Annotated in this window: 56 protein-coding genes and 4 pseudogenes (2 of these 60 running past the window's edge); 18 read left to right on the top strand and 42 right to left on the bottom strand. The window is 44.5% G+C overall.

Translation table 11 applies throughout. The features are described from left to right. On the top strand, positions 1-42 hold the 3' end of the coding sequence (gene cydC / locus ACJB0T_RS00995) for a heme ABC transporter ATP-binding protein/permease CydC (protein ID WP_479289883.1). Its footprint begins 1,680 nt before the window's first position; only the last 42 of its 1,722 coding nucleotides appear in the window; its start codon lies off the left edge, out of view; it ends in the stop codon at positions 40-42. 84 nt (positions 43-126) lie between these two features. Here the strand turns inward: cydC and ACJB0T_RS01000 are convergent, their stop codons facing one another. The 3 genes from ACJB0T_RS01000 to ACJB0T_RS01010 form a co-directional block, all read right to left on the bottom strand. Next, complete coding sequence (locus ACJB0T_RS01000) at positions 127-1,422, bottom strand: hemolysin family protein (RefSeq protein ID WP_479289882.1); 1,296 nt, start codon at positions 1,420-1,422, stop codon at positions 127-129. A gap of 170 nt (positions 1,423-1,592) precedes the next feature. Continuing rightward, positions 1,593-2,687: a 3-phosphoserine/phosphohydroxythreonine transaminase gene (gene serC / locus ACJB0T_RS01005; RefSeq protein ID WP_479289880.1), complete on the bottom strand. Its 1,095-nt coding sequence runs from the start codon at positions 2,685-2,687 to the stop codon at positions 1,593-1,595. Between the two features lie 129 nt (positions 2,688-2,816). Further along, positions 2,817-4,097: a DUF945 family protein gene (locus tag ACJB0T_RS01010; protein WP_479289877.1), complete on the bottom strand. Its 1,281-nt coding sequence runs from the start codon at positions 4,095-4,097 to the stop codon at positions 2,817-2,819. Between the two features lie 122 nt (positions 4,098-4,219). On the opposite strand from ACJB0T_RS01010, the gene ACJB0T_RS01015 reads away from it, so the two are divergent. The 3 genes from ACJB0T_RS01015 to ACJB0T_RS01025 all read left to right on the top strand — a co-directional run bounded on the left by ACJB0T_RS01015 (position 4,220) and on the right by ACJB0T_RS01025 (position 7,539). After that, a complete protein-coding gene (locus ACJB0T_RS01015) occupies positions 4,220-6,214 on the top strand; it encodes an ATP-binding protein (RefSeq protein WP_479289875.1) in 1,995 nt (664 codons plus the stop codon). Then, positions 6,207-6,704 (top strand): response regulator, encoded by a 498-nt coding sequence (locus tag ACJB0T_RS01020; RefSeq protein WP_479289873.1) that lies wholly within the window; start codon positions 6,207-6,209, stop codon positions 6,702-6,704. Before ACJB0T_RS01015 ends, ACJB0T_RS01020 begins: the two co-directional genes overlap by 8 nt. A 289-nt stretch (positions 6,705-6,993) precedes the next feature. Continuing rightward, the gene (locus ACJB0T_RS01025) at positions 6,994-7,539 is read left to right on the top strand and encodes a hypothetical protein (RefSeq protein ID WP_479289872.1); all 546 of its coding nucleotides are present in this window, start codon (positions 6,994-6,996) and stop codon (positions 7,537-7,539) included. 71 nt (positions 7,540-7,610) lie between these two features. Here ACJB0T_RS01025 and ACJB0T_RS01030 read toward each other — a convergent pair whose 3' ends face one another. After that, positions 7,611-9,254, bottom strand: a complete 1,644-nt coding sequence (locus tag ACJB0T_RS01030) for a methyl-accepting chemotaxis protein (protein WP_479289870.1) — start codon at positions 9,252-9,254, stop codon at positions 7,611-7,613. Positions 9,255-9,497: 243 nt separating this feature from the next. Between ACJB0T_RS01030 and ACJB0T_RS01035 the strand changes: the two genes are divergently transcribed. Further along, positions 9,498-11,975 carry a hybrid sensor histidine kinase/response regulator gene (locus tag ACJB0T_RS01035; protein WP_479289868.1) on the top strand — a complete coding sequence of 826 codons (2,478 nt, stop codon included), beginning with the start codon at positions 9,498-9,500 and terminating at the stop codon, positions 11,973-11,975. A gap of 133 nt (positions 11,976-12,108) precedes the next feature. On the opposite strand, the gene ACJB0T_RS01040 is transcribed toward ACJB0T_RS01035, so the two are convergent. After that, the gene (locus ACJB0T_RS01040) at positions 12,109-13,929 is read right to left on the bottom strand and encodes a PhoX family protein (RefSeq protein ID WP_479292230.1); all 1,821 of its coding nucleotides are present in this window, start codon (positions 13,927-13,929) and stop codon (positions 12,109-12,111) included. Between the two features lie 252 nt (positions 13,930-14,181). On the opposite strand from ACJB0T_RS01040, the gene ggt reads away from it, so the two are divergent. Continuing rightward, complete coding sequence (ggt, locus tag ACJB0T_RS01045) at positions 14,182-15,939, top strand: gamma-glutamyltransferase (protein ID WP_479289866.1); 1,758 nt, start codon at positions 14,182-14,184, stop codon at positions 15,937-15,939. A gap of 16 nt (positions 15,940-15,955) precedes the next feature. Here ggt and ACJB0T_RS01050 read toward each other — a convergent pair whose 3' ends face one another. Together ACJB0T_RS01050 and ACJB0T_RS01055 are read right to left on the bottom strand one after the other, a co-directional pair. Beyond that, positions 15,956-16,489, bottom strand: a complete 534-nt coding sequence (locus ACJB0T_RS01050; protein ID WP_479289863.1) for a GNAT family N-acetyltransferase — start codon at positions 16,487-16,489, stop codon at positions 15,956-15,958. 52 nt (positions 16,490-16,541) lie between these two features. Then, positions 16,542-16,880, bottom strand: a complete 339-nt coding sequence (locus ACJB0T_RS01055) for a zinc ribbon domain-containing protein YjdM (RefSeq protein WP_479289860.1) — start codon at positions 16,878-16,880, stop codon at positions 16,542-16,544. A gap of 246 nt (positions 16,881-17,126) precedes the next feature. Between ACJB0T_RS01055 and ACJB0T_RS01060 the strand changes: the two genes are divergently transcribed. Then, complete coding sequence (locus ACJB0T_RS01060; RefSeq protein WP_479289858.1) at positions 17,127-17,600, top strand: peroxiredoxin; 474 nt, start codon at positions 17,127-17,129, stop codon at positions 17,598-17,600. Between the two features lie 27 nt (positions 17,601-17,627). Here ACJB0T_RS01060 and ACJB0T_RS01065 read toward each other — a convergent pair whose 3' ends face one another. From ACJB0T_RS01065 to ACJB0T_RS01195, 27 genes and pseudogenes are all read right to left on the bottom strand, one after another. Then, positions 17,628-17,777, bottom strand: a complete 150-nt coding sequence (locus ACJB0T_RS01065; RefSeq protein WP_479289856.1) for a hypothetical protein — start codon at positions 17,775-17,777, stop codon at positions 17,628-17,630. A gap of 68 nt (positions 17,778-17,845) precedes the next feature. Next, entirely contained in the window at positions 17,846-18,400 is a 555-nt protein-coding gene (locus tag ACJB0T_RS01070) for a nucleotidyltransferase family protein (protein ID WP_479289855.1), read from the bottom strand. Between the two features lie 70 nt (positions 18,401-18,470). After that, the gene (locus ACJB0T_RS01075) at positions 18,471-19,013 is read right to left on the bottom strand and encodes a DinB family protein (RefSeq protein WP_479289853.1); all 543 of its coding nucleotides are present in this window, start codon (positions 19,011-19,013) and stop codon (positions 18,471-18,473) included. Between the two features lie 24 nt (positions 19,014-19,037). Beyond that, positions 19,038-19,637 (bottom strand): HAD family hydrolase, encoded by a 600-nt coding sequence (locus ACJB0T_RS01080; RefSeq protein ID WP_479289851.1) that lies wholly within the window; start codon positions 19,635-19,637, stop codon positions 19,038-19,040. After that, on the bottom strand, positions 19,637-20,110 hold the full coding sequence (locus ACJB0T_RS01085; RefSeq protein WP_479289849.1) for a RidA family protein: 474 nt from the start codon (positions 20,108-20,110) through the stop codon (positions 19,637-19,639). Before ACJB0T_RS01085 ends, ACJB0T_RS01080 begins: the two co-directional genes overlap by 1 nt. A 23-nt stretch (positions 20,111-20,133) precedes the next feature. Then, positions 20,134-20,696 (bottom strand): annotated as a pseudogene (locus tag ACJB0T_RS01090) (pyridoxamine 5'-phosphate oxidase family protein). Between the two features lie 273 nt (positions 20,697-20,969). Further along, positions 20,970-21,524 carry a hypothetical protein gene (locus ACJB0T_RS01095; RefSeq protein WP_479289848.1) on the bottom strand — a complete coding sequence of 185 codons (555 nt, stop codon included), beginning with the start codon at positions 21,522-21,524 and terminating at the stop codon, positions 20,970-20,972. Positions 21,525-21,806: 282 nt separating this feature from the next. Further along, positions 21,807-22,046, bottom strand: coding sequence for a hypothetical protein (locus tag ACJB0T_RS01100; protein WP_479289846.1), 240 nt, complete (start codon positions 22,044-22,046; stop codon positions 21,807-21,809). A gap of 167 nt (positions 22,047-22,213) precedes the next feature. Continuing rightward, positions 22,214-22,456, bottom strand: coding sequence for a PAS domain-containing protein (locus ACJB0T_RS01105; RefSeq protein WP_479289844.1), 243 nt, complete (start codon positions 22,454-22,456; stop codon positions 22,214-22,216). Positions 22,457-22,542: 86 nt separating this feature from the next. Further along, positions 22,543-23,325 carry an aminoglycoside phosphotransferase family protein gene (locus tag ACJB0T_RS01110; protein ID WP_479292228.1) on the bottom strand — a complete coding sequence of 261 codons (783 nt, stop codon included), beginning with the start codon at positions 23,323-23,325 and terminating at the stop codon, positions 22,543-22,545. A gap of 53 nt (positions 23,326-23,378) precedes the next feature. Continuing rightward, positions 23,379-23,606, bottom strand: coding sequence for a hypothetical protein (locus ACJB0T_RS01115; protein WP_479289841.1), 228 nt, complete (start codon positions 23,604-23,606; stop codon positions 23,379-23,381). 210 nt (positions 23,607-23,816) lie between these two features. Further along, complete coding sequence (locus ACJB0T_RS01120) at positions 23,817-24,203, bottom strand: GNAT family N-acetyltransferase (protein WP_479289839.1); 387 nt, start codon at positions 24,201-24,203, stop codon at positions 23,817-23,819. A gap of 118 nt (positions 24,204-24,321) precedes the next feature. Further along, complete coding sequence (locus ACJB0T_RS01125; protein WP_479289837.1) at positions 24,322-24,642, bottom strand: signal peptidase II; 321 nt, start codon at positions 24,640-24,642, stop codon at positions 24,322-24,324. 139 nt (positions 24,643-24,781) lie between these two features. Then, positions 24,782-25,149: pseudogene (locus tag ACJB0T_RS01130) on the bottom strand (GNAT family N-acetyltransferase). Between the two features lie 37 nt (positions 25,150-25,186). Further along, positions 25,187-25,498: a cupin domain-containing protein gene (locus ACJB0T_RS01135; protein WP_479289835.1), complete on the bottom strand. Its 312-nt coding sequence runs from the start codon at positions 25,496-25,498 to the stop codon at positions 25,187-25,189. Positions 25,499-25,533: 35 nt separating this feature from the next. Next, positions 25,534-26,020 (bottom strand): annotated as a pseudogene (locus tag ACJB0T_RS01140) (GNAT family N-acetyltransferase). Between the two features lie 56 nt (positions 26,021-26,076). Beyond that, positions 26,077-26,463 (bottom strand): VOC family protein, encoded by a 387-nt coding sequence (locus ACJB0T_RS01145; RefSeq protein WP_479289834.1) that lies wholly within the window; start codon positions 26,461-26,463, stop codon positions 26,077-26,079. 107 nt (positions 26,464-26,570) lie between these two features. Further along, positions 26,571-26,732, bottom strand: a pseudogene (locus ACJB0T_RS01150) (transposase); the annotation flags it as partial. A gap of 120 nt (positions 26,733-26,852) precedes the next feature. Beyond that, positions 26,853-28,115 (bottom strand): metal-dependent hydrolase family protein, encoded by a 1,263-nt coding sequence (locus tag ACJB0T_RS01155; protein WP_479289832.1) that lies wholly within the window; start codon positions 28,113-28,115, stop codon positions 26,853-26,855. A 215-nt stretch (positions 28,116-28,330) separates the two neighbouring features. Continuing rightward, on the bottom strand, positions 28,331-29,401 hold the full coding sequence (locus ACJB0T_RS01160) for an MBL fold metallo-hydrolase (RefSeq protein WP_479289830.1): 1,071 nt from the start codon (positions 29,399-29,401) through the stop codon (positions 28,331-28,333). A gap of 67 nt (positions 29,402-29,468) precedes the next feature. Further along, positions 29,469-30,425, bottom strand: a complete 957-nt coding sequence (locus tag ACJB0T_RS01165; protein ID WP_479289829.1) for an alpha/beta fold hydrolase — start codon at positions 30,423-30,425, stop codon at positions 29,469-29,471. A 369-nt stretch (positions 30,426-30,794) separates the two neighbouring features. Then, positions 30,795-32,618 (bottom strand): bifunctional sugar phosphate isomerase/epimerase/4-hydroxyphenylpyruvate dioxygenase family protein, encoded by a 1,824-nt coding sequence (locus ACJB0T_RS01170; RefSeq protein ID WP_479289828.1) that lies wholly within the window; start codon positions 32,616-32,618, stop codon positions 30,795-30,797. A 9-nt stretch (positions 32,619-32,627) separates the two neighbouring features. Beyond that, positions 32,628-33,701 carry a Gfo/Idh/MocA family protein gene (locus ACJB0T_RS01175; RefSeq protein ID WP_479289826.1) on the bottom strand — a complete coding sequence of 358 codons (1,074 nt, stop codon included), beginning with the start codon at positions 33,699-33,701 and terminating at the stop codon, positions 32,628-32,630. A gap of 46 nt (positions 33,702-33,747) precedes the next feature. Continuing rightward, positions 33,748-34,674, bottom strand: a complete 927-nt coding sequence (locus ACJB0T_RS01180) for an AEC family transporter (RefSeq protein WP_479289825.1) — start codon at positions 34,672-34,674, stop codon at positions 33,748-33,750. 9 nt (positions 34,675-34,683) lie between these two features. Next, the gene (locus ACJB0T_RS01185) at positions 34,684-35,949 is read right to left on the bottom strand and encodes a TRAP transporter large permease (protein ID WP_353498566.1); all 1,266 of its coding nucleotides are present in this window, start codon (positions 35,947-35,949) and stop codon (positions 34,684-34,686) included. A 9-nt stretch (positions 35,950-35,958) separates the two neighbouring features. After that, positions 35,959-36,456 carry a TRAP transporter small permease gene (locus ACJB0T_RS01190; protein WP_353498565.1) on the bottom strand — a complete coding sequence of 166 codons (498 nt, stop codon included), beginning with the start codon at positions 36,454-36,456 and terminating at the stop codon, positions 35,959-35,961. A gap of 62 nt (positions 36,457-36,518) precedes the next feature. Next, on the bottom strand, positions 36,519-37,523 hold the full coding sequence (locus ACJB0T_RS01195) for a TRAP transporter substrate-binding protein (RefSeq protein ID WP_479289822.1): 1,005 nt from the start codon (positions 37,521-37,523) through the stop codon (positions 36,519-36,521). A 416-nt stretch (positions 37,524-37,939) separates the two neighbouring features. Between ACJB0T_RS01195 and ACJB0T_RS01200 the strand changes: the two genes are divergently transcribed. The 7 genes from ACJB0T_RS01200 (at position 37,940) to ACJB0T_RS01230 (ending at position 46,121) form a co-directional block, all read left to right on the top strand. Continuing rightward, positions 37,940-39,157 (top strand): LysR family transcriptional regulator, encoded by a 1,218-nt coding sequence (locus tag ACJB0T_RS01200; protein WP_479289820.1) that lies wholly within the window; start codon positions 37,940-37,942, stop codon positions 39,155-39,157. Positions 39,158-39,277: 120 nt separating this feature from the next. Then, a complete protein-coding gene (locus tag ACJB0T_RS01205) occupies positions 39,278-40,162 on the top strand; it encodes a DUF1932 domain-containing protein (protein WP_495292907.1) in 885 nt (294 codons plus the stop codon). 64 nt (positions 40,163-40,226) lie between these two features. Further along, entirely contained in the window at positions 40,227-41,180 is a 954-nt protein-coding gene (locus tag ACJB0T_RS01210) for a Gfo/Idh/MocA family oxidoreductase (RefSeq protein WP_479289817.1), read from the top strand. Next, the gene (locus ACJB0T_RS01215; RefSeq protein ID WP_479289815.1) at positions 41,149-42,195 is read left to right on the top strand and encodes an aldo/keto reductase; all 1,047 of its coding nucleotides are present in this window, start codon (positions 41,149-41,151) and stop codon (positions 42,193-42,195) included. Before ACJB0T_RS01210 ends, ACJB0T_RS01215 begins: the two co-directional genes overlap by 32 nt. 63 nt (positions 42,196-42,258) lie before the next feature. Then, on the top strand, positions 42,259-42,990 hold the full coding sequence (locus ACJB0T_RS01220; RefSeq protein WP_479289813.1) for a PIG-L deacetylase family protein: 732 nt from the start codon (positions 42,259-42,261) through the stop codon (positions 42,988-42,990). Between the two features lie 246 nt (positions 42,991-43,236). Continuing rightward, complete coding sequence (locus ACJB0T_RS01225; protein WP_479289811.1) at positions 43,237-44,175, top strand: TAXI family TRAP transporter solute-binding subunit; 939 nt, start codon at positions 43,237-43,239, stop codon at positions 44,173-44,175. A gap of 11 nt (positions 44,176-44,186) precedes the next feature. After that, entirely contained in the window at positions 44,187-46,121 is a 1,935-nt protein-coding gene (locus tag ACJB0T_RS01230; RefSeq protein WP_479289810.1) for a TRAP transporter permease, read from the top strand. Positions 46,122-46,532: 411 nt separating this feature from the next. Here the strand turns inward: ACJB0T_RS01230 and ACJB0T_RS01235 are convergent, their stop codons facing one another. The 5 genes from ACJB0T_RS01235 to ACJB0T_RS01255 are packed head-to-tail and all read right to left on the bottom strand — an operon-like array spanning position 46,533 to position 50,367. Further along, the gene (locus ACJB0T_RS01235; protein WP_479289808.1) at positions 46,533-47,372 is read right to left on the bottom strand and encodes a class III extradiol dioxygenase family protein; all 840 of its coding nucleotides are present in this window, start codon (positions 47,370-47,372) and stop codon (positions 46,533-46,535) included. Positions 47,373-47,374: 2 nt separating this feature from the next. Beyond that, on the bottom strand, positions 47,375-47,725 hold the full coding sequence (locus ACJB0T_RS01240; protein WP_038226145.1) for a protocatechuate 4,5-dioxygenase subunit alpha: 351 nt from the start codon (positions 47,723-47,725) through the stop codon (positions 47,375-47,377). Between the two features lies 1 nt (position 47,726). Continuing rightward, positions 47,727-48,605 carry an amidohydrolase family protein gene (locus tag ACJB0T_RS01245; RefSeq protein ID WP_479289805.1) on the bottom strand — a complete coding sequence of 293 codons (879 nt, stop codon included), beginning with the start codon at positions 48,603-48,605 and terminating at the stop codon, positions 47,727-47,729. A gap of 18 nt (positions 48,606-48,623) precedes the next feature. Beyond that, positions 48,624-49,697 carry a 4-oxalomesaconate tautomerase gene (locus ACJB0T_RS01250; protein WP_479289803.1) on the bottom strand — a complete coding sequence of 358 codons (1,074 nt, stop codon included), beginning with the start codon at positions 49,695-49,697 and terminating at the stop codon, positions 48,624-48,626. Beyond that, positions 49,690-50,367, bottom strand: a complete 678-nt coding sequence (locus tag ACJB0T_RS01255; protein ID WP_479289800.1) for a 4-carboxy-4-hydroxy-2-oxoadipate aldolase/oxaloacetate decarboxylase — start codon at positions 50,365-50,367, stop codon at positions 49,690-49,692. Before ACJB0T_RS01255 ends, ACJB0T_RS01250 begins: the two co-directional genes overlap by 8 nt. 347 nt (positions 50,368-50,714) lie before the next feature. Between ACJB0T_RS01255 and ACJB0T_RS01260 the strand changes: the two genes are divergently transcribed. The 4 genes from ACJB0T_RS01260 (at position 50,715) to ACJB0T_RS01275 (ending at position 54,869) form a co-directional block, all read left to right on the top strand. Beyond that, positions 50,715-51,554, top strand: a complete 840-nt coding sequence (locus ACJB0T_RS01260) for a shikimate dehydrogenase family protein (RefSeq protein WP_479289799.1) — start codon at positions 50,715-50,717, stop codon at positions 51,552-51,554. Positions 51,555-51,568: 14 nt separating this feature from the next. Then, positions 51,569-52,012: a type II 3-dehydroquinate dehydratase gene (gene aroQ, locus ACJB0T_RS01265; protein ID WP_479289797.1), complete on the top strand. Its 444-nt coding sequence runs from the start codon at positions 51,569-51,571 to the stop codon at positions 52,010-52,012. A 293-nt stretch (positions 52,013-52,305) separates the two neighbouring features. Then, the gene (locus ACJB0T_RS01270; protein WP_479289795.1) at positions 52,306-53,496 is read left to right on the top strand and encodes an acetyl-CoA C-acyltransferase family protein; all 1,191 of its coding nucleotides are present in this window, start codon (positions 52,306-52,308) and stop codon (positions 53,494-53,496) included. Positions 53,497-54,104: 608 nt separating this feature from the next. Beyond that, entirely contained in the window at positions 54,105-54,869 is a 765-nt protein-coding gene (locus ACJB0T_RS01275) for an SDR family NAD(P)-dependent oxidoreductase (RefSeq protein WP_479289793.1), read from the top strand. Between the two features lie 78 nt (positions 54,870-54,947). Here ACJB0T_RS01275 and ACJB0T_RS01280 read toward each other — a convergent pair whose 3' ends face one another. The 3 genes from ACJB0T_RS01280 to ACJB0T_RS01290 form a co-directional block, all read right to left on the bottom strand. Then, positions 54,948-55,670, bottom strand: coding sequence for a hypothetical protein (locus ACJB0T_RS01280; protein ID WP_479289791.1), 723 nt, complete (start codon positions 55,668-55,670; stop codon positions 54,948-54,950). Positions 55,671-55,798: 128 nt separating this feature from the next. Further along, positions 55,799-56,134, bottom strand: a complete 336-nt coding sequence (locus tag ACJB0T_RS01285; protein WP_479289789.1) for a phasin family protein — start codon at positions 56,132-56,134, stop codon at positions 55,799-55,801. A 663-nt stretch (positions 56,135-56,797) separates the two neighbouring features. Then, on the bottom strand, positions 56,798-57,671 hold the end of the coding sequence (locus tag ACJB0T_RS01290) for an acyl-CoA dehydrogenase (RefSeq protein WP_479289787.1). The gene runs 1,409 nt beyond the window's last position; the window shows 874 of its 2,283 coding nt (coding positions 1,410-2,283); its start codon lies off the right edge, out of view; its stop codon occupies positions 56,798-56,800.

Here is a 57,671-nt window from a genome sequence, read left to right on the forward strand (position 1 = left end):
AGTCGTAAAGGTCGATATTTCGAGCTAAATCAGACGTTATAACCTTTTAAGCCCGCTATCTAGCACAATTAAAAAAGCCCTGCACAACTCACTGTCCAGGGCTTTGTTTTATCTATCCGTTAGAGCCTAATGCTCCTCTTCTTGTTCAAGCACAACTTCATGCACCTTAACTTGAGTGATTCGGTTGTTTTTAACCGACATCACTTCAAACACGAATCGCTGATAGTAAATTGCTTCACCTTCCTCTGGAAGACGGCCTGAAAGCCAAGTGAGGAAACCATTAAGCGTCTGGAAGCCTTCGCTGCCCTCACCTTCGAGTTCGCTAATGTTCAGCTTACTTTTGAACACAGCAATTGGGATAAGGCCATCGAGTTGCCAACTGCCATCTTTGCATTTTCGCGCCCAAATATGCTGGGTCGTCGTGGCTAATTCACCGGCAATCGAGGTGAGCAAATCGTGGTGCGTAACAAGCCCTTGAATGTCTCCATATTCGTCCACTAGAAACGTCATCTCGCTGCTCATCTGCTGCATATAACTTAGCAGAGACAGCCCTTTCATCGATTCCGGTACAAACCTTGGCTTTCGAAGCAATTTGACCAAGCGTCCAACCGACAGCTCACTATATTCATCGAGCAAGACTTTGGAAGAGATGGTACCAATCAGGTTGTCTAACCCACCGCGACAGACAGGCCACACGGAGTGCTTCGTTTGGCGAAGATCTTTGAGGATGTCAGCAAGAGGCTGCTCAATATCGAGGTAATGGATATCGCATCGTGGTGTCATCAGTGAGGTTGCAAATCGGTCATTCAATTGCAGCAAATTGGCTATCATCTCTTGCTCTTGATATTCAATCACTCCACTCTCAGAGCCTTCTTTGACCAAAGCCACAATGTCCTCTTCCGTGACGGCGTCACCATTATTATCTTTCTGACCCAAGACTTTTAACATCAAATTGGTCGACAGCGTTAACAACAACACAAATGGTTTGGTTGCGATAGACAACCAAAGGATTGGATACGCAACAACGAGTGCAATGCGCTCTGCATTATTTTGTGCTATTCGTTTTGGCACCAACTCACCAACGACAATCGCAAAATAGGTGATAACTAAGACTACACCCGTTGTCGCTAGCAAACTCGCTAGTTCCTGCTCCATACCGGCACCGACCAGCCAGTGCATGATGGGAGCAGAAAGCACTGCCTCCCCCCAAATACCACTAAGAATACCAATCGCTGTAATACCAATTTGAATCGTGGAGAGAAAAATGGTCGGATCATCTTTCAGCTTGAGCGCCACCTGCGCAGCACCATTGTGTTCGGCGAGCATTCGTAACCGGCTGCCTTTTGCCGCCACCAGCGCGATTTCCGACATCGCAAACAAGCCGTTAAGCGCGATTAAGCCAAAAAGAATCAATATATCCATAAAGTGTTATCACTGTGAATGTGTACTAAGAGTATGAATAGTCGCATGTCCCGCTACCAAGCGGTTATCGGATATTTTATGGTATTGATAGAAAATGATTGTTGAATAAGATCGAAAAAGCCGCGTTTGAACGCGGCTTTTGATGCAAAAATGAAGGTAATGTGTAGTACTTAAGCGTATTGCTGTTCGAACTCTTTCATAAAGTCTACGAGTGCTTGCACACCCTCTAGCGGCATCGCATTGTAAATAGATGCACGCATACCACCGACGGCACGGTGCCCTTTCAAGGCACGCAGACCACGTTCATCAGCCAATTCTAGGAACTTTTCATCTAGCTCAGGTTTCGCCAATTGGAATGGCACGTTCATCAGTGAACGGTTGGCGCTGTGTACTTGGTTGTTATAAAACGGCGACGCATCAATGTAATCGTAAAGAATGGCCGCTTTTTCACGGTTAATGCGCTCGATAGCTTGAACACCACCCAACTCTTTTAACCACTTGAAAACCAAACCTGACAAGTACCATGCAAACGTTGGCGGCGTGTTGTACATCGACTCTTTTTCAGCCAAAACTTTGTAGTTTAGGAAAGTCGGTAGGACGTCGCTTGCAAGATCAAGCAAGTCATCGCGCACGATAGCGATACAAATACCAGCAGGACCAATGTTCTTTTGCGCACCCGCATAGATGACGCCGTATTTGCTGACATCAATTTCACGCGACAAGATGGTCGAAGACATATCTGCAACAATAGGTAAATCAGTTTGCGGCAGTTCATTAATTTCGATGCCATCGATGGTTTCGTTTGGGCAGAAATGAACGTACGCCGAGTCTGGGTCAATCACCCACTCGCTCACTGGTTGTACTGCAATTTTACCGTCGATTTCTGTTTTCGCCCGATGAACGATAGGTGTACAGTATTTTTGCGCTTCTTCTACCGCACTTTGTGCCCAATAGCCAGCATCGATGTACGTCGCTTTTTGCTTACCGCCAAGCAGGTTAAGTGGCACAGCGGAGAACTGAGCGCGAGCCCCTCCCTGACAGAACAGCACTTTGTAATTTGAAGGGATATTAAGCAGATCTCGTAAATCTTGTTCCGCCTCTTCTGCAACCTGAATAAACGGCTTACTTCGATGGCTGATCTCCATAACCGACGTACCTAAATCGTTCCAATCAAGCAGCTCCGATTGCGCTTTTTTTAATACATCTCGCGGCAACCCAGCTGGTCCTGCACTGAAATTAAATACGTTCTCTGACATCGGCTCCATGACCCCATTACTCCTACAAAATACTTAATCGAGCCACAAGTAATATCACGTTTTCAAAGAGATAAAAAGCAAGAAAAGAGGCACATGGCCTCTTTTCTTTTGACGGGTGAAAAATTACGCTAGTCGCGTTTATTGCCCCATCGGCTGTCCCATGAGCAGTGGCAGGAACAATGCAATCAGCGGAATACGTTGACCATTTGCAAACACTAACTGACCCTCTTCAATATTGGCCTCTAGCTCATAGCCTGCTTCTTTTTGCTGAACCATATCCATGACCACCAGCTCATCAACACCCTGTGCCAACATTGGATGAGCATTAATCATACCTTGTGACATATAGGCATTCATGTTGCCTTTAATAGCGGGCATCACCACACTTGGATCACGAGACACGTTTTCCGTACCTTCTGGCACTTCGAGCAACCATTTGGATTTGAATTCTTCTTGTGCAATATTAAAGTGCATATCGTTCATCGACACTTGAAAGCCGCGAGCGAACAGTGTCTCGATCAACGGTGCGAGAACGTTAATATCCGCTTGCGCCATTGACGGGTTTGATTGATACACATCCACCAAACCTTCAAACGATGCTCTGTCTAGTGAGTTAAGCGCGAAATCAATATTCAGATCGCTCAGCTCACCACCTTCAGGATAGGTCAGCTGTGCCAAGTCAAAAATATGCTGGGTATCAATACGATCGGTTTCGGTGTTGAGAGACGATTTGAAGGTGTAACCCATCGCATCAATATCGAACAAGCTCTCATGATTCTGATCTAGGATGGTAAAGTGCTTCATTGATGCACTCTGTTCACCAAGCCAAAAACCATTTTCTTTAATACCCACGCCGTTACCTACAACATCGGTAATACGCAGCTGTTCGCCATTTTCAAAATCAAGCTGGATCGAAGGTATATTGGCTTCGAAGGTCATATTGCCAAGTACGGTCGCAGTGCCTGTAATCACAGAAGGCGAAATAGACATACTTACTGTTTGCTGATCATTACCTTGGTAGCTCCAACTGTCCAATGCCATCTCAAATTCTGTATTACCATTTAACTGAGTAACGGTATTCATTTGTAGAGGAAAGTCTGGAAAGTTAGCCAGCACCGACTTTGCAGAAAGACTCAACAAACCATGGCTAATGTCACTTTTGACTACAAGTTCCGTCGGTAACCCATCCACTTCCAACTGCTCTCTTAGCATTGGGTCTTGTACCTGATAGCGTGTTTCAACAACCGATGACAAATAACTGCGATCGTAGGAGACGATTTCTGCGCTCACCCCTTCATTGTTTAGCTGGGCGATGCCATCTTCAACAACTTTTTGTCCTATGTGTCCAACCGCTAGAGGCCAGCACAATACCACCGCTACCGCACCACCTATAGCGCCATACTTCTTTAATTGATTCATAGAGATATCTTAAACAGTTTGTGAAGTGTATTTCATTCAGTCTAACTCAACTCGCTTGGATCTCCAATCTCATACCTACTTCTCATAACCCTCTGCTTTTTATTGATATATTTGAATCAATCATGACAGATGAGATAAGCCGAGCAATGACGCAAAATAACCGATATGCGGTGCTGTGTTTAGATAGCGATTTCGCCAACCTCGACAAATTGGATACTGAGTTGTCTCTGTATCAATCGCATTTTAACATTCACCTAGCGACCTCACTTTCTGAAGGACACGAACTCGTGCAGCAAATAGGCCGACAAGGACAACACCTTGCCATGGTCATAGCCCGCCATAGTCGTCTTTTTGATGGTGGGGAGTTCCTGATTCAACTTGAGCAGTCCGCTCACGCCCAGTCGGCGAGAAAAGTATTGATCAGCAAGACCGATGCTCATGATATCCAAGCGATATTAAACGCGGTGAACGAAGGCCGTCTCGACCATTGCTTGACCTACCCTATTGAACAATCTAGTTTGCACAAAACCGTCGTCAAAGAACTCACCCAATATGTGGTTCATCATGAGCAAGATCATCTGCTTGATTTTGGGAAAGTCCTAGATCAACAAAAAATCCTGCGAGCCCATATCGAAAACAAGATGCACTCTTATCGTGCCAGCTTTATTCATGACTTCCATGAACTGTCTGATAATGAGCTTGCGGTGCAGGTCATCGAAGCACTGCTCGCCTTTTTTGCAGAAAAAGACGAAACACGAGCGGTCAGACAGTACTCAGCAGAACACCTTCTAACAGCGGAAGGACAGTCCAACCAATTCTTGTGGTTCATTGTCGAAGGTCACGTAGCACTGTATAAAAAAGACGATATCGGCCAGCAGCGAGAAGTTGTAAGGCATAGCAGGGGCGGTATTGTTGGCGGTATGTCTTTTGTCACCGGCGAACACTCTTTCTCCACAGCTATGACGCTAACCCCAACCAAAGTTATAAAACTCGAACGAACGGTATTCACTCAGGTAATGCACTCCAATACCGATCTACTGCCATTATTTACCAACTTGCTATTGCGCCACTTTAACCGCCGCTTGCAAAGAAGCATCAACACCAAACTGGAGCTTCAAAAAACCCTAGAATCGCTTGAGTCAGCCCATCAACAGCTCATTGAGCAAGAGAAAATGGCCATGTTGGGCCAACTCGTCGCAGGCGTTGCACACGAACTCAACAACCCGGTGTCTGCGATTTTGCGCGGGGCAGAAACTTTATCGACCAAAGTCGATGAGATACTTAACACCAAACATGAAGGCAACACATTTGATATTGGTCTTGAGGTTCTTAACCAATCTAGGCAATCTTCGCCGCTGTCGACCTCTGAGCTTAGACAACGCTCAAAACAACTCAATGAACGAGTTGGAGATAGACGCATAGCCAAACGCCTTGTTGGACTCTACCTCCACGAGAACGATTCGCTCCTCAAACAAGCCGTTAGCGATCCAGACAAACTGACCGAAACGCTCAGCAAACTAGAACGTTTTCAAGCAACAGGCACCACACTTCGTTCTGTGCAGGTGTGCGCCCAGCGTATTGCCGATATGGTCAAAAGTTTGAAGGGTTATTCAAGACAAGACACTGAATCTTACGAGCGTGTCGATTTGCATGAAGGCATTGAAGATACCTTAGTTATCTTTGAAAATCGCCTCAAACGCCACAGCGTAATAAAAGAGTACGGTTCGCTGCCTGCCATATATTGTAAACCTATTACTCTTCAGCAAGTTTGGACAAACCTTATTTCCAATGCACTCGATGCCCTACCCGAAAAAGGTCAACTCACGATCCGTAGCAGCCAAGTCTCCCACAACGATTACCTCTACAACTGTTTTGAGTTCATCGACAACGGCTGTGGAATTCCTCAAGAGCAACTCGAGAGTATTTTTGAACTTAACTACACCACTAAACGCGAGGGCAATTTCGGTCTCGGAATTGGTCTCTCTATCTGTCAACAAATATTAGCTCAACATAAAGGGTGGATAGAAGCCACTTCAGAAGTTGGTAAATACACCAATATGGCCGTGTACATACCCGTCACGCAACAGAAACTAACCAAGGAGCACCACTATGACTGAATATCTAATTTTATGTGTCGATGATGAGCGCGAAGTCCTCGATAGTGTGTTGCAAGATTTGGATAATTTTGAAGAGCACTTTATCGTTGAAGGCGCTGAATCAGTCGACGAAGCGAGGACGGTGATCGCCGAAAATACTGGAGATGGTGCTAAGTTGGCGTTAATTCTCTGCGACCATATCATGCCAGAGCAAACTGGCGTCAGTTTCCTGATCGAGCTGAGCGAAGATGAACACGCTAAGTCATGCAAAAAAGTGCTACTTACCGGACAAGCAGGACATGAAGATACGATTGAAGCGGTCAATCACGCCTGTCTGGACTTTTATATCAGTAAACCCTGGAAAGGCGATGAACTACGAGCAGTGGTAAAGCAGCAGCTCACTGACTATATGATTGCGAACACCCAAAACTTAATGCCGTGGGCACGAGTGCTAGACACAGAACGAATATTCAATGCGATCTCAGACAATCGCATCAACTTCGGCGAGTAAAGGATGTTATCGTCATATTAGTCAAATAAATCACCGCAACTTAGGGAGTTATGTACTGAATAGCTCCCATCATTATTACCAATTCCTTACAGAAAGACCCATTATTGGTTGAAATATGTATGGCATTGTCAATTTTTGAGGTTTTGCACCCGTTAAACGCACTTTTTGTTGGAGCCGAAAGGGGAAATTGATTTATCATAGCAGGATACTTTAAGTTGCCATAAGCATCTTGCGACGTGCACTCTTATGGTCATGGAATTAAGTTCAAACAAAAAGGTTTAGAGACACTATGCGCAAAACTCTTTTAGCTGCTCTGATGGTTATCGCTTCGCAGCAAGCATTAGCAAACCAAGAAGAGCAACGAGCTACGATGAGTAACTTCAGCTACGATTACGCAGAAGCTCGAATTGGTGCAAGCCCAATGACGTTTGGTGCGGCTATTAGTAAGTCGATTCACCCTAATGCTCATATCGTTGGTAGCATCGACTCAAAATTTGAAGGCGACTATGACTTCTCTGGTGGTGTTGGTTTCCATGCTCCAGTTAACAACTGGGCAGACTTCACTGGTGAAATGCTAGCGCACATCCACGACAGTGGCGATCATCACAAAACTGACACCGGTATGGAAGTTAACTTGGGTGTACGCCAATGGCTTGGTCCACAACTGGAAATCGGCGGTAAAGCGGGTTACTTAAACGTTGGTGACAAAGATCGCTGGATGGGTTCTGTATACGGCCGTTTCCACTCTACCGAGCTATTCTCTCTAGGTCTTGAAGGTCGCATCAACCACATTTACGGTGACCAACTAATGTTTACAGCGCGCTTCGCGTTCTAATATTCGTTACTAGCTTACCGTTCAAAAAAGAGGCCGTGTTTAACATCACGGCCTCTTTTCGTATCATTTCATTAAACCCTAAACTGCCCCACTACATCATCCAAACTCTGGCAACGTTGCTCTAGACCAACACAAGCCCCTTCTGCACGCTTGATGATCTCTGCCATTTTATGGCTATCTTCAGCAATTTTCTGAATGCTTGCGTTAAGTTCACCACTTACAGACGTTTGTTGCGATGCTGCCGTTGCGATATGCGTGTTCATCTCATTAATGATACCTACAGAGCTTGATATCTCGCCAAGAGCAGTCGACGCACTTTGTACCAATGAAATTGTCTTCTCACTTGTTGAACGGCTGGATTCCATGGCATGAACCACAACGCTGGTGCCTTCTTGCAGGCGTTCAATCATGGTTTGAATATCACCGGTGCTTTCTTGAGTTTTACTCGCCAAAGAACGCACCTCATCGGCTACTACCGCAAATCCACGTCCCTGCTCACCTGCGCGTGCTGCTTCAATAGCTGCGTTTAGAGCGAGTAAGTTTGTTTGTTCGGCAATACCACGAATAACATCAAGTACAGAGACAATATTGGTTACATCTTGATTTAAGCGTTGAACACTTTCTTCAGCAGCGGAGATTTCAGTCGCTAGTCCTTGAATGGAAGTAACAGTATCACCGATACCTTGATTGGCGACTGCGGCTTCTTCTGCACTTCTGTCAGTAGCTTGTGCAGCCTCTTGAGCATTCTGACTGACATTCTCACTCGTTACCCGCATTTCATTAATGGCTGTCGCCACCATGTCACTTTCTTGCTGCTGCGATTGAGAAGATTCGGTGATTTCAGACGCGAGTGTAATCAACTCTTGAGTTTGCTGTCTCACTTGCGTGGTTGACTCAATCACTTCTGTAACTGTCGTTTGTATTTTACCTACAAACAGGTTAAACGACTGACCTAGTCGACCAATTTCATCACCAGAAGTGACTTCAACTCGACGTGTCAGGTCGCCCTCACCGGAGGCTATATCAGCCATTGATTGCTCTAGACGCTGGATTGGGCTCACAATCAAACGCGTTACCCAAGCTGCCAATGCCAGTGCAATCACAATCGCAGCTAATGTACCAACTTCGATGGCAAATTCGGCTTCTTTGACCGCCTTGTCACTATCGATACGAGCTTGATCTTGAAGTCTCTCCATCTCATCTAGGATGACTTTTAAGTCACTTCGCATAGTAGTAAACAAGTCTACTAATCGACCTTTGTCTTGAGAAAACACGACCATGGACTGTTCTGGGTCAGCAAACATTGCCTCATAACCCGCAACAAACTGCTTAGTGTTACTGAGCAAAGTGTCTAGGTATGGCTGGAAGCGCGAATCAAGAATACCTTGATCGATCAGCTGCTGAACAACTTCCACCCTTGGCACAGCATTGTAAGCATTATCTTCAAACTCGAACTTTTGCTTCTCAAACTCCACTAGTTCACCATTCGCGACCAACATTGCATAGCTTGCACCCACAACTTGATAGTAGTCACGATAGGCATCTTCTAGAGAGTTCATGACCGGGGTGATCTGGTCGTTAAGCTGATCATTTATCGCGGCTTGTTTGTTAAACAGCAACACGTTGTAAATTGCGAGACCACTGAATATCACCGCCATTAATAGCACGGGCAACAACATTTTTAGTCTTAGGCTAGCATTATCAAACCATTGCATACATTACTCCAATTATTAGACTTAACTTTATTTTTCTTTCTCTGTTATCGCCTAAAAACAGCTTCCCTTTAGAACATAGCGCCCTCTATGTTAGATTAGTCGCACTTATTTATGAAAACATAAGGATAATCCGACAAGTAACCCTCTGATTTATAATATCTCTCAGCGAATGTTTCATTTTCGTTACAGCCCGCAATGCGCTAAACTGATACCTGTTTGCGGTTAATATAAGGATGTTGGGTTATGCCAGACAGGCGTTCAGACACCTCTCAATCTCTACGAAAGATACTCATATCTGGTGGATGTGCCATCATGGTACTGCTCGCGATTTTCTTTTACATTGAACGTTCGTTTGACCAAACCAAGCAGCAGCTTATCCAGCTGCAAAAGGATGTACTTCAAGCAGCAAACTCAATGCTTATGATGCGTCGACATGAGAAAGACTTTATCGCTCGAGTCGAAAATCAATACCTCGATAAGATGGAGTCAGAGTATCAGGGACTTCTATCTCAAATAGGGCAAATCAATACGGGTATCATTCAATCTGACATCGATATTGCCTATAACGGTCAACAAGCGCTTGCCAATGTTGATGCGTACACTCAAAAATTTTTCAATCTAAGTAAACTTGTTTTCGTCATTCACGGAACAGACCAAAGAGAAGGCCTGATTGACCACTTCAAAGACAAGGCACTTGCTTTCGAGCAGACGTTGATTCGCGCTAACTCAAACAACATCGATCAACTCACACTGGTGACGCAGGATTTGATGTATCAATTTTTTAGCCGTTTAGACCCTAGTGTTTTACCGCGCATTGAACGTAACCTTGAGCAACTTCAGCAGGTCATCACTCGAGAACAATTGAGCTTTGAAGTATTTAATCGATTTCAGGAGTTTAAACTCGCCTTTTATGCCTTACAAAGCACCTATGAAGAGTTCGGTTATTCACATCAGCAAGGTGAACTTCGTGAACTAAGAGTAACCATTCATCGCTTAGAGGCGTCGTTAAATAGTCTATTCAATGACCTACCTCCACTGATTAACGCTAAATTGGCGGACTATGAAAACTACCGAGTCCTATCGGCTATCGCGCTAATTGCGGCCATTATTTTGGTATTGCTGACTGTCACTCAACGAGTGACAGTACTCGAAAACAAGCTAATCCAAGCACGGAAAGACGAAGCGCAAGCCAGCAAAGCAAAAAGTGCCTTTCTTGCCAATATGTCCCATGAAATTCGCACTCCACTAAACGGCATTTTAGGTATGTCTGAAATACTGGCTGATACCAAGCTGTCGGCCAACCAAAAAGATTATCTAGAGACTATCAATGCCTCATCACAAACGCTTCTGATGCTGATAAATGACATTCTCGATCTCTCCAAAATTGAATCGGGACATCTTGAGATTTGCCCTCATACTACCGCTATTAAAGAAACGGTTTACGACACAGCGGCACTTATCGCGCCAAAAGCACAACAAAAGGCAGTCGATATTCATATCAACATTGACCCTAAAGTGCCAGACTATGTTCAGGCAGATGAACAAAAAGTGCGCCAAACGCTGATGAATCTCGCGTCTAACGCGATCAAATTTACCGAGTCAGGAAGCATTTCCTTCAGTCTGAAAGCCGTTCAATCCAATGAATCTGAAGTGGCCATCAGATTCAATGTTACCGACACCGGCATCGGCATCGACCCGGAAAATCAGCAACGTGTATTTGAAGAGTTTAAACAGGAAAATGCCGATACCTCTAAGCAGTATGGGGGAACGGGTTTGGGGCTTGCAATCTGCGCAAAAATGGTCGAGATGATGGGGGGTAAAATTGCCCTTCAATCAAAAAAAGGAGCTGGAAGCACATTCAGCTTCACATTGTCATTTGAACGCGACTCTCATCACGTACACAACGAGAGTTGCATGCACATCGCTTATGTTTCTGAAGAGCCAAGCACGCTTCTTCTCAATGAACTCAAACGCTTTGGCTACAATCTACACCAGTTTTCAGTCGTTGATGACGTTTTGCTCAAACTAGATCACGACACTATTGTTATTTTGGATGATTCGAAGCACGTCAGCAAACTAAAGTCTGCGGATGCTCGCTTCCCTATTGTCTTGTTGAGAGACAATAAACACGTTCACGAGAGTACTGGAGCGAATATCGATAGTTACCTTACTAGTCCTCTGTTTGGTAATCGAATGATTAAGACACTAGAGCAAGTGAAGCACAGTAAGAACAACGCCACTGAATACAATCCAACGGTAGGATCTGCAGTACCTTCCCCTTCAGCCGACAACACAGATGATGCATTCGTGGAGCACGACCAAACCCCACATCAACGTCATTTTAAAATTTTGATCGTCGAAGATAACAAAGTGAACCAACAGATTGTCAGCCTCAATTTGAAAAAGTTCTCTATCGACTTTGTCATTGCCAATAATGGGCAGGAAGCCGTCGATTTATACCAAGAGCAACACGACTCTATCGGTCTTATTCTGATGGACTGCATGATGCCTGTACTTGATGGTTTTGAAGCAACAAAGGCAATCCGAGATTATGAAAAGAGTGAGGGCATCAAACAAACACACATCATAGCACTGACTGCATCGGTACTCGATGATGATATTAAACGATGCTATGAAAGTGGAATGGACGACTATCTACCAAAGCCATTCAAGCGTGATATTCTGATGGAAAAACTCGACGCTCGGATCCAAGCATCTTAATCATGGCTCGATACCTTAACATCACGGAAGATCACAAAGGCCACTTAAATAGAAAGAGCGGATAGAACAAGGGAGGCATTGCTCACCTCCCTTGTTTCTTTGTTTAGTATGTTACTTGATGCCGCTGTATATACTAAGCGCCGATAACACCACCATCTTTACGTGTAATCATCACCACCGATGAACGTGGCACAGCGTTTCCCCCCTCAGGGAAGTGCGACGGCGCAAGCCCCTCTCCAGGGTGCTGAACACCGACAAACATGGTTTTGTAATCTGGCGAGAAGGTTAAACCCGTGATCTCGCATGCGATTGGACCGGTTAGGAAGCGACGAATCTCACCCGTTGCTGGGTCACTACACAACATCTGATTGTTGCCCATGCCTGCAAAGTCACCTTTATTTGAGTACTTACCATCTGTTTGAATCCACAAACGCCCTGACTTATCAAAGCCAATACCGTCTGGGCTGTTGAACATATTGTCCTTGTTGATATTATCCGTGCCAGCCATCAAGCCAGACTTGTGGACTTCTGGATTACCCGCAATCACGTAAATGTCCCACTCAAAGGTATCTGACGTATGATTCCCTGCTGTGGGGTTCCAGCGGACAATATGCCCATAAGGATTTTTTTCACGCGGGTTAACCGCATTGATCGGCTGCGACTCTTTAACACCACGATATTTGTTGTTGGTCAGTGTACAGAACACTGACTGATTGTCAGGGTGGACGGTTACCCACTCTGGGCGATCCATTGTCGTCGCACCAACTTGCGTTGCAGCCATACGAGCGAAAATCATCACCGACGCCGCATCTGGAAAGCCATTCTCTGGTGTTAAGCCATTCTTGCCCCAAGTCAGCTCAAGCCACTGACCTTTGCCTTTGAGTTCACCTTGCGTGCCTTCAAACTTAGCAACGTACAAAGTGCCTTCTTCCAATAGGTCACGATTCGATTCTGCACCTTCAACATACTTATTCTTAGAGACAAACTTGTATAGGTGCTCGCCACGCTCATCATCACCCAGATAAACCACAACATGGCCATCACCGTTGACCGTTAGCGCCGCATTTTCATGCTTAAATCGACCTAGCGCACTGCGTTTTTTCGGTGTCGAATTAGGGTTCATAGGATCAATTTCAACAACCCAACCGTGACGGTGAGGTTCATTTGGCTCTTTACCCATGTCAAAACGAGCATCGTGCTTGTACCAATCGTAGCCACGATCTTTCTTGTTTAGCCCATAACGTTCATAGCTTTCACCAAGCTCTGTACCTTTAGTATCGGCAAAGTAACCATTGAAGTTTTCTTCACATGTAAGGTATGTGCCCCAAGGCGTTTGGCCATTCGCACAGTTGTTAAATGTACCTAGAATCTTCTTGCCTGATTTGTCTGCGCTTGTCTTTAGTAAGTCATGACCTGCGGCAACGCCTGTCATTTCCATCTCAGTATACGCGGTCACACGTCGGTTAAGACGCCCGTCTAGGTTTACTTGCCACTGACCAAAGTTCTTTTTAAGTTCAATGACAGATACGCCGTGTGCTGCTTGCGCTTTGCGAGCATCATCGGCAGTAATACTTTTACCTTGGTGAGGATACAAATATTCGTTATTGGTGTACTCGTTATTGACCACCAACACTGCGCGATCATTGTCAATTAAGAAAAATGTCATGCCATCATTGTTGTCACCAAACTGCATTTCTTGTGCTTTGGAGTCATTGTTCTGACTGAATGCAGGCGCGCCATTTTTAATCGCATCTCCCCATGAAATAAGCACGTTCGCTTGGTAACCTTCTGGAACCATGACAGCGTCTGAAGTCGAAATCGGAATAGCATCAAAACCCATCAAAGCAGACGACGCTGGTTTTACACTTGCTACCGCTTGACTTAAAGGCGTAGCAGCAAAAAAACCAACGGTGGCAGCCGCTCCAGTCCCTTTTAGAAAACCTCGGCGCGACATCGCTGCATCGACAAACTTATTAAATTCTGGTTCTTGATCGAGTGGACGCTGATCATCGTCGTAATTAAATTGGCTCACGTTGACTTCCTTTTATACTAAACTTCGTAACGGGCAAGTTACTGTAATAATTTACGCACAATAATGATCCCGAGTGATGACAAACGCGTTACATTTCGTTGGCAAATAGATGTCAGTAACGTATTTTTATACCTTAAGCATTCAGTCAAATTTCCACATTTATTAGGATAGTTTATGGCGCATCAGCTAAAGCGGCTTGTCCCCCTTGTGACTTTATTTACTTCCCTCTCGGCTTTCGCAAATTCTCAAGCCACGGATGCATTTGCTCCAGAAATCGCCACAGGTTTAGACACGAAATCACTCGTCGTTAGTCAAGATTGGATGGTCACCGCCGCGAACCCCACAGCAACCAATGCGGGAGCTAAGGTGCTTGAACAAGGTGGCAACGCCATTGATGCGATGGTCGCCATTCAACTTATGCTCGGGCTTGTTGAGCCTCAATCGAGCGGCATTGGCGGCGGGTCTTTTTTGGTGTATTGGGATAGCAAACAATCCAAGCTAACCACTTATGATGGCCGAGAAACGGCGCCAGCTGCCGTCGGTGGCGATCTATTCATTGGCGAAGATGGCAAGCCGATGGGCTTTTTTGACGCCGTCGTTGGTGGGCGTTCAGTAGGCACGCCTGGCACCGTAAAACTACTCTGGGACGTACATCAGAAATACGGTAAGTTGGATTGGAAACAAATTATCGAACCTATTGCTGAGCAAGCAGAACAAGGCTTCGTGATTAGTGCCCGACTCGCCAAACTGATAGCAAATGATGTTACCTTTCTTGCTAAGCATCCTGATACTGCTCGCTATTTCTTGCAAAGCGACGGCTCACCGAAAACGGAAGGCACGCTACTCAAGAATCCACAATATGCAAAAACTCTGCGACTCATGGCAGCTAAAGGCAGCGATGGCTTCTACAAAGGGCCAGTCGCGGAATCTATGGTCAATGCCGTTAAAAGTCAGTCGGAAACCAACCCTGGGCTATTAACGCTCGACGATCTAACTCGTTATCAAGTTGCTGAACGCAGCGCAGTCTGTGCACCTTATAAACAGTTCGATATTTGTGGAATGGGACCACCGAGTAGCGGCGCACTAACACTCGGGCAAATTATGATGCTCACCGAACCACATAAGCTCGATAAACTCGGCAGCGACAACCCAGTGAGTTGGCAAATTTTAGCGGACGCTTCACGGCTCGCCTTTGCGGACCGTGGCTTATACATCGCGGACAGTGATTTTGTCGATGTGCCAGTAACCGGCTTGCTTGATTCCAACTATATACGTTCACGCAGTGAACTCATAAAACCAAACCGCGCTTTAGCATCTGTAACAGCCGGCACACCACCTTTAGTTAACACAAGCAGCCTTTCGACCGATCAAAGTCTTGAACTACCTTCGACCACGCACTTTAATGTGGTCGATAGCGAAGGCAATGTCGTTTCAATGACCTCTTCAATCGAGAATGTGTTTGGTTCACGAGTCATGGCCAGCGGCTTTCTGCTCAACAATGAGCTTACCGATTTTTCATTCGTGGCCGAAAGCAACGGCAAACCCGTTGCCAATCGCGTAGAGCCTAACAAACGACCTCGCTCATCAATGGCACCTACTATTGTCATGGAGCAAGGAAAGCCCTACATGGCCATTGGCTCACCGGGTGGGAGTCGCATCATAGGTTATGTCGCTCAAACTCTGATAGCGCATTTAGATTGGGAGATGACGATTCAAGAAGCGATAGACCAACCGAGAATGATCAATCGATTTGGTGAAATGGATATTGAAGTCAATACACCGCTTACGGCGTACACACAACAGTTTGAAAAGATGGGCTTTAAAGTGAAAGCTCGAGAGCTCAACTCAGGCTTGCACGCGATTAGAATGACTTCTGAGGGACTTGAAGGAGCGGCCGATCCGCGAAGAGAAGGTATCGCTGTCGGGAAATGATGTATTGAACATCACGTCAAGGCGTTAGCAGGCATTCGAACTGAGCTAGATGCAATGTTCTACCATTGACTCGCACTGGTTCAGTTCGTTCCGAGACTCTGTTGAAACCTGACTTTTCTAATACTCGTACCGACGCAGGATTGTCAGTCGCAGCTTTCGCATAGACAAGCTTCACACCGTAATCTTTATGAAGAAGTTGCAGCACTCTAGCAACGGCAAAAGATGCAACGCCTTGCTGTTGGTAATCTTCCCCTACTCGGTAGCCCAGCTCACACTCTCTAGAAGCGCACTCTCCATGAGTGGATTCCCCTTCAGTCAGTTGGGTCGCATTTATCCGCGCAATAATTTTATCTGATTCAACAACGACAAAAAATAGACTGGTTTCCTGCTCATGTTCGTCAAGTAGTACTTGCTGAGCATGACAGAACGAAACGAAATTAGAGTAGCTAGAAGGCCTTGCTGGAACAAACTGTTCAAACCACGCTTTGTTTTGTTGTTCAAAGTCGAACAACGCATCAAAATGCTGTGTATTGAGTCGCTCGACATCCATTTTTGCTACCCCATATCCCAATAAGCACTAATAGCACTTTAGCTTCGATTTTTTAGTTGGCTTTTTTAACGAACTTAGCGGTGATCATCATCTCACCCGCTCCATCAACTTTACAATCCAACTGATGGTCTTTGCCCTCAACGATACGCCTTACCACCGCTTTGGTACCGATTTTTAACACCAGCGAGCTACCTTTGACTTTCAAATCTTTGGCCAACGTGACGCGGTCACCTTCTTCAAGCTTTGTGCCATTCGCATCTTTGATGTTCAGTTCACTGTCCTCTGCAAGCTCTACAGGATTCCACTCATGAGCACATTCAGGACAAATCAATTGGTTTTGGTCTTGATAGACATATTCAGACTGACAATTTGGACAAGGAGGCAACGACATAACTTCATCAATTCTTTAGCAAATAATGCGGGGTATTCTGCCTTATTCCCACTTACCTGTCGACCTTAGCCCTCCTATCAAATAACTTATCAACTAACGCTTAAACCGCTACTTCCTATTAGAACCGGATCCGTTTCACAGTTATCACGTACCAAGCCAAAGAAAACGAACTACACTGGATTCAGCTTCGTAAATTAATCACCCAGTTAAGATCCATCGTTAGAACAAACAACAAGGAACCACGTTATGATTCAACAAGGTCAATCATTACCCGCCTCGACGCTCAGTGAACTCACTTCTGATGGCATGGTTAACCATGAAGTAGAAACCCTATTTAAAGACAAGAAAGTCGTTCTATTTGCCGTTCCAGGTGCGTTTACACCAACCTGTTCGGAAGCGCATTTACCAGGATTCATTGTTCTAGCTGATAAATTAAAAGAGAAAGGCGTGGATTTGATTTGCTGCGTTTCAGTTAATGACGCATTTGTGATGAAGGCATGGGGCGATTCCCAAAATGCCAGTGAACTGATGATGCTCGCTGATGGCAATGGCGCATTCACCAAAGCCATTGGCCTTGATATGGATACCGCTTCGTTTGGTGGAGTTCGCTCTCAGCGCTACGCAATGATTGTAGATAACGGCGTAGTAACCCAACTCAATATCGAAGCGCCTCAGCAATTCGAAGTCAGCACCGCAGAGGCAATACTAAAAGCGCTTTAATCCTTACATGCACATGATGGTGAGCCTCTACCAAGGGATGCTCACCATCATGGCAATTAAAACACCCGCCGAAAAGCTCGGCCAATGAAATCGACTATCTTGGGCCTTGTAATACTCTCGGCGAATCTCTTCTTGAAACGTTTTTATCGCGAGTGCTTTATCGTAGTTGTTTTGCATAGCCGGTCCTCTTTATTTCCCTAGATACAAGCTAAGCGTAAAACCTCAAGTTACATTGAGGTCAACAACTAATTTTCATTCGTTTTGCTTGTGATCACCTTAAGCTGCGGCCAATGCGTCAACCATCGCTTTTCTTCGATTCGTTGCAGAAAAGTGCTTCTGTCTCTTTTGGGGTTATGAGTGATATGGCCAGCAAGCAGGGTTTCAAAACCAAACGCAGCGATACATTCAAACTCACTTTCAGCTCGCTTTCTTATCCCTACCGCCGTCTCTTTCTCCGGCCAGAAACTCATCGCATCTAATGTGCTTGTGTATGGCTCGTCACCGTTTCTTTGGTGCATTAAAGCTTGGTTGCGAACTTGCCATTCAAGTTGGGGCATCGCTGTAGAAAGCTGATGCTGATAATCAAGGTAAGCGTTGGGGTCGGACTCACGTTCGTCAAAATAGACAATGTCGATATCATTGAGAGGTGTTGCGGTAGGCTTATTATGCAAATGATCCCAAACTAGGTTTCTAACAAATCCTGCTGCGACATAACACTGAGGTAAATCAAGCCTACGAACTTGCTCTAACACAGTGAGTCTTAACGGGTCTTGCTTAATGAGGTCAAGTATTTGCTGCATTGAATTGCCCTAGCATGTGAAGGAGCGAGCTATTGTTTCACCACAAGTAAAACTCCGCAATCCGCGATTGTCATGATACCGTCTCCGGTACAATCATCGGCAAATCAGTACAACCAAAATCTAAGCCTATTTGACTCAATAAACAGGTAAGTTGGCCTCTATGATGAGTTTGATGGTTAAAGATATGCTGACAAAACTGAGCGACTGTTCGCTCCATTAGTATGCCTTCGGTCGTGGTATAGCGAACAATTCGTTGACAACACGACTCATGTGTAAGCTGATGAGTGACATCGATATAAATATCATCGACAGTGCTTCTTAAAGATTTCAAATGATCGATATCTTTCACAAAGATATCGTGGATCGATTTAGATGTAGGGAGATTGGATAGCCTATCCTCCGCGATATCAACACACTGGTTGGCGACTAAACGTTGTAACATGATCAAATCACCAAACAATATGTGGTTCCAATGCGCCATAATCGACGTAAAAAATGCACCGCGATCTTGATGAAGCTCTTCATTACTCAGAGTTTCGCATACTTTTATCAGTTGCTGATTCATTCGCTGGTTGTACAGCGCCAACACTCTAAAGTTAGCTGCAATATCCATAGAGCCTCCTTGCTCTTACATAATTCACTGTAGGGTAATCTCTTGTCCCTGGTAGTACTTTACATCGGCAAGTTTCAGCATGGGTAGATCCTCTGGGGTATCGCCATAGGCGTAAATTTTGCCAAACTGAGTAATATCGAATGACGATTTTAGAAACGCCACCTTACGCTCTTCGCTGCAATCCCCTTGAACATAACGCCCAGTATAGCGAGCACCTCTCACCTCTAATTGACTACAGATGAGATTAACACCGTGTTGTTCGCACCAAATCCGGAGATAAGGGTCTAGCGATGCTGAGATGACAATGACCTCATCGCCTTGCTGCTGATGCCAGCGGATCTTCTCGACTATTTCAGGTCTTACTACCTTGTTTAAGTACTCATGATTAAAGTGGCGAGCACTGGCAATCACATCGCTTTCTTTTCGGTTCCAATAGGCAACTTTCGACAAAATGGGTCTGGTTTTACTCGCGGGCAACCAGCCTAGTTTGTAGAGAGCAATCACCGGCCACAGTATACTGAGCCCAATGACAATCCGTGACTTGGAAGATGCGTAAAATAAAAAAGCAGTAAACGTATCCTCAGTGGTAATGGTGCCGTCAAAATCAAATAGTGCTAGATTCATTACTTATCCAATCTATCCTCAACTTCGAAAATAGAATCAATAATGATTGGCAAATTGCCTCTCAAAGACTGAGCACCCAAAACCGAACGAGCATGAACCCCCTTATCTCCAAACACTTGTGCCATCAAGTCCGAACAGCCATCTAGGACTTTAGGGTGTTGTTCAAACGTCTCTGTTGCATTCACAAAGCCTTGAAGCTTGACCACTCTGGCAACTCTATCAAGACTACCTAGTTCAAGTTTCACCGCTGCCAATATGTCTAGTCCAGTCAACTTCGCAAACTCATACCCTTGCTCAGTCGTATATTCTCGACCCAGTTTGCCTTTAGGGACATCATTTAGACCCGCCACGGGGCCTTTTCCAGACACATACAAAAGATTTCCGGTACGGACACAGTTACAATAACTGCCCTGGGGATCACTCGCTGTGGGGAGGACGAGTTCGAGTTCAGCGATTCTACTTTCAATAGACATTCGTTTTCCTTTTTATGCGTAAGCTATTCTTGTTTTAATCCTGCTCGTTCCACAATCTCGGATTCAAAACCATCAATACTTTGTTGGTTTTTCTTTCGCCAATAATTCTCGATACCCTCAGGTCCGAGCCTATCCGCCCACTTATCCAAGTCATCTCGATCACCCTCATAGTGATAGTACGGGACTGACATACCACACGATGCCTGCACAAGGTCGATATCAAGAATGAAGATTTGCCTATTAGAATGACTATGAGGAAATAGAGGCGCGTAATCGTTCCAACGTTCATCATTAATGTGAAGTGCTTCTGCTTGCCCGTAAGTTCTCAAAATCAGAGGGGCACCTTCGAATGCACAAAACATCAACGTCATACGGCTATTAAGAAGAATATGAGCTGCAGATTCATTGCCACTTCCTGTTAAATTCAGCCAAGCGATCGTTTATTGTTGATGACTCGTAATGAGTCACCTCCCTTTGGCGACAAATTTACTGTGCCACTCTCAGCCGCCGTTGCCACAAAATAGATTTTCTGCGACTCAATAAATTCAACGTGCTTTTGTGTTAACTCACTAAATTTCTTTCCCATAACTCTGAATTCCCTGTGCCAAACGGATTTTTGTTTTCCCAACCAAACTGATATCACTATCATCGAGATTCGCTTGAGTTTCTATATCCAAGTATTCAACCAGTTGAATCAATAAATGTAACCTTTAACAAGACTAAATTTTGAACTGCCTCGGGAAGTTAACAGAAGATTCAACATGTAATCGAAGACATTTAAATAGGAACATAATTGTCTGACTTTTCTAGGGTAGTCGAACCTCTCGACTTACGATTTTACTTTTATGTTATTGCCAATTTAAGAAAACTGTCGCTTTTTAACCCAGCGCACCATCGCAACAACCACAAACGCGAGTAAAAAAATCCAATACAACATCCCAAGCATGCTCTTAGTTACAGTAAACACTGATGCAGTATCGACCATTAGCGGAGTCACATCCTCATAGCTCGATAGCATCAACCAAATACTGATGTTTTCTAGATAGTCGGCAAGTGCAGAGAGTACAGGCAACATTGCCAACCATTGCCATACACCGTTAGTAATTCCGCATTTCGTTAGAATCCAGACAAACAAAAGGTAATAAGTCATCGCAAACATTGCCGGATAGATCATATCCAATGCCAGCTGAGTTAAATAGAATGCACGCCCTTCACCACCAAGTGAGTTCAACAAGGTCATTGCTTGATCGTAACTGTAACCCATCGGTGACATATCAAATATTGGCAACCCAGAGGAATACTCCATAAGTGTGGGTATGGTGTAGCCCAGCATTAATGCGTAGATCAAATTAGTCACGATTAATAGAGCGATTATCTGCCTTCCTGATGGCAGTTTTGGTAAATAACGTATCATGGTTCTTCCTTGTTCACCGTATATCTTGCCCCATTTCGAGGTTTCTCATGCGAAGTAGATATTCAACCAGTTGATAAGCAAGTTGTAACTACACTAAGTGAGGATTTTTGAAGTGACTCTAGAATAGAACAAAGATATGCCGTACTCGCTATCAGAACTTAGACAACACTGGTTCTAGTTGGGAGGATTAAAACTTCGAGGATTATACGAAACTTGTTCATGAAGTAGGCGGCAAGTCATCTCGCCACCTCAAAGAGATCTATGTCGTTATTTCTATAGCGACTATTGAAGCTCTGTCGCTTGATTTTCTACTTTTTTATTTCCACACGAGGTACAAGTGAGCACCAACTCTTGTTCATCAAGTTTTTTAAGTGCCATATCAGTATTTTCGCCTATTAGCAGAGTCTCAACGACGTACTTTTTTACCCCACCCCAGAACGTATTGGGATAGTTATCTTTTGCCTCTTGAAGATGCTGTTTATGCTGAGTAACTTGACTGCACTTTTTACAATAGCTTTCCATATAGTCCGCCTTTAGTTAATTATCTCGTCAAGGCTAACCAAGCACAGTAGTTGTGAAAATACTCAATATTTAAATTTATGCAAAAAAGTACTCACAATGTGAACTAGGTAGTCAACACTCTGGCTATTATCAATTTTGATATTTGTATATAACCGGAATGTTGACTGCTATTTGCTTCGGTGATACCCAGGAGTAATAAAAGGCCCTAATAACATGTTGAGCTTTTTGAAAAATCCTTGATGCTCATCTTTAAAAATCGTTTCTGCCTCTTTAGCGCTATCTGCAGTGATGATCAATGATTGTTCAATAAACCCCTGTTCAATCAACTGACTTGCCTCCTGTTTGTAGGTCTCAGAACTTGTCTCTAAGTAGGTATAACCGCCATCTTTCGTAAAGAACCTAAACTCCATAAATCCCCCTAAATAGTGTCAATTCAGTACTGACGCTAACAGATAGATTGAAGGATAGGATATTAGGTTCCTTACGATGCGAGTCATCACACATCCGCTACTAAAGTCTTTGCAATGACAGTTTCATTCTCTTTCAGATAGGCAATATCTGATAGGTAGGCAAGATGATGACCGTCGTTGATATTCTCAATAAAAGCCTGATTACCTTGGTTTGCTTCTGTATGCATGAAGTCAACTAGTGCCTGAATTCGATTCACCATCATGTCAACCAAACTTAGTCTCAATTCAACATTTAAGTCGTAAGCATCACAAAACAACTTTGCTCTTTGCATCTGAGTTTGTAGATCACCGAGCGCATCATCGCTGTGAGTTTTAAACGGTGCCCAAGTATAAACGGCGTAGGCGATGTCCCAAACCCTAGGACCTGGATGTGCCGTATCAAAATCGAACACCCCGACGACCGAAGCCCCATTCGAGGCAACGTTGTATGGTGCAAAGTCTCCATGACAAATAACCTCTATCGGTTCTATCGAAGGTAGCATCCAACGCATAGTACTCACGTCTACGGCCTCAACTAAACTGCTTGATGCATCATGATACGCTCGTAACAGTTTGGCCGCAGAAGCGAGTGCATCAGATGAGGAAATATCACCCTCAAGAGGGAAGTTCGTCGTTTCGCCTGGCACAAACGACAAAATTTCATTGCCGTTTTCATCAAAACCAAAAGACTTGGGTGCGGCTGAAAACCCGACGCGTTCTAGATGATTTAGTAATGTATGAACCGCTGGCGACCAAGAGCCTGCCGGTCTCAGGACCTTATCTTCCTTTAGATAGATGGCAGCACCTCTGCCACCGGATAATTCCTCTATCAAGTTCAACTCTCCCTGTATAAATCTGATGGTTAACTAAATATCAAATGCTGCTACTTAGGACAGTACTTGTTAAACATCACGCAGCAGGTTAGGACAAAGGCTAAAAATAAACTCACGCCCCAAAGACCATCACTATAAAACGACATCTCGCCTTCAGACCACACTCTGAGACCGATGTTAAACAGCTCGCCATTAATACCAAGCACCAATACTGATGCCGCGAAATATCGAAAAAACTCAATGGTGAGCCGTTTCGTCGTTTCTACATACTTGGCCAATGTCTATTTCCTTATAGTGGCTATTAGAGTTATGCCCTGAAGTTCCTTAAGAGACTTTCCTTATCTCCTAGGAGTCAGCGCTTCCAAAGTGCGCCATGATTTCAGCTTCTGTCATTTCTTCCGTATTGTTCGAAATACCGTAGTACTTAGGTTTCAAGTCGCTAAAATACTGCATATTCATTGTCAGTCCAGGAACCTCTGGAAATAGCCCTACTGGCACATTAATACTGTTTGTTTGCTTAAACCTGGCATATAGATGTGTTCCACAGCTACTGCAAAATGCCCGCTTCGCCCATGGAGAAGAATCAAACTCGGTAACGAACTCTTGCCTTGAAAACTCGATGCCACAAACACATACTTAACCTCCACCAGCTCATCACTATCAAGCTCTGCACACAAACCGCCGACTAACTGGTCCTGCCATATGATGAGAAAGAAATTACCAGCATTGATTTGAGATTCTATCCATTCAAGAGATTCTATGTTTGGTGGGTAGGAACCATATTTACGGCTATCTTCTTCGAAAGCATCCAGTGCGCAGCTTTGCAGGTTTCCAGCTTCAACTATGGATGCTAATTTAAGGTTTATGTCCTCCACGATCCATTCTCCATTGGTTTTCTGCCAATACTTAATACCTAAGGCGCAATTTGCAAAGTCATCGGCACAAATCGTATCCCATTAAATTCTGACTCAGGTCCTGTAGCAACCAAAACATCTACTGCTTACTTTCACGACTCTTTAAGTTGCTCAGTATTAACAAGAGACCCGCTATCATTATTGCCACGTCGGCGACATTAAAAACACCGGTTCTTACGTTGCCGAACCCGATGTTTAGAAAATCGATAACTGCACCATCGTTAACTATACGGTCGTAAACGTTACTTCCGCCTCCCGATAGAAGCAGAGTGATCGCCACAACGCTCAACGTATCGAGGTTTTTCGCACAGACAACATATATGAATAACGCTGCTAATAGTAAGCTGACTAATAGCGTAAACAGCAAGAATCTATGTTCATCTGCTAAGCTGTTTCCCATGCCCAAAAACGAGTCGATTCCAGAATTTCATCTTTTTATTCTCCAAACTACATCGTCGACCACGCTTTCAAAAAAGACGTCAGGTTGACCGTTTTCTAGGTGACGAGTTGTAGCACCCACATAGGCTCTATCTTAAGGTCTAGTTACGCATATACACAAAGTGCTCATCTTGGCTGACAACTTCAAAGCCAAATCTCTCATACAAACTATGTACTTGATTACCTATAAGGTAACAAAGATGGATAGTTTTCGAGCGAGATCGCACAATACAAGCTTTCATGATAGCGCTTCCAATACCTATACCTTGATACTCGGGCAACAAGAAGAAATGACCGAAGTAGTAACCATCACGTTGTGGTTCAAATAAAAATCTTGTTCGTGCAATTGACGCTGAAGTGCTTCATTCCAACCAAAGACTCTAGACACTGCGTCATACTCAGCGGCTTTCTTGAGTTCAAAAAGAAACTCAAAGTCATCTTGAGAGGCCGCTCTCTCTTTGTATTTCATGCGCCCGATAATTCTCTTGTTTTCATTTTCAACAACTCTATACGCTTCCTTCACTCTCGATGACTAGCACTCTCGCAACACCAACTGGGTGTGCCATATGTTCCGTTCCGATAGACGCATAAAAGATATCACCGACATTGAGCACTGCGGCTTTCTCGACTTCATTCTCTCTGTAGAGCATTTCTACCACACCATCTAAGACAACGAACACTTCCTCACCATCGTTCGTATGCCACTTATATGGCTTATCTGTCCAATGTAATCGAGTAGTGATGCCATTCATACATGCGATGTTTTTAGCTCCCCAAGCTCTGTCAGCGACAAAGTCTTTACTTCTAGTTATCTCCAAATCACCTTCCCTTTATTAATAGACTCTAATGTGCGCTATTCCTGCGGTTCGCACATTACCCAACGAAAGTACGGCCTCTGTCCGTCCAAACGTCCCACCTCCGCACCGAGTCTTTTATAGTACTCATGGGCTTTGTTATTGTAGGGACTAGCAGTCCACGAAATGTGGGAAACGGATGATGATATTGCTTCCGTTTTTAAGGCCAGCATTACCTTGTGACCGTGACCTTTTGATTTTTGATTTTTGATTTTTGATTTTCTGCCACTAAGAGGTCATCAAGCCAGATGGAAGGCTCTCCACTAAAAGAAGAATATCGATAGTGGAATAAGGCAAAGCCTAATACTTCGTTGTCCTGCTCCAATAATAAAGCGTGCTCAAATGGATAATCGCCAAATAAAGTGCGTTCAATCTTCTCAACAGTCGTAGAGATTTCACCACTAAAGCCTTTCATAGCACGGTCAAACTCCGCTTTTTGCTCAATAACGTACTTGCGTCACTCTTAATCGCATTCCTTACGATCACAGTCCTTCCCCTTGTTAGAACCAATTTATTTTATCGACCTATTATTGAAATGTTAGTTAGACACTGGCCTCAAGTTTCCAAGGTGGGTTCAACCGATTTTCTCCCGCCCAATACAGCTTAATTTTATTGCCTGATGGGTCTGTCAACGCGGCTTCTTCCCAAAGGTAAGTTTGCATAGTGATATCTTGCGTGAACTCGATGCCAACCGCCTTTAGCTCAGCGACCAATTGATGCAGGTTTTTATGCTCAAAATAAACGACTCCACGGCAATCTAGGCCTTGCTTTTCTGTGTCTAAATAAACAGAAAACGTGGCGTCACCATCTGGAAACGAAAAGCGAGCATAATGATCATTACCGACAATTTGAGTTAACCCTAGTTTCCTATAAAACTCGACCGCCAACTCTATATCGTGAACGGCTAATGTAACCTGGTTTAGATTCATATACTTTCCTTGTTTTACGTTTTAGTGTGAGAGTCACTGACTTTTTTTGACGATATTCTTGGTGAGAGAGACCTATGCAAGACATCTTTAGTTCATTGTATTGCTGGTGGGCGACCATTATCTTTGCAGTATAGATGTGCCACTTCGTCTCTGATGAATTCGAAGTCGATAGCATTATCAATTTTGCGAACGAGATGATTTTGTGGAACAAGCTGTTCCATCGTGACCATTTCAAGTTCGTATTGCTGAGGAGAAGGTTCTTGAAGCATATCAGAGTATCCATATTTCGATACTCGTATTAGATCAAAGGTCTAGCTCAAAAGCTAGACCTTTGTCAGCAGTCTGAAGAGCCATACGGCTCTTTTCTCTATCTCATTACAACGTGCTCATTACAGCGTGTTTTTGTAAATCTCACCATCTTTCATAATCACTTTCTTAGCCTCATCGCTCATCACACACTCAACACCCTCCAATGGGTTGCCATCGATAATGAGAAGGTCGGCATACGCTCCTTCCACGATTTGTCCCAACTTACCTTCTTGGTAAGGGTGCTGATAGGTAGACATTTCGAACAGTCGGCCACAGTTTGATGTTGCCATGCGTAGGGCGGTAATCGTGTCGAACGTTTTTTCAATTGCGCCTAGCTCTTGCATCTGAGTTTCATGGACATTGGTTGTACCCACGCAGTCCGTGCCGAACGCCAAGTTTTCGATTTGGTACTTCTTAATCAAATCCGCAGACTTAAACATCGACTTACCTACACGCTCGGTCTTGCGATACGTCTCTTCATTAGGTAGTGGAATTTTACGTTCTGCAATCAAGGACGAAGTGAAGTAAGACGGTACAACCCAAATTCCTTTCTCTTTGATGATCTGGGCAACTTCGTCATCCATAATCGTGGCGTGCTCAAAGCACTTAACTCCAGCTTCGGCTGCTCTTTTCATCGCCGGAATGGTGTGGATGTGCGCTGCTACATAGGTACCATAGTCAGATGCCGCTTCTACTGCAGCTTTCATTTCATCAAGTGTGAATTGAAGTGTATCTAGCGGATCGAACGTTGAAGATGCACCACCACCCGCCATTATTTTGATTTGTGATGCGCCTAAAAACAGTTGCTCACGAACGGCTTTCATCACTTCGGCACGACCATCGGCTACTTTGAAAGTGCCTGTTTTCATCAAAGGCGAATCTTCATGTCCGTTGGCTAGGCGTTCTTGCGCTTGATTTTGTCGATAGTCTGAATGACCACAAGTCTGAGAAATTGCCGCTTGAGAAGGCAAAATACGCGGACCTGTTGCGTATCCGCTATCAATGGCATTTTTAAGACCGAGCGTATTGCCACCAACATCACGACAAGTCGTAAACCCACGCATCAGCATCTCTTGAGATATTTTCGCTGAACGAATGGCAATCTCTTCTCTCGTCATAGCATCAAGCGTCGTAAAGCCCGCAGATAGCGTGATGTGAACATGAGCATCGATTAGCCCAGGCATCACGGTCCCGCCCTTCGCATCAATAATTTCATCTGCGATTGATGGGTCGACGTCACCAATTTGAGCAATCAGGTTGTCTTCAATAAGAACCGATACGTTCTCGATAAGCTTATCATCAGTACCATTAAAAACGTTCGCGTTAGTAATTAGCTTTTTCATGTCGTGTACCTCGTTTCTGTTGAGCATTGTTAGCTGATGAACTCATCATAAACGTACATCGAGCACAGGAATGGCCATTTGACGACACCAATAGATTGCAAACTCAACAGCGACTATTTCTTCGAGGATGTAAAAAAGCCAACTCTTTCCGAGTTGGCTTTAAATGATAGTTAGCCTTGTCGTCACAGTGGGCTCTTTAAAGCATTTCATAAAGCTCACTGCACTGATGACGTGCCCGGCAAATACGCCTTCCACCAACGCTGCTTAAATTCATTCATCGTACTCAGTGTCATCACTTGGCCGAACATTGGAGTGACGAGCTCTACCTGCTGAGACTGTGCCTCTTGTTCAATCTTCTCGAGTGGTTCAAACCATGCATGATTGCTTAAATTAAACGTAGCGTTATGTATAGGCACTAAGTAACGCCCTTTAAGATCGCGATGGGCTTGCACTGTTTGTTTTGGAAACAAGTGTACAAACTGCCATAAGCTATTGTAAGCACCGTTTTCCATTAACGTCACATCAAAAGGACCGTATTTTTCCCCAATGTCTTTGAAACCTGAAAAGTAGCCAGAGTCGCCACTAAAATATAAACGTAAATCGTCATGTATAATCACCCAAGATACCCAAAGTGTTTCGTTTCTATCGGTCAGTGAGCGACCAGAAAAATGTTGTGATGGCGTGGCAACAATAAGAATATTGTCATATTGCACTTCTTGCCACCAGCCGAGCTCTGTTACTTTCTCCTCAGGTACCCCCCATTGAATCATGAGAGGTTTGATACCGAGCGGCACATAGTAGTGTCCTGTTCGTTCAATCAAAGCCTTTATAGACCGCTCATCTAGATGATCAAAGTGGTTGTGTGAAATCACAATCGCGTCGAGCTGAGGAAGAGCATCTAAAGAAAGTGCTGTTGGAGTATAACGTTTAGGACCCGCCCAACTAACAGGTGAGGCACGTTCTGAAAACATTGGGTCAAACAAAATATACTGTTCATCAAGACGAAGTAAGACACTGGAGTGACCCAACTTGACCATCGAAGGTTCAGTGCTCGCCTCCATGTTGGCTAATAATACAGACTTAACTGGCAGAGGCTCAGAAGGAAGCGGATACTCACTGCTATTGAAGTAGATGGAATTGATCGCTTCAAACAAGCTAACTTCGTTGGGCTGTTGCTCTGGGTTGTAGAACTTGCCAGCTTGATAATTTGCTTCGGAGTTATAGCTTGACTGAGTACTACAAGCGATTAAGGCAATACTAGTTAACATCAACAAGCAAAACTGCATGACTTTCCTTATCATAAGGATTGGTATCTATAATGCCAGAACAACAAATTAATTGAGAAATTTAAACCTAAATATCAATCTGTTTGTGTTCATTCACAACCCAGTTCTCAATCATTGAAGCAAACATCTTCGGTTGATCCGCCCATGAAAAGTGACCTGCTTCAGGGAGAATATGCAGTTTACTATTAGGCAGTGCTGCATGAATACGTTTAGCATTGCTGACATCAAATAGCACGTCTAATTCACCCCAAAATACCAATGTTGGGAGCTGAATTTCACTTAAACGTGCCGCAATCGCTTCTGACTTTTCATGAAAATCTTTAAACCAATGTATCACTTCAGGCGCCCTACCTGTGTAGGATTTCTTATAATCATCAATTTCAACGGCACTGGCTTTATGTCGAACAGTCCCAATCTTCGCAGAATAGGCGATCAACGGTCCTGCGCCTAATAACGCAGTGGTGGCTCGCATAAAACCAAACTTGGCCAACATATTGATCATAAAGCCGAGCTCTAATGGGTTTGGATTACCAATACTGTGGCCTATCGCCATACTGGTTAGTCTGTGTTCGTGGTCGAGCACATAACTGAGGGCAGAAGCCATTCCTACATCAGGGGCGACCAAATGAATGTCGGTCAGCTCAAGAGCATCAAAGATTGCAGCGAGGTGATTTCCTTGTGCCGTTGGCGTCATATCATGGCGATCCCCTTCAGAACCACCAAAACCGGGTAAATCTATCGCGACAACTCTAAAATTGGCAGTTAGTGACTCCCAAGAGCCAGCAAAATTGAGGATACTAGCCGGAAACGGGCTGAGCAGAACCACTGTTGGACCATCAACGGGACCCGCTTGTGCCAAGCGAATTTTTCGCCCTGCAATAGTTCGTATTTCAAGCGGCATATCGACAACAGGGTTTTCAAATGATTGCGCTCGCTTTTGAGCAGCTCTCACTTTTGGCCATTCCGGGGAGGCAAGCAGCAGTGAGGCAGCGTTGAGCGTATCAAATAGATTTAGCTTCTTCATTTCCCATCCTTGAGTAGTTTGCTCTGCACCATGAAACTTTGGCGTAGCGTTAGCCGACTTTTCTTATTTTAGTCCATTTATCAGATACTAACCGCATAATTTCCGAAACACATTTGTGTCCCGAAGCTTGCTGATAGGATGAAACATGAAAATGTCCTTTATTGTATTCAAACCACCCTAAAATCACCGTCATTATTCCCTTAAAAAAAGGGAATCTCATTCTGTGCGTTGTAAAACTGACTTATGTGACTTACTTGAAAGTATTCAGTTACCTACGGGCGGTATGAGATCCTCATTTTTCTATGATGACGACTACAAGGTGCATGTTGAAAACAAACGGACATAGACGACTCTACTATCAAGCGAGCATTAATCACTATACGACTGAGACGCTAAACGAATGAACGCATTGGTTTCACCATACTTTTTATACTCATCTACTCTCTGCAGCACTTCGAAGAACAGACCATTCACTTCTTTTGTATAGAAATGGAAAAGACTGCCCGTTTCATCTTCGGTGTATAGAATGTTGTTGTGCTTCAGCTTTTCAATCAATTCATCATCGAGATCGTATTGTGCTTGTATGTCGAGATAATAGTTGGTGGGGATCTTCAGCTGATAGATAGGCGAAAGGTTCTCTGCTGCCTTGAATATGTCTTTACACTCCAATGCAACTTGATTGATACTCGCGCCATTAGACTCATTAAGAAACCTCTGTGCAGAAGTACGCTTGGCATTGGTTGTGTTTAATGCAATCTTAATCTTTTCGTTTGGGCTTTTGATGGTTCGGCTAGTAATCAATCCGTTAATGTCTGGTAGATCAAAGCTCTCTTCCGGAACAAATCCAAAGATAGATTTGTAGAAAAATAGGTTCGACAATAGCGTATCCGGCGACACAACCTGACCAATGTGGTCGATACGTAATAGGTTGTCATTGACGGCCTGCGATGGCTCTAAAGGGACAAAATCGACGTCGTAGAATTTCTCGGCATGATTTTCATCTAGCAAATGAATCATAAGTTGACTTGAGCTTTTTAACGTTGGAATGTCTAGTTCATTTTCCTGGCGCGCCTGGAAAATAGCCGGACTATTATAGCGCTTCGCCAACTCCACCAGTCGGTCTGAATCTTTGGTCAAGACGCCTAGGGCACATACCGACTCACCGTGTCCTTCAAGGTAACTTTGCGCGTTACTGTTCTTCTCGTAATTGAAGATCAGGTTGATGTCCCCTATCTGATAAAGGTCGACATTTTTGCTTTTATGGTTGTGCGTTTTTTGGAAACCAAGCGACTCAATTACATCAGTAAACGGGTTATCCTCTCGGTCTTTGACAGCAAACTCAATGAAACTTAGGTCAGACACACTCGGCATTTCAAATAAATTGTCTGTTTGGTCTTCTAGCCATTTCAGAGAACGAACGCCATCAACGGCCTTCTCTTTAGGGGAAGAGGCTCGAAACTCATCATTAAACACTTCGTGTGAGAGGTAGTCGTCATACCCTTTGTCCTTAAGCGTCTTCACAAAGTCTATGACCGGGAAGTCTCCTTGTCCTGGGAAGCATCGGTAATGTCGGCTGTATTGCAAGATGTCCATCTGCATTTTTGGTGCATCGGCAACTTGAACCAGAGCAATCTTTTCTACCGGAATATCATTACGTAATGTATCTAACGTGTTACCGCGTGCGAACATATGGAAGGTATCAAGCACAACGCCAAGATTCGGGTGGTTCACCATGTTCACCAAATTCCATGCGTCATCGTAGTCAGCAATATGGCGTCCCCATGCCAGCGCCTCATAGCCTAGCTCCAAGTCTTCACGTTTAGCCAATTCGGCCAACGCGTAAAGATCTTCCGCGCAGCGGTCTAAGTTATTTGTGGAGCGCGGGTGTACGTTACTGCACATCATCAGGCGTTTGGTGCCGAGCTGGTGTGCGAGATCCATTTTGCGCTCCATCATTTTGTATTTCTTTTGGCGCAAACCATCTGGCATCCCTTCCATATCACGGAAAGGCTGAAGTACTAAAATATCCAAGCCCATGCTGTCCGCAATGCGCTTCACATCAGAAGCAGAACCACGATATTGAGTCAGGTCATTTTCAAAAATCTCGATAGCATGGAAACCTGCTTTTGCCGCTGCGTGCATCTTCTGCTCAAGGGTACCGGATAAACAAACTGTTGCGATTGAGTATTTCATTCTGAGCTCCTATTTATCGATTAATACAGATACATCTTGAACAGACACATACGCTTCTGTTTCGGTCGCCTTAATAATGGCGTCGACAACTAATAAGTTTTGCAGACCATCATAAACACTCACGCGTGGGGTCTTTTCATCTCCACGAATCAACGCACAAAAGTGTTCCAACTGACGTTTTAGTGGATCTTCTCTTGTTACTTCTTCCTGTCGCTCCTCCATTGCATTCCACCATGACGGCGTAACTTCATTTTGGAATGACTTAATTTGCATGGTCGGAATAGACAACGAACCTTTGGTGCCCGCTACGTGGTAGCAATCTTCGGTATCGTACGTCGCGTAGGACTTATTCTCTTGTGATGTTTGCTCCCAGCTTCGCGGACTTGCAGAAGAATCCGACAGTAAAAACGAGCCGAGCGTGCCGTTCGCAAATCGAAGTGAGATAGCCGTAGTATCTTCGACTTCAAATTCACGCGTTGCATTGGAGTTGAGGGCTTGAACGCCAACAATGTCACCCACTAAGTGACGGAGATTACCAATTTCATGGATCATATTAATAAGAATTGGGCCGCCGCCTTTTACTTTGCGCCATGGGCCTTCATCGTAGTAATCATCAGGCTTGTAAAACATTGCGCTGCCCATAATCGAGACGGTTTTACCCAGCTCACCACTGTCAATAATAGATTTGGCCTTCTCAAGTAACGGACTGTATGCACGGTGATGGCCAACTAGCATTTTGGCTTCTTCACGCTTGGCATGTTTTAACAATTCAATCGCATCATCAATGGAGTCGGTCACCGGCTTCTCGACAATAGCCGGCACCCCAGCTTGGATACATTCATGGGCTTGGATCGCGTGTAGTTTATTGGGTGTGGCAAGAATGACGCCGTCGGGTTTGTCTTGCGCAAACAGTTCCTCCAAGCTTGAATAAACTTTCACGCCATATTCATCCGCGATCGCTTGGGCATTGGGAAATGGGTCAACAATGGCCGACAACGTCGATTGATTATTTTCCGACACAAGTTTGATGTGAGTTTTTCCGATCAAACCGGCTCCAGCAACAGCTATTTTAACTTGTTTCATGTTTTGACCTTTTATTTACGTTACGCGCTCTGGCGCGTGTTTATTGTTATGATGTAGTAAGCGTGATAACGACTGACAGCGAAAAGCCCGATGCTATTGTGGTAACGATCAACGTATTCAAACAAAAGCGCTGCTGCTGATAACAGCCACCAAGAATCGGATAGATAGATAACATCGGTGCCGCTGCAAAAATCAGTAATACGTATTGCATGTCCCCCTCAACCGGCAGTTGCGATAACAGAATCAACACCACCAAAGGAAAGAAAACCAGCTTCATCGACGACACAAATGCGATACGTTTATATTGCTCAAACTGCAGTGACTGCCCCAGCGCCCCACCTATCGCAAACAGCGCTAATGCCACTGATGTTTTTGCGAAAATGGATACGCTATCAGCAACAAAATCTGGCAACGTGACGCCGGTGATATTGACCATCAATGCAAACAAAATCGCTAAAATAATGGGGTTTTTAGATACGCGCTCCAGCACGCCCATGACCTGAACTTTCCAACTTGCGCTTTTGCCTTGAGCAAACTCCAAAAGCACTAAGCTAATGGGAATAAACACTAAGTTCTCCACCAGCACGCACATTAAAAACGCTTCAACGTACTGACCGTTATAAAGTGAAAGAACAATGGGTAAACCCACAAAGGCACTGTTAGGCATCCCGCTTCCTAGCCCGTTGATGTAACTCTCAGTCCAGTTAAACTTGAACATATAACGGCTTATTACTATCGAAGCTGTCATCGACACCAACCCCGCAATGGCATAAATCAACATAAAATTGAGGTCAATGACTTGAGTAAGCTCTATGCTTATTAAACTGCTGACTATGACCGCAGGCAGTGAGACATACAGCACGAACTTGCTGGTTTCCGCGACAAACTGTTGGCTAAAAAGCCGTTTTTTGATTGAGAGAAACCCTGCCACTACAATCAATATGAGTGGCAGTAATACTTCTAGAACAAACATTATTAGCGTCTAATACCCGAGCAATTGTGGTAAGAAGAGGACGCTTTGGGGCACGAAGGTAATAAAGAACAATACCAACACCTCAAGCAAAAATAATGGCATTACCTGCTTAGATATGGCGGCTATTCCCACCTTAGAAATCGTATTCGACACGAACAAACAGATCCCCATTGGCGGCGTTATCAAACCAATCATCAGATTAAAAATCACCACAATGCCAAAATGGACTGGGTCGATACCGAAGCTCATTGCTATTGGATGGAAGATTGGAATGAGAATCAGCATTGCGGCAATGCCTTCCAAAAATAACCCAACAACCAAGAGGATGACATTAACCATAATGAGGAACATGATTGGGTCAGAAATCGAACTCAATACCTGTTGGCTAATAAACTGAGGAACTCTAGAGAATGTTAATAGCCAGTTCGCGACAGACACAACAGCAATCAAAATCAGCACAATGGATGAGTCACGCATCGATCGCATAAATACTTCTGGTAAGTCTTTAATCGTGATCGATTTATATAAGAACATACCCACAGATAGCGCATAGAAAGCGGCGAAAGCGGCAGCTTCCGTTGGGGTAACCACTCCCAACAAAATAGAGCCGAGAATAAAGATTGGCATACTCAAGGGAACAAATGCTTTGACCAATGCTTTACGGCGACTCGTTCTTTGGGTCGTACCAACAATGTTGTGCTTAGTCGCGTAGAAGAACACGAAAGTAGACAGTGCGATGGCCGACAAAATACCCGGTACAATACCCGCCAGGAATAATGCAGGGACAGAAACACCACTGGCGATCAATGCATAGATTATTACCGGAATACTCGGTGGGATCATAGGACCGATAACCGATGAGGCTGCGGTCAGCGCAGAGGAAAACGCTTTGCTGTAGCCCTCTTTTTCCATTTGAGGAATAAACACACGCCCTAGAGCAGATGTATCAGCGACGGCAGAACCGGAAATACCCGCGAACATAACAGAGGACCAAATATTCACTTGAGCGAGACCGCCACGAAGGTGACCAAACAGCGCATTAGCGAAGTCAATAATGCGATTTGTGATGCCGCTTTTATTCATCAATTCACCAGCCAAAACAAACAGTGGCACAGCAAGAATCGAGAATGAATCTAAGCCGCTAAATATGCGCTGGGCTACCAAGCTGATTGAGATAGGAGTGCTCGCTACGTAAAATGACATTGCCAACATAATGGCAAATACCAGAGGAACACCAAATACGAGCATACCGCCCATTAAAGCTATTGATGGCATAGTAAATCCTTATACGTCGCCTTGAGTTAAACGAGAAGAAGTCTGTTGATTACGCAGTACTTTCACATGTTCGGCCAAGCGCAGTAACGCTGAGACAATCAAACAAATGCCGCCTACCACTAACGCGGCCTGAAAGTAATACATGTTCACGCCAATTCCTGGGGACTCGATGCCACCGCGTTTCATTACAAAAAGGTAGCCGGAATACGTCATGACACCCGCACACACCAGCACCAAAATATCAACGATGACTTCCAGTGCTTTTTGAAACAAACTTGATTTGATTGAGTCGAGGACTGCAAACTTAATGTGTAGCCCCTCTAAATAACACAACGACGTACCAAACATAACGCCGTAAATCATCGAGTATTTGCACAGTTCTTCACCCCATAAGATCGACGTATTAAAAAAATAGCGACTGATGGTGGTAATTAACATCACCGAAAACAGTACAAATAGTGATGAACCCGCACAAAACGCTAAGAGTTTTTTATACTGTTCCATCATGATTACCCTTCCCCTGGCAGAGAACCGCGACACGACATAGCGTTGTACCGCGGTAAATAGACTTACTTGCTTGCAGCCTCAACAGCTTGAAGCGCCCCATCAATCCATTTAGAGTCAACCGTACCCTCTAGCCACTTGATGACCGCAGGTTGCGTTTGATCGCGGAACTGCTTCTGCTGCTCTGGTGTTAGCGACGTAATCTTCATGCCTTTCTGCGCAAGAACTTCGAGCCCCTCTGCCGAGTTTACTTGCTGAATCGCACGGCCGACGGTTCCCGCTACATTGGACGCACGGTCAATGATAGCTCGGTCCGTATCGGATAGGCTCTTGTAGAAATCCTCATTCATTAACAAGAAATCGGTACCATAGACGTGACCATCAAGTGTGATGTACTTTTGCAGCTCATAGAACTTGTTCGCACTGATAACACTGACTGGGTTTTCTTGACCGTCGATGACACCCGTTGTCAAGGCAGCTGGCACTTCTGGGAATGCAATTGGCGTTGGTTCCGCTTTTAGCGACTTGAGTAACTCAACGTACAACGGTGTTGTCATTACGCGAATTTTTAGACCTCGTAGATCATCTGGGGATTTGATCTCACGCTTTGAATTAGTGAAGTGACGAAAGCCCGTTTCACCGTACGCTAAGTTGCGTAAACCGGTTGTTTTAAGACATTGCTCGCTTAGTTGCTGACCGAATTCACCGTCTAGCACTTCCCAGGCAACCGGGGCCGATGGGAAAAGATAAGGAATCTCTAGAACGTTAGCTTCTTTACAGAGCTTAGAGTATGCACCGGAGACCATCGCCATCGTCAGCATTCCCTCTTGCGCTGACTGTAGTAGCTCGGTCTCACCACCGAGCTGACCAGATGGATAGATGTTAACAGCGATTCGACCACCAGATTCCGCTTCAACGATATTCTTGAATACCTGTGTCGCAGCACCTTTCTTAGAGATAGTCCAATCTTGAGAATCAACATGCCCAATCGAAATATCGATGTCAGCAGCGTGAGAGTTTATGGCGAAAGCCATGGATACGGCAAGGGATACAGTTTTTATAGTTTTCATCGGGTAGAACCTCCTGTTTCATTGCCGATAAAACTAACACTTGGATCTAACAAGTTAAAATTCACTTACTGAAAGCATTATTCAAAATTTAGATAACCATGCCGTTTATAATATTTGCACTCATAATTTTAAACGTTAATTTACAGCAACTTAAAATAGAGCAAATAACCCACAGACCATCAAATAATGGTCATTATCATCACCAAACAAGCCATTCATTATAGAGAATTAAGTCACACTTTCGAAACAATGTGTCGTTATCAACTTCATCACAGGCCTATTTTCCGTTACTAATAGGTCATTCAGTAAAGGCACAGTGTTTGTAAGTGATATCTATATATCATTCTTAGTTTTATCGCTGGTCTCGACATCCTTATCAACACATCTAAGTTAAATTAATCACTTAAGGAAACTGCATGTTTAATATCCCTAATCTACGTCACTTACGAGCTATCTCTGAAGTCGTGCATACGGGAAGTATTAGCAAAGCATCCGATTCTGTATTTCTATCTCAGCCCGCTATAACCCAGGCTATCTCCAAACTTGAGAAAAACATCAATAGCGAGTTGTTCGAACGCACTAGCGACGGCATGAAACCCACAGAACAAGGAAAAACGTTCGCATTTCGAATTGACCGCGCACTAGAAAACATAAGCCAAGGCATTGCTAACGCACTCAAAGTTGCCACCAAACAACGAAAAAGCAGTGTGCAACGCTACCTCTTCAATATCACGACAACCCAATTAAAAGCATTGATCGCCGTAGCAAATGGACAGAGTTTTACTGAGGCCAGTCGAATCCTGGAAGTATCCCAATCCTCCGTATACCGAGCATCGAAAGATCTTGAACATATTCTCGGTTTCACGCTGTTTGAAAAAACCAGCACAGGTGTCACGCTCTCTAAAGCTGGTTCGGTTCTGAACAAAGCAAGTAAGCTCGCTTTTGTTGAGATAAAACAGGGCCTTGATGAAGTTGACCTGTTAAGTAATCGTCACAGTAGTACCATCACTGTCGGCTGCCTACCTCTTGCTCGAACAGGCCTACTACCGAGCACTATCAATGAATTCTCTTTAGCTTACCCAGACTGCCAAATCCATGTTGTTGATGGCCCGTATAAAGATCTTTTTAACCACTTAAAGTATGGCGAGATCGACATCTTAATTGGCGCACTACGCTTTCCTATACCAAGCACTGACATCCGCCAAGAAACCTTATTCGAGTCCAAAAACACCATACTTTGCCGAGCAGACCACCCACTAACGCAAAAAGACCATGTCAGCTTAGAGGATCTACAGCAATCCAGTTGGGTGGTATCATCAAAAGCTACGCCAACGAGAAAAATGTTCGAAGATCTTTTTACTAAAGGTGATATCGAAGTGCCAAATCGACTGGTTGAAGCCAGCTCGCAGATGCTGGTAAAAGAGTTGCTGTTAGGCAGTGATCGGTTGACGTTACTTTCCCAACATCAAATTCAGCGAGAACTCAAAGAAGGACACCTAACTACCCTACCTTTTGAAGGCGACGATCAGTCGCGACCTATTGGTTTAACCGTTCGCAAGAACTGGTTTGCTACCTCTGTACAAAAACATTTCCTGCAATTATTAAGAACAAACGGCGTGAAAATGGCGGTCTAATTCGACCGCTTTTTTTTCAAAATTGAATACCCTTACTCTTTAATTGATTATCCATACCGAATGGCCAATGGTACTGTTTTACTGTAACCAAAAATAATTAAAGACGACAAGGTGGTTATAGTGAGGGTCACAAGAATTGCATTTATAGGCTTTGGTGAAGCAGCGAAATCTTTTATTTCCTCTTGGAGCAATAAAGCCCCAGAAATAATGAATGCATTTGATATAAAAACAAATAGTCCCATAACTAGGGAAACAAAACTTCTCGAATATATCGATTATGGCGTCCAAGGTACATTTAGAGCGCAAGAGGCTATTCATGGCGCGCAAGTTGTGTTTTCTCTTGTAACAGCAGACCAAGCAGAAACAGCGATAAGAGATATTATCCCGTCACTGGGTCACAAGCAGATGGTTTTGGACTGTAACTCTTGCTCTCCACAAACAAAAAAAGCGCTTGCAAGGCTAACTGAGCAACAAGGCTCAAACTATGTTGATGTCGCTATTATGGCGCCTGTACTTCACAGCGCTCCAGCGATTCCGGTTAACCTTTCAGGTCCTAAAGCAAAGCAAGCTGCCAGTTACCTCACCAGTTTGGGGTTTAAGACGCAGGTCATCTCAGAAACGGTTGGAGATGCATCAAGCATCAAAATGCTGCGCTCCATACTCGTCAAAGGCTTTGAAGCACTCACTACCGAATGTCTTGTTGCTGCACGTAAGTTGGGACTAGAAAAACAGGTACTTAAGTCCTTAAGCGACACCTACCCAGAGTTGGCACTTTCTAAACTAAGCCGCTACCACATGGAAAGAATGCTCAATCACGGAGAGCGACGACATTCAGAGCTGAAAGAAGTCGAGACATTGCTAAAAGAGCTGAAGATAGAACACTCTATGGTAACGGGCGCCATGAACTGGCATCAAATGTTGGGCGCTATGCCTATAGAAGAGCAGCAGCTGCCTTTGGAAGAACTGTCAGACGAAATAATCAAACACTTGCACGCGCCAAGTTAACTCGCGAGTGCAAAATATATTACCAATCCAAACCCTATATCGCTTGAATACAAAAGGAATGATTATGAACGTGTGTGTCGTAGGCGCAACAGGCGCTTTTGGTCAAAAACACCTCGAAGCTTTACATAATATCGAAGACGTCAATGTAACCGCTTTGGTCGCTCCCGAGCAGGACAAACTTGATCAACTTATTACCGAGCAATATCAAGCAGCACAAGGCTTCAGTTCTCTAGAACAAGCTCTGAAGTCCGACGATTTCCAAGCCGTGATCCTTGCGACGCCAACACAAATGCACGCTGAACAAGCGATACAGTGTATGGAAGCAGGCAAACACGTTTTGGTTGAAATCCCAATGGCTGACAATATCGAGGACAGCTATAAAGTCGTTGAAACACAGAAGAAAACCGGTGTCGTTGCTATGGCTGGACACACACGCCGCTTCAACCCTAGCCATCAGTGGATACACAACAAAATAGCAGCAGGTGAGCTGAATATTCAGCAAATGGATGTTCAAACCTATTTCTTCCGCCGCACCAATACCAATGCGAAGGGAGAGCCGCGAACGTGGACGGATCACCTACTTTGGCACCACGCTTGCCATACCGTCGATCTTTTCCAATATCAAACAGGTCAAAGAGCCTCCAAAATCCAAGCAATGCAAGGGCCGATTCATCCTGAACTAAACATTGCTATGGACATGAGCATTGGAATGAAAACACCATCAGGCGCGCTGTGTACACTGTCTTTGTCATTCAACAATGATGGACCTTTTGGCACCTTCTTCCGTTATATCTGCGATGAGGGAACCTACATTGCACGTTATGACGACTTATTTGATGGCAATGAGAACCCTATCTCGCTTGAAGGCGTTGCTGTTTCAAATAATGGTATCGAACTGATCGATAGAGAGTTTATTGACGCTATCCGCACAGGTCGCGAACCTAATTCCAGCGTTGCAAGCTGCTTACCAGCGATGGAAACCCTGCATGAACTTGAACAACAACTGCAAGAACAGTAGAGACGACGCAATGCGAAAGATTGGCGAAACTACGTTAGCTCCAGTGGCATTAGGCTGCATGAACCTGTCTCACGCCTATGGGAGGCCACCGACTGAGAAACACGGTATTGAGCTTCTCAACCAAGCACTAGATCTCGGTTACAACATGCTAGATACCGCTGCGCTGTATGGTTTCGGAGACAACGAGCAACTGCTGGCTAAAGCGGTAGGACACCGCCGCAATGAATATTTGCTTGCGAGCAAGTGCGGCATGTTCAAAGGAGCGAATGGTAAACGCACCATAGATGGTCGCCCTGAAATACTTCGCCAAACTTGTGAGCAAGCACTCCGTCGATTAAATACCGATGTGATCGACCTTTATTACCTGCATCGTTGGGACAAATCCGTTCCGATAGAAGACTCTGTGGGCGAGCTATCAAGACTCGTCGACGAAGGCAAGATTAAACACATTGGCTTATCTGAAGTGTCGGCAAATACACTTGAAAAAGCGCATGGCATCCACCCTATTGCAGCAGTGCAATCGGAGTATTCTCTGTGGTCGAGAAATGCTGAAATCGCCGTGATTGATAAATGTCGTGAGCTTGGCAGTGCATTTGTTTCATTCAGCCCTGTCGGACGTGGCATTCTCAGTGGTGAATTACAAAGCAATCAATTTGTCACGGGCGATATTCGTAATGCGATGCCGCGCTTCAATGACGATCACTTCAGCACTAACTTAGCGACAGTCGATAGGTTTGCTTCCCTGCTTCCAATGTTTGCCGAAGAAAATACGTCTCTGCCATCCCCAACAATGGCGCAATTTGCATTGGCTTGGACACTCGCAAAAGCACCCAACTCGATTGCATTGCCTGGCACCACCAGCATCAAGCACTTAGAAGACAACTGGAGTGCTCAGCAATATTCAATCTCAAGCTCGCTATTAGAACAGGTTGAACGCACTGTGCCGCAAACGGCATTTATCGGTGGCAGATACAACACTCAGACACAAACCGAGATTGATACTGAAGAGTATTAGCCTCAACCCAAACATGAAGACAAGCTCAAAAAAGAGCGGTAAAGAAAGTGAAGGATTAACAACATGACAAAGAAAACAGCTTTAGTAATCAGTGCCCATTCTGCCGATTTCGTATGGCGCTGTGGCGGAGCCATCGCCCTACATCAAAAACTCGGCTATGAAGTGACCATCGCTTGTCTTTCTTATGGCGAGCGTGGCGAGTCCGCAAAGCTATGGAAGCAAGAGGGAATGACAATTGAAGATGTTAAGCGCATCCGTCATCAAGAAGCGACTACTGCCGCTGCTGCCCTAGGCGTTGAAGACATTCGTTTTTTCGACTTTGGGGACTACCCTCTTGAAATCGACAAAGAAGGCAAATACCAAATCGTAGACCTAATTCGTGAAGTTCAACCAGAGTTCATCATGACGCACTCTAAATGGGACCCTTACAACACCGATCACATGTATGCCACTGAGATCGTTCTGCAGTGTCGAATGATCGCTCAAGCATGGGGCCATAACCCTGGTGAAAAAGTACTTGGTGCACCACAGGTTTACCTATTCGAACCACACCAAAGTGAGCAAATGGAATGGAAACCTAATACCTTCTTAGACATCTCTGAAGTGTGGGAAAGCAAAAAAGCGGCCATCGAATGCATGCAAGGTCAGGAACATCTATGGACTTTTTATGAAAATCTTGCTGAAAATCGCGGCAATCACTTTAGAAGAAACTCTGGTGGACAAGCTGGTGGCCGAAGCTGTCAACATGCCGAAGGTTTTCAAGCTATCTTCCCGCAATGTGTCGACTCGTTGTAGCTCGGATAAATGTGTGTATGAGTGCATTAAAACACTAAAACAATAGCAATAAAACTGTACGCATATCGCTATTGCCTCACGATTGAGGCAATAGTGCAACGATCACAAAATCGACCATTTGTATAGGGATTAAAGTACAAATAACAAGCTCAAGACATCTGTAAGTAACACCTTCAATATATTATTGGGTAGGTCAACTTACACTCGCCACGACTATAAAATTACAGCTCCAGGGACGAGACAAACATGAAAAAGAACATCCTAATTGCAGCGCTGCTCACTGCTGCAATGACTTCAACCGCGTCACTTGCTGCCGAACGCGTTTCAATTGGTACTGGCGGCACTGGCGGTCTATTTTACGTTATCGGTGCGGGTATCGCAGAAACGGTAAATAAACATGTTGACGATACAACCGCTCGCGCAGAAGTGACTGGCGCATCTGTCGAAAATAACCACAGAGTCGCCGCTGGTCAAATGACGATCGGCTTCTCTTCTTCTTCCACACTGTTTGAAGCTAAAAATGGACAAGGACCATTTGAAAGGACCGGGGCGTTGGATGTAGCAAGTATCGCGTATCTTTATCCTGCGGTTTTGCAAGTGGCAACCGTCGAAGGTAAAGGGATTAACTCGTTTGACGACTTGAAGGGTAAACGTGTGAGTGTAGGTCCTCCGGGTAGTAATGCTGCTGTTATCACGCAACGTTTGCTTGAAGAGTATGGCGTATTCAAACAGATAACCCCGCGCTTCTTATCATACACTGAAGGTGTGAAAGCACTTGTTAATGGTCAAGTTGATGCAACGGTTGTTTTAGCTGGTGCGCCAACCTCTTCTCTTATCGATTTAAACTCTCAAGTAGATATGAAGTTACTTTCTGCCGATGAAGAGAAGCTCCAAAGCATGGTCGAAAAGTATCCTTTCTATCAAGTCGCTCAATTGCAACCAGGGGTTTACTCTGATATTGCAGAGCCAGTTACGGTCATTAATGACCCAGCGATTTTGTTCACCAGTAGTAAAGTAGACAAAAACCAGATCTACAGTATTACCAATGCGATTTTCTCTAACTTGGGTGAGCTGGTACAAGTACACCCCCAAGCTAAAAATATCCAATTAGAAACCGCTCCAACGACCCCTATCGATTTGCACCCGGGTGCGAAACAATATTTCGATGAGTCTAAAGCCAACTAAAGGAACTCTCTATGAAGCAGACGTTATTCTCAAGTCTGCTTCTTCCATCTGAGTCCTTAGGTCGGAGGGAGCAACTTGTCGTATCTATTTTGTTCAGAGTATTAGCCGTTACGACGGCTGGTCTTGTTCTTTACGGCGCCTATTACGGGGGCATCACTGCCCTACTTTTGCGTTCATCATTTTTCTCTTTGGTCGCTTGTGCGGCCATGATTTTCTACGCCTCCCAAACACAATCGGTTTTGCTACGAACTGGTCTCTACTTACTGTCCCTCATCGCGTTGATTCCCGGTCCCTACTTATGGAACTCTTATATCGACATCATCATGCGTGGTGCGATGTCCGTATCTGAAGACATTTGGGTATTCCTTGCCCTAATCTTGGTCATTTTTGTATTTGTCAGGCTGGCCGTTGGCCGAGCTCTGATCATTTTAATGGCCACCGCTTTTGCTTATGTCTATTTTGGTGACTTAATTCCAGGTGAATACGGACACGGTGGCTATGATCTGCACCGATTAACATCGACACTGCTTCTTTCAACGGAAGGTGTTTATGGTGTGCCTATGGGAGTCGCCGTAGAGTACATTTTCTTGTTCGGTTTATTTGGAACCATACTCACCAAGATAGGAACCGGAGCTGTATTTGTTGATATCGCTAGAGGGTTAACAGGACGCGTTCAGGGTGGACCTGGATTATCCGCAGCGCTGTCGAGCGCCTTACTTGGCTCTCTCAATGGCAGTGCGGTAGCAAATGTGGTCACCACGGGCACATTCACTATCCCTCTGATGAAGCGTGTTGGCTACAGCCCGAAATTAGCAGGCGCAATAGAAGCCGCCGCCTCGTCAGCAGGACAGATCATGCCACCTGTCATGGGGGCTGCGGCTTTCTTGATGGCAGAAATGATTGGTGTTCCTTACGCAGAAGTCGCGCTGGCTGCCTTGGTTCCTGCTCTGTTATATCTACTCGCACTAATGATTTCAGTGCGATTAGAAGCAGGCCGATTAGGTCTTAAACCCGATTTTGAAGCGGGCTGGACACTACTTAAAGCGACCCTGAAGACTAAGGTTTACCTGCTATTGCCTCTTGCCGTCTTAGTAGCTCTGATGATCTCCGGACAGTCACCAACCCAAGCTGCGGTCATGGGTATTATTGCCGGCCTAATTATTAGCCCATGGAAGCCAGAGACTCGAATTAACTGGGCGGATCTGATTGACTCTTGTAAGGACACCTTAGTCAATACACTGCCTATCGTCGCGGCCGTTGCCTCTGCAGGTATTGTGATTGGTATTTTGAATCTAACTGGCATGGGCCTAATGATTTCTGGCCTCATCATTGACATTGGTGACGGCAGCCTCTGGACGGTTTTGCTGTTAACGGCACTCGCTTCTTTTGTTCTTGGAATGGGACTGCCAACCTCTGCGGCCTACCTTCTTCTGGCTGTTCTAGTTGCGCCTGCAATGACACAGCTGGGCATGGAAACGATTTCCGCCCACATGTTCATTTTCTATTTTGGGTTAGTGTCAGCAATTACGCCGCCAGTTGCACTCGCAGCGTATGCCGCCGCCACAATATCGGGAGCAAACGCCAATGAGACAGCCATTGAATCCATGCGATTAGGGTTTGTTAAATTACTCATTCCATTCTTATTTGTCACTATGCCAGGCGTGTTATTGATCGGTGATGGTTTGAGTATTGTAGTGGCTATATCCCTAGCGACACTGGCAACAATATCCATGAGTATTGGTTTTTCTGGTTGGCTAGGTGTTCCGTTGACATGGATGAAGCGAAGTGGCTTTATCGCTGCTGCAATTTTTATCGCTTGGCCAGAGGCTGCAACTGACTTTAGTACGCCGATAGTGTTAACTAGAGCGTTGGGCTTCATTTTGTTTGTCGCGCTTTGTTTCCTTGTAAGCGCTAAAACCAAGCAGCAAGTAGCTCAAGTTGTATAGACACTAACATCGAGGAGAATGGAAAGCCCTTTTCCTAACCTAGAACCTAGAACCTAGAACCTAGAACCTAGAACCTAGAACCTAGAATACATGTTAGGCCAGTCGTTGAATCGACTGGCCTTTTTTGTTTCGTTAAGTACGCCAACACCATGGCCAATCAAGTCTCTTCTCTTCATGGCTGTGGCTCCGGTTCTTGCTCTGACGCTCATTCAACACTCTTGTATTTCGCTGCCTCCTTAGTAACTGGGTTGTTCACAAAAGACTCTGCCGATAGCTTACGCTACGCAAGACTTCGTATTCGATTGATGTAGTATAAGAGCGTGTCTGGAGTCGTCGCTTTCCCTAGATACTAAAAAACCTCAAGCATCACTGCTTGAGGTTTCAAAAAAGAGAGCGGTTAAAGGTTTATGCCTAATTGTTCTCAATCAGCATGGTACCTGCACCCGTATTTGAAATAGGCGCGTGATAGCTACTTTTAAGTACATTTAACTCACCCGTTAGTGCGCCTCTCATGCCTAACCACATAATGAATTCCGCGCCCTGTGCACCGCCTTGCTCCACCAGATCATAAATCGACAGTTTGGTCAGTGTTTCCGGATCATCAATGAGTTTTTCCATACAGTAAAGATCAAACTCTTTGTTAATAAAGCCAGCGCGTTCGCCATCAAGTTGATGCGACAACCCTCCCGTACCAAGCACAACCACCTTAAGGTTTTGGTCATAACTTTCGATCGCTTTACCGATCGACTTACCGAAGTCAAAACAACGCTTCGGCGATGGCATTGGGTGTTGCTCAACGTTGATGCAAACGGGAATCACCTTCATATGACCATAGCTAAAGTTCGGCCACATAAGCTGTATCGGAACCGTTAACCCATGGTCTACTTTCATTTCTTGGCAAATCGTAATGTCGAATTCATCTTCCACCAACTGGTTACATATATGCCAGGAAAGCTCTGGGTCGCCTTTGATTTCAGGAATAGTCGGAATGCCCCAACCTTCATCGGCATTTTTGTATGAAGGTGCAGCACCGATCGCAAATGTCGGCTTTTTATCCAAGAAAAATTCCAAGCCATGATCATTGTAGAAAACAACGGCTACATCTGGCTTAACCTCATCAAGCCAATGATGAATAGGTGGGTAGGCATCAAACAGTGGCTTCCAATAGTCCGTCTGCTGTAGATTGTTCTCAATAGCCTTACCAATTGAAGGAATGTGAGAGGTAGTAATACCGCCAACAACTTTCGCCATAATTATTTCCCCGCCTCTACTAACATTTGTTTGAATTCTTCTACTGTCATACCCGTCTGTAATGCACCAATGTCTTGCATATTTAGACCCAACATTCCGACGAATTTTGCCAGATAGTAAATGCTGCCACCTTCGCGGATAAGACCTAAGACATCACGCTGCTGAATCGCTGTTTTCTGAGCTTCTGTTAAGCCATATTTGTCACAGTAGGCCATCTCATTAGCAGTGAATTCGTCACGACCACACTGCTCGTTGAGCGAATGACACATCTTATTTAGGCCGTAGCCTTTACGAGCCATCTTGCCATCAAACATCGTAGTACCAGGGATAGGTTTATTATTTAAGTAAGTCATGTTACACACTCTCCGGCCAGTAGAGTTTCATTGGATTAGTTACTAACAGCATCTGTTGCTGCTCTGCAGTCGTAGCAATTTGAGGGATCACATCCACTAGGTGACCGTCATCTGGCGTATGTGACTTCATATTAGGGTGCGGCCAATCCGTCCCCCAAAGCACTCGGCTTGGAAATAAGTCAACTAGGGTCTTAGCAAAAGGCACAACATCCGAATAGTCTGGAGGAGTGAGTGTAAGTCGCTCAGGACAACTTACTTTGCACCAAATGTTTGGGTTGCGCTCCATCAAAGAGATAAACTTTCCAAACTCAGGGCTATCGATACCTTTTTCGACATTAGGGCGGCCCATATGGTCGATCACTATGGTCATGTTGAGTTCTTCAAGGAATGGAACAACATCATCAATATCTTGTGACTCAAAGTAGACAACCACGTGCCAACCTAATGGGCGAATTTTGTCGGCAATGGCTCTAAGTTTTTCGACTGGCACGATATCCACTAAGCGCTTCACAAAGTTAAAACGCACTCCTCGCACGCCTGCTTTGTCCATCTCTGAGAGCTCTTGTTCGGTAATGGTCTCATCGACAAAGGCGATGCCACGGGCGAGATCACCAGCGGAGTCAAGCGCATCAACCAAAGCTCGGTTATCCGTACTATGACAAGAAGCTTGTACAATAACGTTACGGCTGAAACCGAGAAAATCACGTAATGCAAACAGCTGCTCCTTCGATGCATCACACGGCGTGTACTTGCGCGCCGGCGAGTAAGGAAACTTTGAAGCTGGGCCAAACACATGACAGTGAGCATCCACTGCGCCTTCAGGTACGACAAATTTAGGTTGGCTTGGATTAGGGTGGAATGGTAAGTAATCAGCGTCCATTTTTCTTCCTTGTTATATTTAGTAGGTCTGCTGTCCAAATACGGTTCCATCAAACAACTTACGCGCTGTTCGAAGAATGGCCGCGGACTTTACCTGATTGTTTTCAACGTCCAACACCACACTCATCTTTCCTATTGGGTGTTCAACATCCATCTTAATTGGAGCTTCTTTGGTGACTTTAGCTATTCGACTTGCAGGTGTTTCAGGTAACATGCACGCCGTTGCTACACTGACGGCTCCTAATACGCCAATCGAAGCATGACAGCGATGTGGTATGAAGGTTCGCGTGGATACTGCGCCGCCATATTGTGGAGCACTAACTAGCGCCATCTTCGGCACTGATAACTCTCGCACATCTCCTAAATTCATCAGCGGCCCCGCTTTTAGGCGAATCGACTCCAATCGCTGTTTTAACTCCACATTGTCATCGAGTGCTTCACGTGATTCATCTCCCGTCAGCCCAAAGTCTTTCGCGTTTAACACCACCACTGGCATGCCATTATCAATAAGCGTGACTTCAACCCCTTCAATTGCATCAACGTGATTGCCACTTGGAAGTAGCGCGCCACAGCTAGAGCCAGCAGTATCTTCAAAACAAACCGCAATAGGAGCTGACGTATTAGGTACCCCGTCTATGGCGCAGTCACCAACATAGCTGACTCGCTTGTTCGGTGTTTGAACCGTCACCGTAGCAATTTGCATCGTGTTCTTCATAAAGATCCGAACAGAGGTTTCCCCCTCTTGCGCTTCTACCAATCCTCGTTCAATGGCGAAAGGCGCGACACCTGCCAAGATGTTGCCGCAATTTTGCTTCTCACTGATCACCTTTTGATCCACAAAGACTTGCAAAAATAGGTAATCAATATCGACGCCTTCACGTTTTGAAGGCTCTACGACCGCCACTTTTGAAGTCAGGGGATCCGCGCCTCCTATACCATCAATCTGTCTTACATCTGGCGACCCCATGATTGATAGCAAAAAATCATCTCTTTGCTTGTCATTACTGGGTAAATCTTGACGGAGAAAGTAAGCCCCCTTTGACGTACCCGAACGCATCCACATACAAGGTGCACTCAGTACTGGACTAGACATATTTCAGCCCTTTCTCAGCTAAGCGGTCACGCATTTGGTAAATATCGAGACCTAACTCACCATTAGCCAAACGAACCCGTTTGTCTTCTTCACGCTCCATACGAGCCAATGATTCATGCAGTACTTCTTCAGCTTCTTCGCATCGAACGACCACTACACCATCATCATCAGCCACTACAATGTCGCCAGGATAAACAAGCTCACCGGCACACGTCAGGGGAACATTTACGGAACCAAGCGTTTCTTTGATTGTACCCTCGCTAAATACGGCTTTAGACCAAACCGGAAAGTTCATTTCTCGTAAATCACGAGTATCGCGCACGCCGCCTTCAATCACTAACCCCACCACGCCACGAGCTTGCGCTGATGTAGCCAGAAGATCACCAAAGTAACCATGGTTCGACGGTGATGTTGGCGCAAAGATTAAGAAGTCACCCTCTTGCGCTTGCTCTATCGCCACATGCATCATCCAGTTATCACCTGCCGCACCAGATATTGTCAACGCAGAGCCTGCTACGGCATCGCCTTGGAAAATTGGGCGCATGTAATGAGCAAGTAACCCCTTGCGACCCTGCGCTTCATGAATCGTGGCGACACCACATTTACGTAAACTCTCAACCACATTTTTATCTGGTCTTTGAATGTGTTGGACTACAAGATTGTTCTGCATGTTTTTACCTTATTATCCTTGTAAATATCTGAACATACGGTTTGTTCTAGCTCTTCAAGCCGTAAAGCCCAAAGGCTGACAAACTCAGTAAAATGAGGCCAAAAGCATCCGTAAATGGCTCGCTGAATGACTAAAGCCACTATAACGACCGGATCGGTGATACGATATTTCAATTATTTTTCAAGGTATAAGTTTTTGAGATAGAAGTGACATTTCCTGTGGGCAGCACATAGGATTAAAGCCTTTCCACAATGGGTTCTACAAAAATGAATAGGTGTTAATAAAAAGCAATTATCGCAAACGGATAACATTTGATAGCGTGATGAAAACACAACAAGGAATGAACTATGATTCAATGCCGACTTATTGGACAGAACATCCAACTCTCTCAGTCCCCTGCTTTTCACAATCAGCTGGCACGTGAACTCAATATTGCTATGAACTATCAATTAGACGAGCTCACGACCAATTGCACCCAAGAACTACAGCAACATACTCTCGAGCTGTTCAAGAGTAATATTGACTCTGCCAACATTACCTACCCATACAAAGAGCAGGTTCTCGCAGCCGCAGATAGCATCGCCCCCTGTGCAAAAAGGGTCAATGCCGCCAATACACTCGTAAAAAGAAGCGACAAAATCGTTGCATTTAATACTGACTACAGTGGATTTATCACAGCCTTTAAACAGTTCCGGTCCCAGGGTCCTGGCAACGTCGTTCTTCTCGGATGCGGCGGCGTCGGCAAAGCTATCTGTTATTCACTGGTTGACTTAGGGGCGACTCAAATCGCACTGTACGATAAAGACAAACAAAAGCTTGCCCAACTTGAACAGTCGCTTTCAAAAGAGAACATTCACACTGTTCGCTTGGATGAATTGAATCTAAAGCGTTATATACAAAGCGCTGATGGCGTCCTCAACTGCACTCCTGTTGGACACTACTCAACTCCAGGCTGTCCCATAGAGCCATCTTGGCTTGGTGAACAATCTTGGGTATTCGATGCCGTTTACACACCTCACGAAACGGAGTTTATACGTGCAGCATCCAACGCCTCGATTAAAGTGTTAAGCGGATTCGAGCTCTTTTTTCACCAAGCCAATGACGCCTTTATGCTTTTTACTGGTGCAACACCTAGCCAACAACAGCTTGAATCATTTAAAGGTTCTCAGCTGGCTCAATTACGTTAAGGACGAAGCCTCAAATGAAAAAGTTATTAATACTCAACGGACCAAATTTGAACTTACTTGGTAGTCGTGAACCTAAGCAATACGGCTATGAGACGCTTGCGGATGTAGAAGAGAACTGCCGAAAAGTAGCGGCAGAGTTTGGTCATGATATTGAGTGCTTGCAAAGCAACACCGAAGGGGCGCTAATTGATACAATCCACAAAGCGGGAGCTGAATTTAAACAAGGGTTATGCAGCGGTGTCGTGTTTAATCCCGGCGCTTACACTCATACCTCAATCGCTCTGCACGATGCAATAAAAGGCGTCGATGTACCCGTGATTGAAGTTCATATATCTAACGTTCACGCTCGAGAAACGTTTCGTCATCACTCCTACATCTCGCCTGTTGCAGCAGGAACCATCATTGGTATGGGGACCAAAGGTTATCAGCTTGCTGTAAACTTTTTACTCGAACAGTAAATATCAACGAAACATACTGATGGGTGTGTTGGCATCCATCTTACCTGTGCCATTTTCCTCAGCTCAGAAAGCATCATTGACATAACTATCCCAACTTAAACCTTCTTAATGACCCTGCTGCACGACACTACCCATTTACAAAAACAGCGCTTGTATTAGCTATACGCCAAATTTCTTACCCGACCAATTGGATATTCGAATGCTTGACTGTTAGCAATGATGGGCACTTGTTTTCCAGATGTTAATATGACGTGAAAGATAAACTTTACCCTACAAAAACACATGGAGAGCCAATGAGCAAACGTGAAGTAGTCGTTCTAAGTGGTGTCAGAACCGCGATCGCAGATTTTGGTGGCAGCCTAAAAGAGGTTGCACCTACAGAACTGGCCGGAAAGGTTGTCGCTGAAGCGGTTAAAAGAGCCGGAGTTCAAGGACAAGATATCGGCCATTGCGTCATCGGTAGTGTCACGCACAGTGATAGAAAAGATATGTATATGAGCCGTGTTGCCGCACTTAAAGGCGGACTACCTATTGAAACGCCGGCACTAACGGTCAATCGCCTTTGCGGGTCTGGGCTTCAAGCTGTGGTATCGGCGGCTCAAATGATTTTACTCGATGACTGCGATGCCGCTGTTGCCGGTGGTGCAGAGTCAATGAGTCGCGTTCCTTACTGGATGCCAAGCGCACGATTCGGAGCAAAAATGGGCGACACACAACTTGTTGACCCAATGGTTGGTGCCCTAACCTGCCCAATCAATGATGTTCATATGGGTATCACAGCCGAAAATCTCGCTGACAAATACAACATTAGCCGAGAAGAACAAGATAAGTGTGCACAGGAAAGCCACAACAGAGCACAGATCGCTCAGCAAGAAGGTCGTTTCAACGAGCAAATTCTGCCTATCGAATTAAAAACACGTCGTGGCGTCACTACTTTCGATAGTGATGAGCACGTAAGATTAGACTGCCAAGTTGAAGACATGGCCAAGTTACGCCCAGCGTTTAAGAAAGAGGGCACCGTAACCGCAGGAAATGCATCAGGTATCAATGATGGCGCAGCTGCACTTGTGTTAATGGAAAAGCACGCAGCAGAAGCCAAAGGACTGACGCCAATGGCAAAAATGGTGGGTTACGCCATAGCTGCTGTCGATCCCTCTATTATGGGCATTGGCCCGGTTCCTGCCGTTCAGCAGCTCCTTGATAAGGCAGGTGTCAAAGCTGAGGAAATCGATGTATGGGAAGCAAACGAAGCTTTCGCAGCTCAAGCACTATCGGTAGTAAAAGAGTTGGGTGTAGACCCTCAAAAAGTTAACCCTAACGGTTCTGGCATTAGCTTGGGTCACCCGATTGGCGCAACTGGCGCATTAATTACCGTAAAAGCCCTTTACGAGCTTAAGCGAGTCAACGGTCGTTACGCTGTGGTAACTATGTGTATTGGCGGTGGCCAAGGCATTGCAGCGCTCTTTGAGAATTACGACCACTAAACCACAATAAGTAGTCTGGTGATAACACTAGACTACTTCCCATGAAGCTATATTGCAGTAACATTTTCCCTCGCGCCACCACCTCATGACTATCCCTAGTTCTTCAAGCTAAGTTTAAATAAGAGATATTTAAACTCTATTTGAAACAATGTTTAAAACAGCATTGATTGCATCATAGTCATCATTATTTAGTCACCTCCATTTCTATAGTGACACCAATAAACAGTCACACTTTTGCCTTCTCACCTAAAATTGGCATAAAACGATTAAAACCTGTCACAAAGACAGCTGGTAAGACCAGGCGTCCATTTCGAGTTCCGGCGCACTTTGAGCGTGTTACAGCCCACTCAGATCCAATGTTACATAAAAATAACATTGTATTTCTTGTGAAAGTTATGCCTAGAATTAATTAGGCTTTGAACTTGCCCCTCAAGGAAGAGTGGTAATCGGTGAAGTAATCAGTCTATACAAAAGACACTCAATGTAAGAATCAAACGCTCAAGCATATTTTTCTGCGTTATTCATAAACTTATGACGTAGCCCTGTGGGAGAAACTGACGTTAAGCTCCTTCCACGATTTGGCTGCTTCAACACAAAAGGAATATTACATGGACATTAGAGGAAGTGTGGTCGTTATTACTGGTGGCGCTCAGGGACTTGGATTTGCAATGGCACAACGATTTGCCAACAGTGGTGCAAATATAGCGTTAATCGATGCGAATAAAGAACAGCTGACAACAGCTGTAAATGAACTAAAAAATGTTATTGATGGTAAAATTTTAGGTTATAACGCCAACATCACTGATGAAAAAGCAGTACAGGATGTATTTGATAATATTCTTGATGACTTTGGAAAGGTTAATGTACTCGTTAATAACGCAGGAATTTTGCGTGACGGTTTGATGGTCAAAGCGAAAGATGGGGTCATTACTGATGAAATGTCATTAGATCAATTTAATGCTGTCATTAACGTGAACTTATCTGGGACTTACCTTTGTGGTAAAGAAGCGGCAAAAGCTATGATTACCTCCAAACAGGAAGGTGTCATCATTAACATCTCTTCAGTCGCTAAAGATGGCAATATGGGTCAAAGCAATTATAGCGCTGCAAAAGCGGGCGTTGCGTCTTTAGCAATGGTTTGGGCTAAAGAGCTGGCTCGTTACAACATTCGCGCAGCGGCTATTGCTCCAGGCGCTTGTTACAGCGCAATGACAGCTTCGATGAAACCAGAAGCCCTTGAGCGCTTAGAGAAAATGGCACCAGTTCGCCGCTTAGGCCAAGACTACGAGATCGCCCAAACGGCACAATTTATCGTAGAAAATGACTTCTATAATGGGAAAGTGATTGCTGTGGACGGTGGATTAGTTCTATAACGTTATAGCTCGCAAAGAGGACGTTTGAGGTATAAACGTCCTTGTAGTCGCACGCTGCCTTGATAAGGTAAGGGACAATTACTTTTTACGTTTATTTGGGTTTCCCGATTCACACACAGTAATTAGTCGCTGGTCTTCTTTGGAAAACAATAGTCGCTTTTCATTATACATTACTGAACTTTTCTCTTTGTCCTGATCAAGTTTTGGGAGGTTTTGAACTCGAACTTGTTCAAGCCAATCAACGATACCTTGACCGGTATCTAAAAAGTGAGAGAGAAAGTCTTGCCTAAGGTGTACTGAGGCTCGGTTGAATGCATGGGCTGTGATTTGCAACGATTGAAAGCAGGCATCGATAGCATGAGCTGGACTCATCATATCTATACGTTCTAGGCGAATACGTTTAGTACGTGGATTGAAAGTAAACTCGTGTAACAAACCACGATATTTTGCAAACGCTTTGCCGTTTTGGTCAAACTCGAGTTCGTCATAAAAATGCATAAACTCTTCATTCAACCAGCTAATAAACCCAAGCTGTGTATCACTTAAACTAAGATAAGCATGGAAATAGGATTGACTTGCTTCATTTAGTGCCTGCCAACTGAAATAAACTTGCGCATCGTTGTCTTTGGATATCTCTCGACGTTCTAGCTCTTTCTCGGCAATGTTTCTAACGTCTCTATCTTGACTCTCTGATAGCTGACGTAGCAAGTTGAAATCAATCAACTTAATCGTTTCACTCTTTTCGAGATCCACACCAAGCTTCATTAACTCCATTCTTAGGAGTTCGATGTCATTATTCAACTTACAGATACCCCTTCAACATCACTCTTGTGAGTAGTGATAAACACTCATTAATTACCATTCAAAATTCTGAATATAAAAAAAGGCGAAATAAGATCGCCTTTTTTAAAAGTTAACCTATCAGCTAATTATTTAGTTTTAATCGCTGCTGCTGATAGCTCTTCAGTTGCTGCCTTGAACTCTGTACCGATTTGGCTTAGCTTTTGGCCATCTTCGATCAGGCGTTGGCTAACCTTAGAGATAGCTTCTAGTTGCTTAGAACCTAGGTTAACAAGGTCTTGTGGTTGCTTAATAGCGACTAAAGATTGTAGGTTTTCGTTTGTTAGTTCGCTATAAGCTGCCACTGTTTCGATTTGCATCTTAGATACAGTTTCAACATTTTTTGCAATTAGCTCAGCAAAACCAGTTGCAGGGTTCATGAAAGATTGTAGTTGAGCTGTTACCGCTTCGAATTGTTTTTGCATAGTAAATTCCTTTTGATTTTAATAAGTTTATTCAAACACCCGTTTGAATAAATTCATTCTCTAGCATTATCACCTCATTGTCGAGAGCCTAATTTCGTATTTTAAACACCGTTAAAAACCAAGAAATAATAATGCGTTTGAATTCACCGACCATTGAGCCCTATATCGCTGCCATATATAGACTTTCCAATTTTTACCCTGTTTGAAATACAAATAGACATCAATTTACACAAAGTTCAATACGTTGATCTATGTCACATTTTGTATCAGCGTGATTTTATGTTAATTAAAAGCTTTCCAATCACAGGAAAAATAACACCACCTCATACCATTCCCCCGCCCAATATGAGTGTTGTGGTTATATTGCAAATACAACTCCACTCTAGATATTAAAAGGCATAACTTGCGCTATAATTAAAAAGCTAGCTAGGCATCAATTAGCCTTAACCCAAGCGAATGGACCTCGCCATGAAGAGAGTGGTTCGAGATGTATCTCTCTTCGTACTTTTGCTTTTCGTATTCGCAGTCCTTGTGGAGCAACAACTTAAAATAGCATCAAGCAATAGTGGTATCCCTTTTCACGTCAAAGAAAAACGAAAAAATCCCCGGATAAACACCCGAGGATTTGATTAATTTCGTTGGGAAGTGTCCCTAGTTAACGATTTAAGCGACGTCAGCCAATGCCGATTTTGTCCCTGTGTCCGTTAACGTTGTTTTCATATCATGGCTAAAGTGGTCAACTTGAATCGCGCGATAACGCAACGCATCTGCCGCTTTAATTTTAGCTACTTCTTCAGTAGTCAGCACCTTCGCTTCTAACGCTTGTGCAAGGCGCTCTTCAAGCTGCCCTTTTCTTGCCACTTTTCCTGCTTTAACACCAGCAACCAGTTTCTTCTCTAGTCCCTTAATATCATGCATAGCGATAAATGCGCGTTCTAGTAGACCAATACTATCGTTTTCATCTTGGCCGACGTGACATAAATGAGTCAGTCTGTCACGATCTTCGCCCGGTACCATCAGTTTATTTGCAATACGCAATGCTAGCTTATCGTCAGGTAATTTGTAGTGATTACCCAATGGGAACAATAATGCTTTCAGTGTGTTACCCGCAAAGGCACTTGGGAAATTACGGTACGCTTCCTTCAGAGACTTCGCTGCATGATAGAAACAATATTCAGCCGCATAATGAACATGATCGAGATCCGCTTCCAAGCACCCTTCATCTTGATACTTTTTCAGTACCGCCGACGCCATATATAAGTAGGAAAGACCATCACCCAATCGCGCTGAGATAAGCTCTTTACGCTTGAGTTCTCCGCCAAGAGTCAACATTGCGAAGTCCGCACTGACTGCTAATGCCTTACTCAAACGCTTCAGGTCCTTATAGTGGCGCTTAGTAGGGCCGCTCACTGGAGAACTTGTGAATGCTGAGCCGGTAAGCGCTGCAAATAAGCCACCAATCGAGTTTTTCGTGGCATGACTAATATGCTTGAAGAGTAGATTATCGAACGCCTTGACGCCTTCTTGATGATCTGGG

The organism is Vibrio sp. CB1-5, assembly GCF_059412285.1.

Bases quoted from the DNA above. Each gene is read 5' to 3' on its own strand.
- ACJB0T_RS01000 (WP_479289882.1), bottom strand. From the start codon at position 1,422: ATGGATATATTGATTCTTTTTGGCTTAATCGCGCTTAACGGCTTGTTT.
- serC (WP_479289880.1), bottom strand. From the start codon at position 2,687: ATGGAGCCGATGTCAGAGAACGTATTTAATTTCAGTGCAGGACCAGCT.
- ACJB0T_RS01010 (WP_479289877.1), bottom strand. From the start codon at position 4,097: ATGAATCAATTAAAGAAGTATGGCGCTATAGGTGGTGCGGTAGCGGTG.
- ACJB0T_RS01015 (WP_479289875.1), top strand. From the start codon at position 4,220: ATGACAGATGAGATAAGCCGAGCAATGACGCAAAATAACCGATATGCG.
- ACJB0T_RS01020 (WP_479289873.1), top strand. From the start codon at position 6,207: ATGACTGAATATCTAATTTTATGTGTCGATGATGAGCGCGAAGTCCTC.
- ACJB0T_RS01025 (WP_479289872.1), top strand. From the start codon at position 6,994: ATGCGCAAAACTCTTTTAGCTGCTCTGATGGTTATCGCTTCGCAGCAA.
- ACJB0T_RS01030 (WP_479289870.1), bottom strand. From the start codon at position 9,254: ATGCAATGGTTTGATAATGCTAGCCTAAGACTAAAAATGTTGTTGCCC.
- ACJB0T_RS01035 (WP_479289868.1), top strand. From the start codon at position 9,498: ATGCCAGACAGGCGTTCAGACACCTCTCAATCTCTACGAAAGATACTC.
- ACJB0T_RS01040 (WP_479292230.1), bottom strand. From the start codon at position 13,929: ATGTCGCGCCGAGGTTTTCTAAAAGGGACTGGAGCGGCTGCCACCGTT.
- ggt (WP_479289866.1), top strand. From the start codon at position 14,182: ATGGCGCATCAGCTAAAGCGGCTTGTCCCCCTTGTGACTTTATTTACT.
- ACJB0T_RS01050 (WP_479289863.1), bottom strand. From the start codon at position 16,489: ATGGATGTCGAGCGACTCAATACACAGCATTTTGATGCGTTGTTCGAC.
- ACJB0T_RS01055 (WP_479289860.1), bottom strand. From the start codon at position 16,880: ATGTCGTTGCCTCCTTGTCCAAATTGTCAGTCTGAATATGTCTATCAA.
- ACJB0T_RS01060 (WP_479289858.1), top strand. From the start codon at position 17,127: ATGATTCAACAAGGTCAATCATTACCCGCCTCGACGCTCAGTGAACTC.
- ACJB0T_RS01065 (WP_479289856.1), bottom strand. From the start codon at position 17,777: ATGCAAAACAACTACGATAAAGCACTCGCGATAAAAACGTTTCAAGAA.
- ACJB0T_RS01070 (WP_479289855.1), bottom strand. From the start codon at position 18,400: ATGCAGCAAATACTTGACCTCATTAAGCAAGACCCGTTAAGACTCACT.
- ACJB0T_RS01075 (WP_479289853.1), bottom strand. From the start codon at position 19,013: ATGGATATTGCAGCTAACTTTAGAGTGTTGGCGCTGTACAACCAGCGA.
- ACJB0T_RS01080 (WP_479289851.1), bottom strand. From the start codon at position 19,637: ATGAATCTAGCACTATTTGATTTTGACGGCACCATTACCACTGAGGAT.
- ACJB0T_RS01085 (WP_479289849.1), bottom strand. From the start codon at position 20,110: ATGTCTATTGAAAGTAGAATCGCTGAACTCGAACTCGTCCTCCCCACA.
- ACJB0T_RS01095 (WP_479289848.1), bottom strand. From the start codon at position 21,524: ATGATACGTTATTTACCAAAACTGCCATCAGGAAGGCAGATAATCGCT.
- ACJB0T_RS01100 (WP_479289846.1), bottom strand. From the start codon at position 22,046: ATGGAAAGCTATTGTAAAAAGTGCAGTCAAGTTACTCAGCATAAACAG.
- ACJB0T_RS01105 (WP_479289844.1), bottom strand. From the start codon at position 22,456: ATGGAGTTTAGGTTCTTTACGAAAGATGGCGGTTATACCTACTTAGAG.
- ACJB0T_RS01125 (WP_479289837.1), bottom strand. From the start codon at position 24,642: ATGGGAAACAGCTTAGCAGATGAACATAGATTCTTGCTGTTTACGCTA.
- ACJB0T_RS01145 (WP_479289834.1), bottom strand. From the start codon at position 26,463: ATGAATCTAAACCAGGTTACATTAGCCGTTCACGATATAGAGTTGGCG.
- ACJB0T_RS01155 (WP_479289832.1), bottom strand. From the start codon at position 28,115: ATGAAAAAGCTAATTACTAACGCGAACGTTTTTAATGGTACTGATGAT.
- ACJB0T_RS01160 (WP_479289830.1), bottom strand. From the start codon at position 29,401: ATGCAGTTTTGCTTGTTGATGTTAACTAGTATTGCCTTAATCGCTTGT.
- ACJB0T_RS01165 (WP_479289829.1), bottom strand. From the start codon at position 30,425: ATGAAGAAGCTAAATCTATTTGATACGCTCAACGCTGCCTCACTGCTG.
- ACJB0T_RS01170 (WP_479289828.1), bottom strand. From the start codon at position 32,618: ATGAAATACTCAATCGCAACAGTTTGTTTATCCGGTACCCTTGAGCAG.
- ACJB0T_RS01175 (WP_479289826.1), bottom strand. From the start codon at position 33,701: ATGAAACAAGTTAAAATAGCTGTTGCTGGAGCCGGTTTGATCGGAAAA.
- ACJB0T_RS01180 (WP_479289825.1), bottom strand. From the start codon at position 34,674: ATGTTTGTTCTAGAAGTATTACTGCCACTCATATTGATTGTAGTGGCA.
- ACJB0T_RS01185 (WP_353498566.1), bottom strand. From the start codon at position 35,949: ATGCCATCAATAGCTTTAATGGGCGGTATGCTCGTATTTGGTGTTCCT.
- ACJB0T_RS01190 (WP_353498565.1), bottom strand. From the start codon at position 36,456: ATGATGGAACAGTATAAAAAACTCTTAGCGTTTTGTGCGGGTTCATCA.
- ACJB0T_RS01195 (WP_479289822.1), bottom strand. From the start codon at position 37,523: ATGAAAACTATAAAAACTGTATCCCTTGCCGTATCCATGGCTTTCGCC.
- ACJB0T_RS01200 (WP_479289820.1), top strand. From the start codon at position 37,940: ATGTTTAATATCCCTAATCTACGTCACTTACGAGCTATCTCTGAAGTC.
- ACJB0T_RS01210 (WP_479289817.1), top strand. From the start codon at position 40,227: ATGAACGTGTGTGTCGTAGGCGCAACAGGCGCTTTTGGTCAAAAACAC.
- ACJB0T_RS01215 (WP_479289815.1), top strand. From the start codon at position 41,149: ATGAACTTGAACAACAACTGCAAGAACAGTAGAGACGACGCAATGCGA.
- ACJB0T_RS01220 (WP_479289813.1), top strand. From the start codon at position 42,259: ATGACAAAGAAAACAGCTTTAGTAATCAGTGCCCATTCTGCCGATTTC.
- ACJB0T_RS01225 (WP_479289811.1), top strand. From the start codon at position 43,237: ATGAAAAAGAACATCCTAATTGCAGCGCTGCTCACTGCTGCAATGACT.
- ACJB0T_RS01230 (WP_479289810.1), top strand. From the start codon at position 44,187: ATGAAGCAGACGTTATTCTCAAGTCTGCTTCTTCCATCTGAGTCCTTA.
- ACJB0T_RS01235 (WP_479289808.1), bottom strand. From the start codon at position 47,372: ATGGCGAAAGTTGTTGGCGGTATTACTACCTCTCACATTCCTTCAATT.
- ACJB0T_RS01240 (WP_038226145.1), bottom strand. From the start codon at position 47,725: ATGACTTACTTAAATAATAAACCTATCCCTGGTACTACGATGTTTGAT.
- ACJB0T_RS01245 (WP_479289805.1), bottom strand. From the start codon at position 48,605: ATGGACGCTGATTACTTACCATTCCACCCTAATCCAAGCCAACCTAAA.
- ACJB0T_RS01250 (WP_479289803.1), bottom strand. From the start codon at position 49,697: ATGTCTAGTCCAGTACTGAGTGCACCTTGTATGTGGATGCGTTCGGGT.
- ACJB0T_RS01255 (WP_479289800.1), bottom strand. From the start codon at position 50,367: ATGCAGAACAATCTTGTAGTCCAACACATTCAAAGACCAGATAAAAAT.
- ACJB0T_RS01260 (WP_479289799.1), top strand. From the start codon at position 50,715: ATGATTCAATGCCGACTTATTGGACAGAACATCCAACTCTCTCAGTCC.
- aroQ (WP_479289797.1), top strand. From the start codon at position 51,569: ATGAAAAAGTTATTAATACTCAACGGACCAAATTTGAACTTACTTGGT.
- ACJB0T_RS01270 (WP_479289795.1), top strand. From the start codon at position 52,306: ATGAGCAAACGTGAAGTAGTCGTTCTAAGTGGTGTCAGAACCGCGATC.
- ACJB0T_RS01275 (WP_479289793.1), top strand. From the start codon at position 54,105: ATGGACATTAGAGGAAGTGTGGTCGTTATTACTGGTGGCGCTCAGGGA.
- ACJB0T_RS01285 (WP_479289789.1), bottom strand. From the start codon at position 56,134: ATGCAAAAACAATTCGAAGCGGTAACAGCTCAACTACAATCTTTCATG.